This is a genomic window from Paenibacillus silagei, assembly GCF_017874735.1.
In the GTDB taxonomy this organism is placed as follows: domain Bacteria; phylum Bacillota; class Bacilli; order Paenibacillales; family Paenibacillaceae; genus Paenibacillus_AQ; species Paenibacillus_AQ silagei.
In genome coordinates this window covers 1-57,671 of record NZ_JAGGLV010000034.1, presented here as the reverse complement: position 1 = coordinate 57,671, position 57,671 = coordinate 1, and the positions used below count along the sequence as shown (strand labels likewise).

Genomic DNA, 57,671 nt, shown 5'->3' with positions numbered 1-57,671 from the left:
TTTCTCTGTACAGTCTCATAAGTGCAGCCGTCTGCTCTCCACAACGCCCGCTGCCTATGGTTACCCGCCGGTCTCCATTCCATAATGTGCTTACCGGTACGATCTCCTGCACAGAATTGGTGAGGAAGATTTCATCCGCAGCCGCAAGCTGTTCCCAGCGGTAAAAGCCTTGTTCGGGCTGATGGCTGGCCGCTGCCAGCTCAAGCACCATTTCCCGGGTAATTCCCGGAAGAATCCCGGTAGAGATATCGGGGGTATAGAGCCGCTTATTGGAGATAAAAAAAATATTACTCACAATCCCTTCGGCGACCTCGCCCTGTGCGGTCAGCATCAGTCCCTCGGCTCCTCGCTCTGCGGACGGATAACCGGACAATTCACGTTTTGCCAGGATGTTGTTCATATAGTGCAGCGATTTAAGCCTTACCGCACCCTCCGGGGTATTACGCCGGTGGTTCAGAAGCTGAAGTTCTTTGCCTTCCGTGTATAAGCCGGTTGGTGTGACCGGCAGGGCTTTGATATAGAGCAGATGATTAGGCTGCTTATAGGCTGCGGATGGCAGACCCAGAATATCCTCACCGGCTGTAACGGTGTAGCGGATATACGCCTCACTAAGCTCATTCTTGTCCATTACAAGCCGAATCCATTCCCGCAGCTCCTGTACGTCCGGCTCAAAGGGAATGCCCAGCTGGCGGCAGCCCTCTGCCATTCTGCTCAGATGGCGCTCCAGCAGGAAGGGCTGTCCCTCATACGTACGGAAGGTCTCGAACAGACCCATGCCGTACAAAAAGCCGTGATCCAGAGCGGAGACCACGGCGTCTTTGGCGTCGACTGCTTTGTTGTTAAGTCCTATATATTTCATGCCGGTTCTCCGGCTCTCCGTTTCAGGAAATTGCGCAGCATGGTATGGCCATGATTCGTAATAATCGACTCGGGATGGAACTGCACCCCTTCAATCGGGTATTCCTTATGCCGCAGGGCCATAATCTCGCCTTCAGCGGTCTCGGCGGTAATCTCCAGGCAATCCGGCAGACTCTCTCGTTCCACGATCAGTGAATGATAGCGTGTCGCCGTGAAAGGAGACTCCAGCCCCTCAAATACGGAGGTACCGTTATGGTGGATCGGTGAGGTTTTGCCATGCATAAGGCGCTCTGCGCGGATGACATTACCGCCAAAAGCCTGTCCGATCGCCTGGTGTCCGAGACATACGCCGAATATGGGGATGATGCCCTTGAAATGCTGCAGCAGCGCAAGGCTGATGCCTGCCTCATTCGGTGTGCAGGGTCCCGGGGAGATCAGAATATGATCGGGGGCTAATGCTTCTATCTCCTCAATGCTGATCTCATCGTTGCGCGCTACCTTAACTTCTTCCCCCAGCTCACCCAGATACTGCACCAGGTTATACGTAAAGGAATCATAATTATCGATGACCAAGATCATATTGCGCTTCCTCCTTCGGCGCCGAGGGCAGCCCGCTCTTCCTGCTCGCGTTCACTGCAGAGAATGGCTTTTACTACCGCTTTGGCTTTGTTGTGGCATTCCCGGTACTCACGGTAAGGGTCTGAATCGATCACAATTCCCGCACCTGTCTGAATGTAGCCGATTCCGTCCTTCACTGCGAGCGTACGTATGATTATATTTAATTCCATATTGCCGTTATAGTCAATCCAGCCCATAGATCCAGTATATGGCCCCCGGCGGACCGGCTCCAGCTCTTCGATGATCTCCATGGTGCGCACCTTGGGCGCGCCCGTGATGGTGCCGCCGGGGAACAAGGCGGCGATGACATCATACGCATCCCTGCCGGGTGCGACGATTCCCTCTACCTGCGAGACGAGATGCATAACATGCGAGTATCGCTCTACGGTCAGCAGCTCCGGCACGCTGACCGTTCCGTAGGCGGCGACACGGCCGATGTCGCTGCGCTCCAGATCGACAAGCATAATATGCTCGGCGATCTCCTTCTCGCTCCCGCGCAGCTCCGCCTCCATGGCGGCGTCCTCCGCGGGAGTATGGCCCCGCCGCCGGGTGCCGGCAATGGGGCGGGCGCTGACCTTGTCCCCGTGCAGCTTGACGAGCAGCTCCGGCGATGCGCTGGAGAGCGCGAAGCCGGGCGTGCGGAGCAGCCCCATGTACGGGGACGGGTTGAGTCTACGGAGCCATTCGTAGACGTCCTCAGGTGTAGACTTGAGCTGCGCCTGCTGGCGCAGCGAGAGGTTCACTTGGAATACATCTCCGGCACGGATGTATTCCTGGACCTTCAGCACAGCCTGCTGGAAGGGTGCGGCTGAGAAATCCGAGCTCATACCGGGCCACTCGCCGGTAATCTCGGCCTCGCTCTCCACCCTGCGTGTGAGCCCGGCATACCTTGCAGCGGCTGCTTCTTCCGGCTCTGCCGGTGCGTAGAGAAGGCTCCACTGCTCCAGCATGCGCTCCGCACGGTGTACAGCAGCCTCATACAAACTCCTTAGCCCATCCAGGTTACCGGATACAGTATCCGGCACAGAGATATGAACTGCACAGTAGAGCTGCTGCTCCTGCTCATCGTAGATCCACACTTCTTCCAGTCTCATGAACAGATAATCCGGAAACTCAGGGTTGTTCCTGGCAAGCGACGGCAGCTTCTCCAGGGAACGGGCCACATCATAGCCAAGAAATCCGATACAGCCGCCGGTGAACGGCGGCAGACCGTCAAGCGGCAGGCGGGGAGACGTATATTCCCTCATCCATGCCTGCAGCACTTGCAGCGGCTGGCCTTCCGTTACGGCAGACTCTATATGCCCCGAAGCCTTGGCTCCGGGAGTATAGCTCTCCGCAACGGCTCCCCGGCCTTCGATGATCGAGACAGGGCTCAGGCCCAGATAGGTGTAGCGCCCGCCCTTGCCGCTCTCCAGGACAACCGAATAGGGGGAAGCCTGTTCCCAGGCCTGCTTCCAGCTGCGGGGCAAGCCTTGGTTGTCCTGCCGTTTCCTCAGGATCAGGGGAAGGACGCTCCAGGCCTCATCTGCCTCTGCCCACTGCTCCCAGTCCTGCCAAGCCGTTAAGATCTCCACAACCATTCTCCCGTCTCATCGATAGTTTATTGCCTGTCAGTATACTGTACATAGGGTTACTTTGAAAAGCCCGCAATTCTTATAAATGCTTATTATCCGAAAAAAGAGCCTGCGGTATCCCTGTGAAAGCGGATAGGGCAGGCTCTTCGTAAGAGCTGAATTCTCAGCAATTATACTTCAAAGTTATAGAGCGGAGTGCTCAGGTAACGTTCGCCGTTGCTTGGGATGATAACAACAATTTTCTTGCCTGCGCCAAGTTCCTTCGCTACCTTCAGTGCAGCAAATACAGCCGCACCGGAGGAAATACCGGACAGCACACCTTCTTCCTTGGCTACGCGGCGGGCAGTTTCGAACGCTTCATCATTCTCAACATGAATAATCTCATCATAGATATCCTGGTTCAGAATTTCCGGCACGAAGTTAGCGCCGATACCCTGAATCTTGTGCGGGCCCGGTTTGCCTCCAGCCAGAATCGGTGAAGCCGCAGGTTCTACCGCATAGATCTTCACGCCCGGATATTGACTCTTCAACACTTCACCCGCACCGCTGATCGTTCCGCCTGTGCCGACACCGGCAATGAATGCATCCAGCGGGCCGCCTACGGATTCGATCGCTTCAACGATCTCCGGTCCAGTGGTCTCACGATGGATCTTCACGTTAGCCTTGTTCTTGAACTGCTCTGCAAGGAAATAATCCGGATTCTCGCTCAGAATCTGCTCAGCCTTCTTGACCGCACCGTTCATTCCTTCTGATCCCGGAGTCAATACGAGCTCAGCGCCGTAAGCGCGCAGCAGGTTGCGGCGTTCAAGGCTCATCGTTTCCGGCATAACAATAATGGCCTTGTAGCCTTTGGCAGCTGCCACAAGCGCCAGGCCGATCCCTGTATTACCGCTGGTCGCTTCTACAATCGTGCCACCCGGCTTCAGCAAGCCCTCTTTCTCAGCCTCTTCTACAATGCTGATGGCAATACGGTCTTTCACACTGGAGCCTGGATTCTGGTATTCCAGCTTCAGGAAGATCTCTGCCGAGCCTTCCGGAACAATCCGGTTCAGTCGGACGAGCGGTGTGCCACCGATCAAATCTGTTACACTGTTGACGACTTTAGCCATGAGTAAAAACCTCCTTGGAATGATAAATGAATTAGGGTGCGGAACTTATGACAAATGCTATCAGCATATATTACCGTAGCTCCCGGTTCACAATGCCTGGGTAACTAACAGTTGTAATTGTACCGCTTAATATTTCCGACTAAATCAGTAGGTTTTATATTTAATTTCATATTATCAATCTTGCAGGCTGTTGTCAATATATATTGCTGTATCATATTTGGCCCGTAATTCACGCTCTACCTGCTGCAAGGGCGCTGCCTGCTCCAGTCTCAGCTGCTGGCCGATCATCCGCCGCAGTTCCTCCTGATCCGGCTTCACAGGATCAATCAGCTTCTCCAGACGGATCACAGCATACCCCCCGTCAACCTGCAGCGGTCCTGCGATATCGCCATTCTCCAGCCCGGCTGCTGTCTCCAGCAGCTCCTCAGGCCAGAAAGGGTCCTTCTCCTCGACCGTTCCGATACTGCCGCCATGCTGGCGGCTCTCCTCGTCGATCGAGACCTCACGGGCCAGCACTGCAAAATCCTCACCCCGCTCCAGGCGGTCCATCACTGTACTGGCCTCGTTATAGGTGGAGGTCTGGATGATAGAGAGCTGCATTTGCTTGCGGGGCATGAATCCCTCGCTATTTTGCTTCAGATAATCATCAATTTCCGCATCACTGACCGCAATGCCGGCCGTTGCTATGGCCTGGAGCGTCAGCCGGTATGCCGTCTCCTCACGCAGCTCCTGACGGGATAGTCCAAGCTCAGACTGCATCTGCTGATAATATTGCTCCTCCGAGCTGTAGCCGGACATTCCCCGCTTCAGTTCCCGTTCAATCTCATCATCCGTGACCATAATTCCCAGCGCTGCGGCTTCCTTGCCCACCACGATATGATTCAGCATGCCCAGCAGCACTTCTTCCCCGTGCTTCTTCTGAAGCTCCTCTATCCATTCCTGTTCCGTGACCGGCTGTCCTCCGGCAGCAGCGACATCCGAGGCTTCTCCTTCAGCCGTCTCTGCCTTCAGCAGTGCCATGGCACGCAGGCTCCAGAATAATAGCCCTCCCAGCACCAGCGTTGCCACAGCAAGTAATATAACGGCATTGCGCAGCGCGCGCTCCTGTCTTGTCACCATTTCATAGCCCTATGACTTCGCTTGATCGAGGATTACCTGCAGTTCATCCTTGTTAAATACATAGCTCTCATTGCAATAATGGCAGACAACTTCTGCCGTATCATCTTCTTCGATCAGCCGTTCCAGCTCGTGCTCACCCAGACTAACCAGAGTCTGCTCAATCCGTTCCCGTGAGCACTGACATACAAATCGGACCTCCAGCTCATCCATGATCACAGCATCCGGCAGCAGCAGCCGCAGCATTTCCTCAGGCTCAAGCCCCTGATCCAGCACGGACGTAACCGAAGGCATGGCTCCAACCGCTTGCTCAACCTCGGTAATCTCCTCATCGGTCAGCCCGGGCAGCAGCTGAATAATAAAGCCTCCGGCAACTCTGACTGAATTATCGGTCTCCACCAGCACTCCAAGTCCTACAGCAGCAGGCGTTTGCTCCGAGAGGGCAAAATAATAGGTGAAATCCTCACCCAGCTCTCCTGAAACGATAGGCACACTGCCGCGGTACGGCTCCTTCATCCCCAGATCCTTGCTGATATCAATGAAGCCTTCCGTGCCTACCGCCCCTGCAACATCCAGCTTGCCCATGCTGTTGCTTGGCAGATGAACATGCGGATTGCGCACATAGCCGCGAACTTCTCCCAGGGCATTGGATTCAGCCGTAATCTGCCCGAGCGGACCGTTTCCTTTGACCATAATCGCGAGCTTCTCCTGCCCCTTGAGCATGGCTCCCATTATAGCTGCGGCAGTAACCGTACGTCCAAGCGCTGCCGTAGCCGTCGGATACGTATCATGTCTGCGCCGCAATTCATCAACAAGCTCTGTGGTACGGACAGCGAACGCTCTGACTCTTCCGTTCATCGCCGTCCCCCGGACCAGCCGGTCCTTCTTATTATCCATTGGGTGCCTACTCCTCCTATCTCTCTCTTCTGTATAGGTTCATCTTTATGATTATTTGTTACGGTTGTAAATAATGCGCAATCCTTCAAGCGTCAGCATCGGATTCACCTCATCGATACATTCTGTCTCACTGGCAATCAGTGAGGCCAGCCCTCCGGTAGCAATAACCTTGAGAACGGGAGCGTTCATCTCCTGCTTGATGCGTCTGACGATACCCTCAACCTGACCGGCATAGCCAAAAATGATCCCTGCCTGCATCGCATGTACGGTATTGCGCCCGATTACCTTCTTGGGCTTCTCCAGCTCAATCCGGGGCAGCTTGGATGCCCGCAGATAGAGGGCCTCCGTGGAAATACCCAGACCCGGCACGATAGCACCGCCCAGATAGTTGGCCCCGGCATCAATGCAGTCGAAGGTGGTTGCCGTGCCGAAATCAACGACGACAAGCGGACATTTATACTGCTCAATCGCCGCAACCGCGTTCACAATCCGGTCCGCCCCCACTTCCCGCGGGTTCTCATAACGCAGATTAAGCCCGGTTTTGATACCAGGCCCCACAAGGAGCGGGTCCTTGCCGATGAATTTGACACACATCTCTACGATAACCTGCACGAGCGGCGGAACAACCGAGGAGATGATGACCCCCTCGACATCCCTGAACGAGAGATTCGACATGCTGAACAGATTATGGATCATCACACCATATTCATCGACAGTGGACCCGCGGGCAGTGCTCAGCCGGAAATGGTGCAGCAGCTCACTGCCCCGGTAGACGCCCAGCACGATGTTCGTATTGCCGATATCGACGACAAGTATCATCAGAGGGCTCCCTCCTTCTTGCCATTCAGATCCAGGCTGATATCGAGACTCGCGAAGGAATACGTCAGCCGTCCTACCGAAATCACATCCACACCCGATTCAGCAATGCCCCGGACCGTCTCCAGAGATACATTGCCCGATGCCTCGATGGTGACATGCTTCGCCTTGGTCCGGATTCTTCTCACGGCTTCAGCCATCTGCTCAGGAGACATGTTATCGAGCATAATAATATCCGCTCCGGCCGCCAGCGCTTCCTCTACCTGCTCCAGACTCTCCGTCTCTACTTCAATGGTCATGGTGTGCGGGATATTGGCACGGGCACGCCCTACTGCCTGACGGATGCCGCCGGCCCCCTTGATATGATTGTCCTTAATCATTACCGCATCATACAGACCGTAACGGTGGTTGGCTCCGCCGCCTATGCGGACTGCATATTTCTCCAGCATCCGGTGACCCGGTGTGGTCTTGCGGGTATCCACCAGGCGGGTCGGCAGCCCTTGAAGCTTCTCTACAAAAGAAGCCGTGCGCGAGGCCACACCGGATAGACGCTGCATCAAGTTGAGGGCAAGCCGTTCACCGGTCAAGATGGCATGAGTGCTGCCTTCTACCTCAGCAATCACAGTGCCCTTGGAGACAGCTTGTCCTTCCTGGACCAGCGCCGTGAATACGAGCCCAGGATCAACAACTTCGAATACCAGCTCGGCCACGGGGATTCCACAAATAATCCCGTCTTCCTTGGCATGGATGATTCCCTTGGACTCATGCCCGGCAGGAATGGTTGTTCGGGTAGTAATATCCCCCGAGCCGACATCCTCCTGCAGCCAGCCCTTAATAGCCTTAAGCAGATCTTCATTGTATCCGTTAAACATCATCACTTAATTCCTCCACTATTCCAAGTTCGCGAATCTGGAGCAGATGCTTCTGCCACTGTGCGTCACTGCGCAGCGGATAATCCTCACGATAATGCGCACCGCGGCTCTCCTCCCGTGCCAGAGCCGATTCAGTGATCAGCAGACAGCATGTAAGCATATTGGCGAACTCGTATTCTTCCCGTGTTGTCAGCTTGGTATTAAAAATCGGCAGTTGGCGCTTTATCTCATCCAAGCCTTTGTTCAGCATTTCCCGGTTCCGCCGCAGTCCGGCGTACCGCACCATAGCCTTTTGCAGCTTCAACCGCCGTTCTACAATTGCCTGTGCAGGAGCTTCTACCCTTGCCTGATGATAGGCTGAGGGTAGGTTATCCCGGTCAAGCGGCGGAAGCTGGCGGATTCGTTCAATGATCCGGCGGCCGAACACAACAGCTTCCGACAAGGAGTTGCTGGCCAGCCGGTTGGCACCCTGCACACCAGTAGATGATACCTCACCGCAGGCAAACAGGCGGGCAACCGTGCTCTCTCCGCTCAGGTCGGTCTTCACGCCCCCCATCATATAATGCGCAGCAGGAGCCACCGGAATCCAGTCACTTGTAATATCCAGCCCGTAGCTCATGCAGGTTGCATAAATGGTCGGGAAGCGGTGTTTAACCATATCCGCCGGTTCATGCGTAATATCCAGATAGACAAAGGTGGATTTGGTCAATTCCATCTCGCTTACAATGGCACGGGCAACAATATCCCGCGGGGCCAGCTCCTGCAGCTCATGATAACGTTCCATGAACCGCTCACCGTTAATGTTCCGCAGCACAGCGCCTTCTCCCCGCACAGCCTCCGAGATCAGGAAGCGCGGAGCGCCAGGATAGCTGAGTGCTGTCGGATGAAACTGAATGAACTCCATATCCCGGATATGGGCACCGGCACGATAGGCAATGGCTACCCCGTCTCCGGTGGCCACCTCAGGATTGGTCGTGTAACGGTATAGCTGTCCTGCTCCGCCGGAGCATAGGATTGTTGCATCTGCCTGCAGGAATAAACGCCCGCCGTCAGGCCGCTGTACAAGCGCTCCCAGACACTCTCCGTCCTCCGTAATCAGGTCAACGACATAATGGTCATCCCAGGTCTCAATATTCTCATGCCGGGCAGCCTGTTCAGCGAGTGCGCGGACAATCTCATATCCTGTAGCATCCCCATTTGCATGTAAAATACGGCGGTGGCTATGTGCCCCCTCCTGGGTTAAGGCCAGTACACCATTCTCCTTATCGAAAATCGTGCCAAGCCGGATCAGTTCGCGGACGCCTTCGGGCCCTTCATTGACCAGCACATCCACAGCCGCAGAGGAGTTCAGTCCCGCGCCGGCCATCAGGGTATCCTGACGGTGATACGCCGGCGAATCATCCTCCGAAATGACGGCCGCAATTCCGCCCTGGGCATATCGTGTGTTGCTCTCCATTACGGTCTTCTTCGTAATCATAATAACCTTCCGGTCTTCGCTGGCCTTGATCGCTGTGAATAACCCGGCAATACCGGAACCAATGACCAGGCAGTCTGTCTTAACTACAGGAAGTCCCTGAAGATCAAAATCAACCAAATATTGTGGAATCATGACCGCTTTTCACCTGTTTCAACGAAAGAGTAGCGCATGCTACCGGACTTGTAGCATGCGCTCTAAGGATGTTCTGGCTTTGTCGGCGACTGCAGGCGGTACATAGATCTGCGGCTTCATCGTCTCCAGGCATTTGACCAGCTTTTTCAAATTATTTACCTTCATATTAGGACATACCAGGAATTTGGTGGCAAAATGAAACTCCTTATCCGGGCTGTCCAGCCGCAGCTGATACCCGGTTCCATCCTCAGTACCCACAATAAACTGCCGGCGGTCCGATTTCCGGCAATATTCCAGAATTGAGGTAGTGCTGCCCACATAGTCCCCCATTGCCACGACTTCCGGGCGGCATTCGGGGTGTACAACAAATTCAGCTTCCGGGTATTTGGCTCTCATCTCCATGACATCCTTGACGGTAAGCATGTCATGAGTATTGCAATAGCCCTCCCAGATAATCAGCTTCTTGCCGGTCTGATCCTGCACATATTGACCCAGATTCTTATCAGGCACCCAGATGATTTCTTCGGCATCGAGTGATTCGATCACCTTCACCGCATTCGCTGAGGTGCAGCAAATATCTGTCTCCGCCTTGATCTCTGCAGAGGAATTGATATAGGTTACTACCTTCGCACCCGGATGCTGCGCCTTCAGCTTACGCAGCCCATCCACATTGACCATGTCAGCCATCGGGCAACCTGCACGTTCATCAGGAATCAGGACCGTCTTGTTCGGCGCCAGAATCTTGGCGCTTTCCCCCATGAAATGAACGCCGCAGAATACGATTACATCTGCCTCTGTCTCCGCTGCCTTCTGGGCCAGCAAAAACGAGTCTCCCCGGAAATCGGCAACTTCCTGAATTTCATCACGCTGATAATAATGAGCCAGAATAATAGCATTCCGTTCCTTCTTAAGCTGTTCGAGGCGCACACGAAGTTCACGATTCTGTTCCTGCTTGCGCTCAAGCGCCAGAGCTTCCACGGTCAGTCTCCCCCTTATGTCTTCATGGCTTAACGCCAATACATTTCTTATAAATGATAAATTTAATATTTATTCACTAATGTACACAACGTTCCACCCCCTGTCAATCTAAGCGGGCGCTCTGTTTCAGAGAGAAACCGGAGGACAAGTTGCCGTGTGAAACATATACATTCTTATATTTTAAAAGAAAAGCCCGGAGAACCAGTGGTTCTCCGGACTAGATTACACAATTTGCTGCGGTACAGCTTAGGCCAGGCTTCCGCCGCCCTTATTCCCGTCATCCGGTCCGTTGCCCTCTTCAGGGTCCGGCTTGTTTGGAATATCCTTGGACAGGTCTAATGGGGATTCCTCGCCAGTTTTGCCTTGAATCCGGACACGCACATCACCGATGGAATCAATGATCGGCTCGCCCGCTTCATTGGTAATGGCCTCGCCTTCTTCTGGCTTGCCATCCTCGCTCAGGTAGCCTTGCTCAATCAATTCTGTGATCTGATCAAGCTCCAGCGTTTCCTTCTCAAGCAGGGTGTTGGCAATCAGGTGCATTTCTTTGGAATGCTTGGTCAGCAGCTCTCTGCAGCGCTCATAGCTGCTGCGGATAAGGTTCTGCATTTCCTGATCAATCTCATAAGCAATGGAGTCACTGTAATTCTGTTCATGTCCGATATCCCGGCCCAGGAAGACTTGGCCTTGGGTTGCACCGAACTGCAAGGGCCCAAGCTTATCGCTCATTCCGTATTCCATAATCATCGCACGCACAATGCGCGTAGCCTGCTGGAAGTCACTATAAGCGCCTGTGCCGATTTCGCCAATGAACATTTCTTCAGCAACGCGTCCACCAAGCAATCCGGTAACCTTATCCAGAAGTTCTTGCTTGGTTACGATCATCCGGTCTTCCTTAGGAAGCATAATAACATATCCGCCGGCACGGCCGCGCGGGATAATGGTAACCTTGTGAACCACATCAGCATGCTCAAGGAAGTAGCCGGCAATGGTATGGCCTGCTTCGTGATATGCGACAATACGTTTCTCACGGTCACTGATGACGCGGCTGCGCTTCTCGGTACCGACGATGACACGGTCAATCGCTTCATCCACTTCACGCATCGTAATGTCCTTGCGGTTACGGCGTGCAGCAAGCAATGCCGCTTCGTTCAGCAGGTTCTCCAGATCGGCACCAGTGAAGCCGGTAGTACGCTTGGCGATAACGTCAAGTCTTACATCCTTGGTCAGCGGTTTGTTGCGGGAGTGAACCTTCAGTACAGCTTCACGGCCCTTCACATCTGGGCGGTCAACCGTAATCTGACGGTCGAAACGGCCCGGACGGAGCAGCGCCGGGTCAAGAATATCTGCGCGGTTGGTAGCCGCGACAATGATAATGCCTTCGTTGCCGCCAAAGCCGTCCATTTCAACGAGCAATTGGTTAAGGGTCTGTTCCCGTTCGTCATGTCCGCCGCCAAGTCCTGCGCCGCGCTGACGTCCCACAGCATCGATCTCATCGATAAAGATAATACAAGGAGCGTTCTTCTTCGCGTTCTCGAACAAGTCACGTACGCGGGATGCGCCGACACCGACGAACATTTCCACGAAGTCGGAACCGGAGATGCTGAAGAACGGAACGCCTGCTTCCCCTGCAACTGCACGGGCCAGCAAGGTTTTACCTGTTCCCGGAGGACCTACAAGGAGTACCCCCTTCGGAATCCGGGCACCCACCGCTGCGAATTTGCGGGGGTCCTTGAGGAATTCAACAACCTCAACCAGCTCTTGCTTCTCTTCGTCAGCTCCTGCAACATCCTCGAAGCTGATCTTCTTCTTCTCTTCATTATATAACCGGGCCTTGCTCTTGCCGAAGTTCATCACCTTGCCGCCGCCGCCCTGTGCATTATTGAACAGGAAGAAGAACAGGATGAACATGATGACCAGTGGAATCATGGAAGAGAGGAATGTCAGCCAGATGCTGTCACCTTCCATTTTCTTTTGGCTAAGTTCTATGCCGTTCTTATCGCTGGCAGCCACAAGCTCGTTAAGGGCCTCGTCTGTAGGAGGAACATAAGTGGAGAAATTCTTCGATTTAGCCTCGGGTGGCAGCTCTTTATATTCGCCAGTAACCAGAAATGCATTCCCCTCAAACTGAACCGTCATGCTCTTCACATTATTGTTCGAGATCTCCTGCCGCAACTCATCATATCTAGGGAGATCGGCGGATTCATTTCCATTGCTTACAAACTGGACTATGCCCACCACGACTAAAAATAAAATCAAATAAAAACCAGAATTCCGGATGAACCGATTCATCCCCTACCTCCTCTCGCAACGCTCAAGTTATTGTACCATAGCCTGACCGGACTCCTCAAATTGTCAGGAAATCCAGAAAAGTGATCCGTAGATCTAAGGCTGTCGGGTAGTTCATTTGGTATAAATCTCAGGCTTCAGTACACCTACATAAGGGAGGTTCCGGTACAGCTCGGCATAGTCCAGTCCATAGCCTACAAGGAATGCATCAGGAATCACAAAGCCGGTATACTGGGCTTCAAGATTCACAGCACGGCCCGAGGGCTTGTCGAACAGAGTGACCACATTGACAGAAGCGGCATTGCGCCCCTGCAGCATGTCAATCAGATAGCTGAGTGTAAGGCCACTGTCGATAATATCCTCGACAATCAGAACATCACGGCCTTCAACCGATGTGTCCAAATCCTTGATGATTTTGACTACGCCGGATGATTTGGTTGTACCGCCATAGCTGGATACCGCCATGAAGTCCATTTCAACGGGTACTGTAATCACTTTAACCAGATCCGCCATAAAAATAAACGCACCTTTGAGTACACAAATCACTAAAGGTGTGCGGTCTGCATATTCCTTGCTCAGCTGGGCGCCAAGCTCCCTGATTCTTTGTTGAATTTCTTCTTCGCTGATCAAGATTTCCTGAATATCATTCTGCAACTTGCGAACCTCCTAAGATATACTTATGAAAGACTTACTTCGGCCATTACGATTCTTCGCCCTGTTCCATGTCTTCCAGGGTCAGGAGCAGAACTGAGGCCGTGTGCCGCCCAACTGCGGCATGCACCGAGCGCCTTACGCCCGGAATCCAGACGATATTGCCGAGTGCATCACATACGAGGGGAATTGCAGGCCGTTCGGAAGAAGGTATTTTATCATCAATGTAAATATCTTTTACCTTTTTGCTTCCGTTTAATCCCATAACCCTTATGGTATCTCCAGGCAACCGGGAACGAATGGTGAGCGGCAGGACAAGATCGTCCCCGTCAAACCAAGCCGAGTTCTTCCCGTAATCCTCCTCCTGTGCAGAAAAAACTTCCCCCTCAAGCCCCCTCATCGTCATAACCTTTCCTATCTCCATCAGCTTAATCCGGGGATGAGTCAAAGACAGCCGGTATGTATAGCTTACCTGCCGGGTCAAGGGCTTGGACGAGAACACAATGGTATCATATTGCCGCACGCAGACATAACCGCCACCCATATCCAGCGTCCAGACGGTAGGGTATTCCTGCAGCGTTCCCCGGCGTACTGCTTCAATCTTGGAAAAATCCATGAATGATGAATCCGCCGACAGATAATTTAATATTAGTTTAATCAAACGCCGTTGTAAAGCGGAGGGTATGGCCGCAAAGGCAGCTCTTTTCAAGGTGTATTTTCCATGCTCGGTGAAAACCAGCTCATCAAAGCATTTTGCCGCATTCGCCTCCATATATTCATCTTCCGCCGAGGCAATTTCAGCCAGCTGCAGAAGCGATTGTCTCACTCTCGGATTATGCTGCTCCAGCATAGGGAGCAGCTCCAGCCTGACTGCATTCCGCTTGTACTGCGTCAGGAGGTTGGTCGCATCCTCCGCATAAGCCAGGCCCTCCTCCCGGCAAAAGCCGACAAGAGCCGTTTTGTTAATACGCAGGAAGGGGCGGATGAGTTCCACCTTTTTTTCGGTCCGTTTCCAGCGCATGCCGGCAAGGCCCGAAGGCCCGCTCCCCCGCAGCAGCCGCATAAGCACCGTCTCGGCCTGATCGTCTGCATGATGGGCCAGTGCCACCGAGCGCGCCTGATAACGGTGTGCGGTAGCAATCAGGAACTGGTAACGCTTCTCCCGTGCAGCCCCTTCCGGGCCAAGCCCGCTCTCCTTAATGATGGACGGAATATTGAATTCGCCCAGCTCGAAGGGAATACCCAGCTCTGCCGCGAGGTCCCGGACCAGCTCTGCTTCCTCAACCGACTCGGCTCTGAACCCGTGATTGACATGGGCGCAGATCAGCGTCAGCGGCATCCGGGTCAGGGATATCTCATGCAGAATACGCAAAAGAGCCACAGAGTCCGGCCCTCCGGAAACTGCGACTACAATGGTGTCATGAGGCGCCCACAGCTCATATTCAGCCGCAGCCTCCATTACGGATTCCACCAGTTCCTTCCTGTGCTCCATAGGGGCTTCCTTTCCTGCCATCCCTTACACGGCCTGCTCCGGCGGTCAGCATCTTGTGGATTATGTACGATTTCAGATCTCAGAAACGGAAAACCCAGTATAGCGTGAATGCCAGCAGAAATAAAGACAGCGCGAACGCATTTTTGAGCCAGCGCGGGGTCGCCATCGTCTCGTGTCCGGTCTTCCGTCCTCTGTAGATGTGGCTTCTCCAGATCTCTGCTGCCTGCGCGGAACCGGGAAAACCGCCTTTGAGCGCGAGGCATAGCCAGGAGGACAGCTTCTTATCCGGCAGCTCCCGGGCCAGCTTCATCAGCTCCTCTACGCTCCTTGTCTGCGGCAGCTGCTGGGCGGCAGACTTCAGCCCTTGTTCATTAAGCAGGCGCAGGCACAGGACGGCAAAAGCAAACAGGTCATAGCTCTGGTCGCCTGTCCGGCTGCCGGCATTCCAGAATCCGCGGTCATGCCATTCGGTGAACTGCTTCACGCTCCGTCCGATTGGGCTTGCCCCTCCGTAATCAATCAGCTCGGCTTCCCCGTAGCTGGACACCATGACATTCTCCGGCTTCAGGTCCCCGAACACGAAGCCGCACTCATGCAGCGTCTGCAGCTTCTCCAGAATCGTCATTCCGACAAGCCCTAGCCAAGAGGCACCGTTCCTGGACAGGAAATGGTGCAGCGGCCTGCCTTCCACATAACGCATCACATAAAAGGGGGTATGGTCCCGGTCCTTGAAATCATCCGATTCCAGCAGATAGGAGGATAGCGGCGATTCCTTGCGGGCCCGGTGCTCGCTGCGCTTACGGCAGGACTGCAGGGAGGTCAGCACGTTAATCTCAGACTGCAGCTCCAGCGTATCGTATCCGATCTTGAGCGCATACCGCTCCCGTCTGCCTTCCCGCTGCACCAGATATACGGTTCCGTTTGCCCCCTTCCCCAGCACACGCTCCACGACATAACGGTTCCCCCGCCATTTGCCGGTAATCACTGTGCCTGCCGGATAGGATGGATTAGACGACATACCCATCAATCATCCCTTCTCTTGCCCCGTCATCTTCCCCTGGAAGATAATTACGATGTTCTTCCAGTTTATCATAACGGTAATGTTCCAGCACCTTGAAAATAGCCGGTCCGGTCGGCGTAGCCCCCCGCATCTTCAGTCTGGAAAAAAGGGAGCGGACCTCGGACACATTCCGGGTCCAGTCGATATCCAGCATGGCATCCTCACTGCCGGAGCGTCCGGGAAAATGGAACACGGCAATCTCGCTGCGCCCTTCCCGGGCCTCCAGACTGAGCGCCAGATCACGGATAGCATCCTCCACCGCGCCAAGCTTCGGCTTCATGCTCGCGCTTGCGTCAATTAAAAGCGCAATGCGCAGTGGCGAGGTCTCCGTCAGCTCATCGACCACGGTAACCACCTGCGAACGCTGCTGCGGAGGCAGCTCCGCCAGCGAGCCGTCGCCGAGAATTTTTTGCACCTCTTTATTAACTGCCTGCTGAATGGTCTGAACCACCGTCTTGCGTGTCATCATCTGAATGGTCTGGGCCAGCTGCGGGGTTCCCACGATCCGGCTAATCCCGCCCCCTGCCTTGGCAATATCGGCAATCTCCCGGCTGCCCAGCTCACCGATGGTTCCATAATCCACGACCCCTACAACATTGACCGTGATGCCCTCCTGACGGGCGTGTGCTGCCGCCAGCACCGGACTCTCCCCCACATTCGAACAACCGTCCGTGATCAGCAGAATTTGCTTCATGACCGTTCCTCCCTTCCTTGTCTAGTTACTAGCATTGCCAAGGTTGAGAGATTTCAAACGCCGCCTATAGCTGAAAGATTAGATCTGAATGAGCTCGTAAAAAAGAGTCTCTGCGAGAATTTTGGGCCTTCGATCGCTGTTGTCTTCCGATTTCTTGATTTATTGTACCGCAGCTCGCGGTTGAAATCGGAAGACAAAGGCGAACGCTTCGCTTCTACGGCTCCAAAATTCTCTCCGTTCCGTTTATTTTACGATAAACCTTCAACCTCAACTTTCGTCCGCTAACCAGCAGCGGTTGAAAAGGAGAGGAGCAGGGGCTGGCGAGTGACTGGAATGCACTCGCCGAATAATTTAAAGACAAAACCCGGCCTTTCAGCGCTCACTTTGCTTTCGGCCCTTGAATGTTACTTTTACTCATACTTTTACTCATACTTTTGCCCATCCTCATGCTTCATCCCCTAGCTCCAGCTCCGAATCTAAAAATCCTGCCTAATATGCAACATTCCTCTCATTAATTCATTCAAAACCGGAAATTGTTGCACAAAAGGCAGGATTCCGCCCTCACAGATCGATTAGCGGAAAGAATTTATGCAATTCATGCAGCAATCCACTCCAACACCCAAGTATCTTCAACACCAGGTTGCATTTCGTACAACATTTTCAGCTTAATCAAACTTAAACTCAAGTGATACCCACCAATCGTATCGCAACTGCGTTAGCTAACCGTACGCGGGCGCTCCATCCGGCCTACGCCGGGCATATGCAGGCTGGACCATTCCGGGTGGTAATGATCCACACGGCTAACTACGATGGTCATATCATCATGGACCTCATTGCCCTGATAGCGGATTACCTTATCCAGCAGCTCGTCCGCCATATCCTGCGGGTCATCGCCCTCCAGCTCCTGAATCAGACGTTTCATCCATATCTCCTTATTAACGGCATATCCGGGCGCATCGTAAATACCATCGGTCATCATAATGAGAATATCACCGGGGCGAAGCTGCATGGTGACCAGATCCACTTCGATATCTTTGATGATGCCGATCGGCAGATTGCTGGCCGTCACAGGGATCACCTCGCTGCCCCGCCGGATGAAGCTTGGAGCGGAAGCAATCTTCATGAAGATGGTCTGCGCCGAATACTGGTCGATCAGCGCCATATCTACTGTCGCATAGAATTCATCCGGGGAGCGCAGCAGCAGAATGGAGTTAACGGATTTCACCGCCAGCTTCTCATCCATTCCCGATTGCAGCAGCTTCTCCAGCATAGATAACGCAGCGCTACTCTCCATCCGGGCCCGCTCCCCGTTGCCCATTCCGTCACTGATGGAGACGGCAAAGGTACCGTTACCCAGCTCCACCGTACTAAAGCTGTCCCCCGACAACATATCGCCTCCCATGGCGGCGGCAGCTACGCCGGAGCTAATCTCGTAAGCTTTGGCCGAGCCAAAGGTCACCATCGACAGGCCCTCGCGGGGATGGACGGCGGTCTCACTGACCACTGCGATATTCTCCTCCAGAATATCCGAGAGCAGCGGGGCAATCATTTTGCGGCATTCATCGAAGCCCCGGGTGTAGGCATGCACGACTTCAATCTCTACCCGGCCGGGATCGAGACTCAGAATCTCAATGCTGTGAATGGAGAGGCCCAGCTTCTCCAGCGCCTCCCGGATCTGGCTCTCCTGCCGGTACATCGCCTGCCCTTCCCGCTTAATCTCCTTCGCCAGGTCCTCCATGACCTGCGAGACGCCGGATAATTGCTCGGCCACAAATTGGCGGCTGTCGTATATTTGCCGCTTCCAGCGCATATCATGCTGGTATAGCTCATATTGGCCCTTCATCACCTCAAGAACCTCCCCCGTCCTGCCGCAGATCCGGCTCCACTCCGGCGGCAGCTGGGCAGCGGTAATGTCCGGGCACTCCTCGACCGTGGTCATCATGTCCGTCATATACCTGTAGGTCTGATAGAACTTGGCATCCCAGCAGTGGGTCCGCCGGATGCATCCGGCGCAGGCTCCCTCTGTTACCGTATTCATAAAGTCCTCCATCTCACGGTCGCTTTTGCCCGCCTCTGCGGCCCGGGGAATCTGCCCGAAGCTGCTGGAGAGCTGCTGGAATACCTGCGAGAACTGGGTCACCCGGTCTGCTGTAATATCCCGGACCCTCCGGGCATATTCATGCTGGGAACGGCTGTGATCGGCTGTGCCTGGTACATATTTGGCAATGGCAGTAATCATCCCCTTAGGTGTTAGAAGAAACAATGCTACAGCTGCACAGGTCTCCCAGGTAGAATTCATGACATCGCCCGGTCCCATGAAGTATACGGATAGAATCGTTGATCCCAGCAGCATCCCGATGGAGACCGCCCCTTTGCGTCCGGACTGCATCATGCCTGCCAGCATCCCGGAAAAGGCCAGCAGGCTCATTTGATAGATGGCTCCGATATCGGCCAGACTGAGAATTAGTCCGGTCACTACACCAACCGCAGCACCAAGCGGCGCTCCTCCGGCCAGAGCAAAGATCAGAATCAGAAACCGCGATAAAACATGCTCCAGCGATAGACCGTTAATGGTCCAGCCGACAAGGCCGGTCATGACGGAAGCCAGCAAGATGATCAGACAGAGTACCTCCTCATTGCGGAGTGCCCTGCTTTTCTGCTTATAGGTGAATAAAGGAAGCGCCTGCAGGAATACAAGCGTCAGCACGAATCCGAGTATGGCATCAATGGCCGCCATCATCAGCGGATACCACGTGAGCGAAGGACCGATAACGACCTGGAACAGTCCCACCATAAACGAAGCTACGAACACCATCAGAGGGGCATAGGACAGATCCACCCGCTGGAAGTTCTCCAGCCCTTTGTAGATCAGATAAAAAATAATCAGCTCTGCCGCAACCACGATGGCACCCGGAAATGGGGTGAAGAGACTGCCGAGCACGATGGCTGCGGCCACAGGCAGCATGGAATCCCTGCGCATAAATACAATGACGGCGAAATAAGCAGCAGCAAACGGGGTAAGCTCATCCAGGATCATAGCCCGTCCCAGCAAAAAGCCCATTAGGCTAAGCAGCAGTACCCACTTCTTGACCGCGATGAACTGGATAACCGGCAGCTTGGTGCCCCACACCTTCAAGCGCGTACCTAAGGCTTCTTTCTGATTTTTGTCTTTGCTTCCTGCTCTTGTCCACTCCGGCAAATTCACCACATTGCTTTTACTCATTCCCTGCACCACCCGTTTATGAATTTTATGGTTCTCATTATATAGTGGGGGTCTTAAGAAAGTTTGTCAGAAACGGAGAGCAATCTGTAATAAATTTCCGACAAAAAAGCCTGTCCCGACATTCTGTGGAAAAGCCTCCCAATCCCATACGGGGTAAAAGATCGGCTGCGGACTGCCGCAGTCAGACTGCCGGTTGCAGGTAGTGGCCGCGCGGACATTCGTCAGCGATTGCCCTAGAGTTATGTGAGAATGGCATAGATGCTGTCGGCAATTTGCCGGGTACCGACAAAAATAGCCGGAAGCTTGGGCGCGCGGTATAGAGCTGGGGTGGGCTTGGGCTGCTCATACTCTGCGTTGCTAGCAAATTGTAATCGGTTTTCCGATTACATTTGGTCCGTACACCTCCACGTTGCCGATTATAATCGGTTTTCCGATTACATTTGGTTCACGCGCCTCCAAGCTGCCGATTGTAGTCGGTTTTCCGATTACATTTGGTCCGTACGCCTCCACGTTGCCGATTGTAATCGGTTTTCCGATTACATTTGGTTCACGCGCCTCCAAGCTGCCGATGGTGTTCGGTTTTTGGCCTACATTCGGCCTGCGGGCACAAACACAAAAAAACCGCAAAGGGCGCAACGCCCCTGCGGTTATTTATGATGTGCAAGACTCAGATTATACGCGCTTGGCTCCACGGCCGCCGCGCTTTCCTTCTGTGTTCTTCTTGATCGAAGATATCCGTTCTTCGCTGTCTTTCAGGAAGCGTGACATTTTATCCTCGAATGAAGGTTTACCGGCTGCAGGCTTGAATGGACGCCCACCCCGTTCACGATTGAATCCACCGCCGCCTCCGCCACTGCCGCCACCACCGCCGAAACGGTCTCCACCGCTTGGACGTTCAGGTCTTGGAGCTCTGGGGGGACGTACTTCCGTTGCCGGCTTATCAACGGCTTGCTTAATGGAAAGTCCGATCTTGCCGTCCTTGTCAACATTGATCACCTTAACGGTTACTACATCCGCAATCTTCAAATGATCGTTAACATCCTTGACGTAGTTATCGGCGATCTCCGAGATGTGAACGAGACCTGTGACACCTCCTGACAGATCCACAAATGCTCCGAAATGCGTGATGCCTGTCACCTTGCCCTCTAACTTGGTGCCCACTTCAATTGCCATAGAATAAAATGATCCTCCCTTAAAAATATACAGACGAATATAATGTCCATCCTGTCTGCGGTGATTTGATTATACAGTAAAGAGCAAAGCAAGGCAACACAGCGTAAGCCTCTTTTCGCCTGCTTTTATTGCCCGGATTGCTCGGTACGGATAGGGGATTCCCCTGCAGGATACATATTGTACCATTTACGCGCTAATTGTCCGATATACTCATCGTCATTCAGCCGCGAGACCTCATATTTCAATTGATTCATCGTGGCTGTTACACTCTCACTGTTCTCTTTCTTACGGGCGAGCTGTTCGCTCTTATCGGCGATTACTGCGCTCTGGGCAAAGAAAGTGAATCCGGCCCAGCCGAAGAAAACAGCCATCACAAGAATCCATATAAACTTTCTTCTCTTCGCGCCTGCGGCCGAAGCACTCTGGTTCGTATTCTTCTCTTCCGCAGAGAATCTGTTCATTCAGCTTACCTCCAGTTCCAGGGTTCAAGCAAGGTCAGCGCTTCCGCCACCCTGATATCCACTCGGTGATCCTCACGATCCGGGCGCTATGAACGAACCGGGATGCATACGGAGAGGCCCACCTTACAGGAAGTACCCAGATTGGCTTGGTTAGACGCAGCAGCAGCTTAAAAATATAAAGAAGGACCCGGCCGAGCAGCAGTACTGTTCCCTTAACCAGGCGCCACAGCCAGAGAATCGGGCCTCCGATGACTATGGCAATGAACCGCCATAGCATCCTGCATACATACTGAACTGACTGAATTAACCTTACCACAAAACGCTGCACCGTAATACTGAAGATCAAAAAATAGATCCATACACCTAGAAAGAGGCCAAGAACGACATAAAACCTCAATTGTCCCTGGTTTCCGGCATAAAGCATGCGAAAGACCAGCAGGGCAGCCCCTATCCAATACAGCAAATCCAGCAGCGCATTCAGCCAATTGGGAAATCTCAGCTTCTGCGACAGCACCCGGTAGCTGTCATAGGCCAGTCCCATGGCAATGCCGGACAGAATCATATAGAGCAGGGTGATCCATTGAACGGAGGGATTCATTTAAACAGCTTGCGGAGAATCCCTTTATTTTTGCCTTGCGCCCCGGGGTCCAGATAAATCAGGGAATGAACATTGCCTTCAAGGGACAGCATTCCATTCTCCAGACTTAAATTCTTGATATGTAAATGAGTCCCCCGAATGGTCAGCTCACCAAGTTCTGTACTCAGCAGAAACTCTTCACTGTCAAAGCTCTCCACATTCTTCACACCGGTAAGCTCAATCTGCTTGCGGCTGCGCATGTGCAGATCATGCTGTTTGTTGACTTTGGCTGGCTCCATCATAGCATGTACCCCTCCTTCTTGGTTCTAATCTATGAAGGAAGGACAGGGTATAGAACAGGTGAAAACAACAAAATAACCCCACAAAGTGGGGCTTTAGCTTAGATGATGACTCAGGTACTTTGCGGGGACCCCAAAACATATAAATTCTTATCTTTTAAAAAAGAGGCATTCCGCTCCGCCGTCTCCCGGCTTCAGGAATACCTCTTAACCTTATACTGCAATAATTTGCTACCAGTCGAGTCCCGTGCTTTTGGCAACCGGCTCTTCACGGAGCAGGGTATACATTCCGGCGGCCTCGTCCTTGCGGGTGGTTTCCACCAGCTTTTCCACTTTGACCGTCACAAGCTTTTGGCCGAACTGCACGGTAATCTCGTCACCGATCTTCACCGTGCTGCTCGGTTTGGACTCCCGTCCATTGATCAACACCCGGCCCTGTTCGGACACATCCTTGGCCACGGTGCGGCGCTTGATCAGACGGGAGACCTTCAGGAACTTGTCCAGACGCATTAGTTAACGGCTTCTTTGAGCTTGTTGCCTGCCTTGAAGGCCGGCACTGTGGATTCAGGAATTTCGATAGGTGTGCCCGATTGCGGGTTACGGCCGGTGCGGCCGGAACGTTTGCGCGTTTCAAAAGTACCAAAGCCGATCAGCTGTACTTTATCTCCGCTTGCGAGAGCTTCTGTAATTTCGCCCAGCATTCCGTTAAGTACGGTTTCTACGTCTTTTTTGGATAGTCCGCTTTTCTCGGAAATGTTGTTTACCAGATCTGTCTTGTTCATAATTTGAAGTTCCTCCTAGGATACAAAAAATAAATGAAAATCAGGTTTACCGGAAAATCACGGCAAATCGTCATTTCGTCTTTATGATATTCTGGATTCCGCCCTCAATTCCTGCCACGATCCGCCGTTTTTTTTGAAAAAGTAACATCTTGCGTAGGATATGGGGGTTATAGCACTATAACATTATAAACCTCTCAATACATTTTAAATCAGAGATTCGCGCCAATAGTCACAGCATTGCCGTGAAACGCGCGGGATATACCGCCGAAGACTATAATTCTAAAATCTATTGCTTCCGCTCTTCTGCCTTGGCTTCCTGCCAGAGGGCTTCCATCTCCTCCAGCGGGCTGTCCTCCAGCCGGACCCCCCGATCCCGCAGACGCTGCTCAATATACTCGAAGCGGGCTACGAACTTGCGGTTGGTGCGGGTCAGCGCTTCTTCCGGATCGGCTCCGATGAAGCGGGCCACATTGGTGGCTGCGAACAGCAGGTCGCCCAGCTCCAGCATCTGCTCCCCGGCGGACTGTCCCGTCTCAATCGCTTCCTGAAGCTCGTCAACCTCCTCGCGGATCTTGGCCAGCACATCACTGGTGTTATCCCAGTCGAAGCCGACGCGGGACGCCTTCTTCTGCAGCTTGTACGCCTTCATCAGAGCCGGCAGATCCCTCGGAACTCCGCTGAGTGCGGACAGGGCTTCGGGCTTCACGCCTTTGCGCCGCTTCTCCTCGGCCTTCATCCCTTCCCAGTTCTGCAGCGCCTCCTCGGCATTGCCCGCCGCCTGATCGCCGAAGACATGCGGGTGGCGGAACAGCAGCTTCTCATTCAGCCCCTCAATGACATCGTAGACACTGAAGGTCCCCAGCTCCTCTTCCATCTGGGAGTGCAGCATAATCTGGAGCAGCAGGTCGCCCAGTTCTTCCTTCATATGGTCCGGGTCATCCTCGTCAATCGTCTCCAGCACCTCATAGGTCTCTTCGATCAGATTTTTGCGCAAGGATTCATGCGTCTGCTCACGGTCCCAGGGACAGCCCTCTGGGCTCCGCAGAATATCGACAATTTCATGCAGCCGGGCAAAGGTACGGTTACGCGCTTCATCCGCACGGCTCGCCGGAACATATACCAGCGACAGGTTACCATAGCCGTCCAGCCGGTCCAGCTCGTACAGCGGCACCCGGAGAATCTGCTCCTCGCCCTCCACGCCAAGCGCATGTGCGGCAATGACCTCATACTCGGGCGGGTACAGCTCCATCAGGCAAAGCTTGGTCTCAGACGCGGTGAAGCTGTCATAGACCTGCCCGATCAGGGTGTGCAGCTCTGGATGAAGCTGGGAGCTGCGGATACCGGAGGCGTCCAGCAGCTGGAAGCCTTCAATCGGATCAAAGCCCAGTCGGACAAACGCTTCATCCAGGAAGCTCTCGCCGCCGAGGATATTCAGTTCAATGCCCGCCTCCGGGCAGCGCCCGCGCAGCAGGGAGACGGCGGATTCGGCCACCATGGGATGCCCCGGCACGGCATAGACGATCTCCGTGCCCTGCGGAGCGGCCGCAGCCTTCTCGATCAGCGTTGCCGTAATGGCTTCATAGACCTCAGGGAAGGACGACAGCGACTCATACAGCCCGTCGAAGGACTCCCAGGCTATCTCCATCTCCGCCAGTGCAGCCATGACAGGATGCTCTGCGGTCCGCACGTATACGGCCGAGGCCGCCTTCAGCTTCTTGATAATGCCCAGTGTCAGCCGGTCCGGGTTCCCGGAGCCCAGGCCGACGATCGTTAATGTTGCGCTCATGCCAGTCTACTCCTTCCAGGCAGCCGCCTGCTGCTATTCGCGAAAGGCGGCTGCGCTATGTATCTATTGAGCTGCGCCTTATGGGAACAGGCGCAGCTTCTTCAGCTTGTCCGCTAAGCGCGGGCCGAAGCCCGGAAGCTGGCGCAGCTCGCTCTCGCTGAGCAGCCGCAGCGCCACTGCTCCGAGTGCGAAGACGGCGCAGCCTGCGAGCACGCCGAGCAGGCTCTGCGCCAGGGCCGCGGTCCGCCCGCCGCCGAAGCCGGCGGCGTCTGCCGCCCTGGCTGCGCCGTGGCTCACGGCCGCGGCGGCCAGCCCCAGGCCCGCGAGCAGCGCCGCGGGCTTCAGCAGAACATCTGCGGCGCGCAGCCGCAGATGTCCCTGCCGGTAGAGCAGCAGCACGTTCAGCGCTGCTGCGAAGAGATGTGCGGCCACGCCAGCGATGGCCGCACCGGTAATGCCCTGCTGCGGGACCAGCAGCAGGTTGAGGGCCGCCTTAAGCGCAGCGGCGGCCAGCAGGGTCAGCGCCGGCGCGCGCACGGCGCCCAGGCCTTGCAGCAGCGCGGCGGAGATGATGCTGACCGTGCCGCCTGCGGCGGTAAAGGCCAGCCAGGTCATCGCGCCGCTGCCGGCGGCGTCCCCGTACAGAGCCGTGTTCACCGGCTCTGCAAGCACGGCCAGGCCTACGGAGGCGGCCAGCCCGAGGAGCCAGAACCAGCGCAGCGACAGCGTGATGCGCGTGCGGATCAAGGCCTCATCCCGCTGGTACTTCGCTTCGGCCAGTGCCGGGATGAAGACGACCGAGAGCGAGGTCGCCAGCATCGTTACGATCTGCACGAGCGGCAGCCCGCGGTTATAGATGCCGAACTGGGCCATCGCTGCTGTCTCGCTGCTGCTCCCCGTAAGCAAGCGGGGAACTGTGAAGACATCGACCAGTCCGATTAACGGAACCGCAAGTGCGCCAAGCATCACCGGGAGGCCATAGGCCAGCAGCTCGCGGGCAGGAACGCCCTGCTTAGCACTTCGCACGGCCGATGCCGTTCTGTTCTTAAGCGGAGCTTGAGGCAGCCTGTCGGGCAAGCCCCGGCGGTGGCTGCGCCAATACAGCAGCATTACGCCCAGACCGGCGATCCCGCCCCCGGCTGGACCCAGCATCGCACCGGCAGCGATTCCTGCCGCATCTGCGCCAGCGCCCGTCAGATACAGCAGAAGCGCGATCATGACCGCCACGCGTACCGACTGCTCGACCACCTGCGACACGGCAGTCGGCATCATATTATGCAGTCCCTGGAAGTAGCCGCGCAGCGCAGCCATCAGCGGCACCACCGCCAGCCCCCAGGCGCTGCTGCGCAGCGCCGGGACAATATGGGAGCTGCCGACCCATCCCGCAATGAGCGGAGCCCCGGCGTAGACCAGAATGCCGAGCAGAAGGCCGCTGGCCGCTGTAATTCCGGCGGATAGCAGCAGGACCCGCCGCCCCTTCTGCGCGTCCTGTGCCGCCGAAGCCTCCGCCACGAACCGCGAGATGGCGGCAGGCAGCCCGAGCATCGCCACCGTAACCAGAATGGTATACAGCGGATAGACCGTATTGTAGATACCGAACGCGGCGTCACCGCCCAGATTCTGCAGCGGTATCTTCTGGAGCGTACCGATCAGTTTCGAGAAAATAGCTGCCGCGCTAAGAATAAAAGCGCCCTGCAGCAGCTTCGAGCCTTGCGAATTGGATGTCATCGTTTACCTGCTTCTACAGCCATAACTGCCATAATATAGAGCTTACTTTAACCTAAGCAAATGAATTTCTATATTATAACTTATCTAAGGGTAGAAGTGTAAATGACCATGCGTCTATTCCTTAGCTTGCCGATTCACAGCAAAAACCCGCCATTCCCTACGGTCATAATAACCAAAGGAAAAGCGGGACTCTTCAGCACCAGTTAATTACTGCTCCATTTGCTTACCCAGGAAGGCAGCTGCTGTCTCTGCCATTTTCACTTCCATCTGGGCCATTTTGACCGAATCATCCTTATTCAGCAGCACTACGCAGCCGATGGGATCTCCTCCGGAGATAATAGGCGCTGCCACATACGTGGATAACAGCTCCGAGTGGTCCTTGCTGATGTCATAGCTGCCTGCATTGGTCTCAAGCATTGTTTTACGGCTTTCCATTACCTTTTCCAGCAGCACACCCACTTGCTTCTCCAGATAATCCTTCTTGGAGCCGCCGGCGAGCGCGATGAACGTGTCCCGGTCCGTAATCATGGTAATATGCCCTGTTCCTTCATACAGCGACTCTGCATATTCCTTGGCGAAATCGCCCAATTCACCAATCGGTGAATATTTTTTCAATATAACCTCACCATCGCGGTCAACAAAAATTTCCAGAGGATCGCCCTCACGAATCCGTAAGGTGCGTCTGATCTCTTTGGGGATAACAACTCGTCCGAGGTCATCAATACGTCTTACAATACCAGTAGCTTTCATTTCAAATGTTGCCCCGCTTTCCTTAAGAAGTATGGTCCAACTACTGTCCATTATGGGAATGGTTAATCCCGGTGATTTATCGTAATATCTGACCATAGTATTCATCTCTTCCCAGTTCCTTATACATCCGTCAGCCCGCATATAATTGTTCATGGAGAATGAGAACGCCCCGGCCCGGCATCATTCCAGTTATGATCACAAATAGTCATTTCTATACCGCCGCAGTTATTTTCCCCATTTTGCTCTATTGTGGCAAAAAAAACCGCCCGGATGCATAGCGCATCAGGCGGCTTGTCCAGCCTAAATTTATTTAGCGGCTTCTGTAGCAGCCGGTGTATCTGTAGCGGCTGGCGTGTCACTACCCGCAGCCGGAGCCGGTGTAGCTGTGGCTCCCGCGCTGCCTGCAGCAGCTGAGCTCTTCGGCAGATTGATTTTAATCTCCAGACTATCCAGTTCCTTCTCCAGGAAGGTCTCCAGGCTGGCAGAAGCGGCAGAGTTCTTCACAGCCTTCAGCTGGTCGGCAGTCAGCGTATCGAAGGTGGTGTCCTTGCGGGCTTCCACCTTGATAATGTGATATCCGTAGGTAGACTTGACCGGCTCACTAATCGTATTCAGCGGAAGAGAGTGGGCCGCAGCCTTGAACTCTGCTACATATTCTACCAGTGCCTTGTCCTTATATTCACCGCCGGTTTCCTTCGTGCCGGTATCATCGGAGTATTCCTTGGCCACAGCTGCAAAGTCCGCCCCGCCATCCAGCTTCGCCTTCACTTCCTGGGCGCGCTTCAGCGCATCGGCATCCGTCCGCTCTTTGCCGGCGCTATCGGTCAGGCCAACCAGGACATGGCGCAGAGTAGCCACACTATAATCAGCCTTGGTGGCTTCATAATGGGTCTTGACCTGCTCGTCCGTTAATTTCAGCAGCATGTCCTGATATACGGTAAGTACGCGCTGCATATAGGAACGCAGGTCCGACTCGCTCAGATCCTGTTCCTTCAGCGTGCTCTTGTACTTATCGCCCAGCGCAGTCTTGATAGAGCCGATCTGAGTATCGACTTCTTTCTCCGCAGCCTTCTTCGCTTCATCCGAGGCCTTGTCCGCCAAGTATTCGAACGCGACCTCCTGCTTCAGGATGGACTCCTTGAACATATCAATCTCCAGATACTGCGCCTGCTCGGGGGACAGGAATTTCATTACGCGGGTATCCAGATTGAATTCCTTCTGGGTAATGGTGCCGCCCTTATACGTCGCCACCGCAGTATCATCACTTTTATTGCTGCAGGCAGCAAGCATGGAGAAGGACAGGGCTGCGGTCAGCGAGACCACCAGTACCTTCCATGATTTTTTATTTAACGACATTGTGTAATTCTCCCTTCGATTTTAAAGACTGTTTGGCTGCCGCGAGGAATTGCTCCAGCACATCCAGCAGCTCCTTGTCACCTAAATCCTTCGCTTTGATCCGGATCGTTGCCTTGGCATCCTTATCAAATTGTACACGCCTTTCGAAGCTATTACCAACTTTGGCGAGCTTCGCCGTATCAAACGCCCCCAGGCTGCCCTCGTGGAAATTAAGCAGGGCATCATCCCCGCGCCGGACCATGGATTCCATGCCGTACAGCTTGCCATACACCTTCAACCGGGCCACAGAGAGCAGATTAATAACGGCTTCCGGCAATTCGCCGAACCGGTCCAGCAGCTCATCCTCAAGCTCGGAGGCATCTTCGAAGGAAGCCACAGCAGCAACCTTTTTATAGATTTCTATTTTTTGGATACTGTCGTAAATATACTCGGAAGGAAGATACGCGTCAATCGACAAATCAATGACCGTATTCCCCTGCTTCAGCGAAGTATCCTCCTCGCCAAGCACACTCACCTTGCGTTTGCGGATTTCCTCCGCCAGCATTTGCGAATACAGGTCGAAGCCGACCGAGGCAATGAAGCCGTGCTGCTCCGCCCCCAGCAGATTGCCTGCTCCCCGGATGGAGAGATCGCGCATAGCAATTTTGAAGCCTGACCCGAGCTCGGTGAATTCCTTGATGGACTGCAGGCGCTTCTCAGCCACCTCTGTCAGCACCTTATCGCGCTGGTAGGTGAAGTAGGCATAAGCAATCCGGTTGGAACGGCCGACGCGTCCGCGCAGCTGATAGAGCTGGGACAGGCCCATTTTGTCAGCATCATGAACAATCAGTGTATTTACATTGGGAATATCGACACCGGTCTCTATAATACTGGTGCTGACCAGCACATCATACTCTCCGTCCAGGAAGTCGAGAATCGTCTTCTCAAGCTCCGATTCCGACATCTGGCCATGCCCGATACCCACTCTTGCCTCCGGCACCAGCATGGAGATCTGCGCCGCCATTTCCTGAATCCCCTGTACACGGTTGTACAGATAATAGACCTGCCCGCCACGGGCCAGCTCGCGCTCCACTGCTTCCCGGGTCAGCGTCTGGCTATGCTCCACCACATACGTCTGTACGGGAAAGCGGTTCTCCGGTGGTGTCTCAATAACTGACAAGTCACGCACCCCGAGCATCGACATATGCAGCGTGCGGGGAATCGGTGTGGCTGTCAGAGTCAATACATCGACATTGGTCTTCAGCCGCTTCAGCTTCTCCTTGTGGGTCACGCCGAAACGCTGCTCTTCATCGACAATCAGAAGGCCGAGGTCCTTGAAGACCAGATCCTGTGACAGCAGCCGGTGTGTGCCGATAATAACATCCACTGTCCCCTGGCGTACTCCCTTGATCGTCTCATTCTGCTCCTTGCGGCTGCGGAACCGGCTCAATACCTGAATATTCAGCGGATAATTGGCGAAGCGCTCACGGAAGGTCTCGTAGTGCTGCTGCGCCAGAATCGTCGTCGGCACGAGCACAGCCACCTGCTTGCCCTCTATAGCAGATTTAAAAGCAGCCCGGATCGCCACCTCTGTCTTGCCATAGCCTACATCACCGCAGAGCAGCCGGTCCATCGGACGGTTCTGCTCCATATCCTTCTTGATCTCTTCGATCGCCCGCAGCTGGTCACGGGTCTCCTCATAAGGGAACATCTCTTCGAATTCGCGCTGCTCCTGCGTATCCTTCTCGAAGCCATAGCCAAGCGCGCTCTGGCGCTCTGCGTACAGCTTGATCAGATCATCGGCGATATCCTGAACCGAGCTCCGCACCTTGCTGGTAACCCGGGTCCATTCATTGCCGCCCAGCTTATAGACCTTCGGCTCCTTATCTTCCGAGCCGACATATTTCTGAATCAGGTCAATCTGTTCAATCGGAACTGAGAGCTTGTCGCCTCCTGCATAGAGAATGTGCATATAGTCGCGGTGAATACCGCTGACCTCAAGCGTCCCGATGCCCATATATTTACCGATCCCGTGATTCTGGTGAACCACATAATCCCCGATCTTCAGCTCGGTATAGCTCTTAATCCGTTCGGCATTATCAATGCCCTTCGAGACCTTCCGCGCCTTGCGCTGCTTCTGCGAGAACATCTCACCCTCAGTGATCACTGCGAGATGAATCGAAGGAAGCTCGAAGCCGGAGCCCAGGTTGCCCTGCAGGATCGTCGGCTCCTCAATGCCATAGTCATCCAGTACCCGGCGGATACGCTCCATCCGCTCCTCGCCATTCGCCAGCATGATCACCTTCACGCCGGACTTGTGCCAACGCTCCATCTCGGACTTCAGCACATTCATCTGGCCATGGAAGTCCTGCATTCCGCGGCTGATGAAGCCTAAGATATTCTGTGGCTGAATATGTGGAACCTGACGCAGAAATATCGACATAAACAGGCTCTGGAACGGACGCTGGTACATAATAACCTCGCTGTCGACAGAGAGCTGAAGCTCAGGCAGCGTCTTGCCGTTCTGCAGCAAGTGCAGATTCCATTCCGACTCATCCCGCTCCAGCTGCTTGGCGGTCTCCAGAAGTCTGGCCGGCTCATCAAGGACAAGCAAGGTATCCTGAGCCATATAATCATACAGATGAATACGTTCAGGGTAGAGCAGACTGATATATTTATAGACTTCCGGGAAATAGGTACCCTGCCGCAGCATCTCCAGCTCCCGGCCCATCTCCTCACGCAGACGCAGCTTAGCCTGACGGTCACTCATCTTCTCAAGCTGCCGATCCAGCATTGCAGACGCAGCGGTAGAAGCCGCATCCTGGCGGAGCTGATCGAATATAATCTCCTTGGCCGGTGTAATCTTCACACTGCGGACCTTATCGATGGAGCGCTGATCCATAGGGTCGAAGGTACGGATGGAGTCTACTTCATCATCAAACAGCTCCACCCGGTAAGCCAGTGGAGAGGTCATGGGATAGAAGTCGATAATACCGCCGCGTACACTAAGCTCACCGCGGTTCTCTACCCGCTCCACCCGCTCATAGCCCATCTCAATCATGGTCATGAGGAAGTCATCCAGTGACAAGGTTCCGTCCTGCGAAACCGTAAGCTGGGCTTCAGCCATGACATGCGGAGCAGGGAGCAGCCTCCGAACGCCGGAGTAGGGAACAACTACAATTCCCCGAAAGCCCTGGGCGCAGCGCGTCAGTACATCGATCCGCTGGGCCAGCGTCTCCGGGCTTGAGACAGCGGCCTCAGCCGCCACCAGCTCATTGGCCGGATAGAGCAGCACCCGCTCCGGGGAAAGCGCTTCCTGTAAATCATCAGCCATCTTCTGGGCTGAGAACATATTATGGGTCACAACCAAGAGCGGACGCTGCGTCTCCTCATGCAGGGCAGCCAGCATGATTTGTCTGGCCGAGCCGGACAGACCGGAGATAAGCTGTTCCTTCATCCCTGCTGCGATGCCACGGGTGACAGACTGGAAATCAGTATCCTTGGAAAAAGCTTCTATAAGACCTTGTAACAACAGGTGCACCTCTCTTACTAAACAGGCTGACAGCGGCAATGCCGCTGTCACCTATTATAATTGGAATCGAAAACAAGCCTCAGCGGATAAGGCCAAGGCTTGCGGATGACGATAGAGACAGGCGCTTCCACCTTACTGAAGCGGACTGGCCAGCAGGCTGAGCTCGGGGTTGTTATCCAGCGCCTGCTTGCAGTAATCGCAGGTCACCTTCACCGTAATCTCGCCTTCTGAATCATACGCTATTATATCTCTGCGCTCCGCAGGGGTCAAGGATTGCAGCCCCAGCTGCATCTCTGTAATATCGCTTCTGCCAATGCTTCCCAAGAACGTCCGGCAGTGCCTGCATACATAGTGTATTGCCATCTATATGCCTCCTGAAGGTAGTATATACCTTCAGTATGCCCCGCCCGGGAGGGCTTTAGCCGCAGGGTCCTGAACCCTATGCCTTGTATTTCATCCGTTAAATTTGGCCATGGTCTGTTCAAAGGTATGCTGCAGGCTGAATTCCACAGCATCGCAAGCATCACTTATCATGCTCTCAAGCCTTGCTCCATCCTTCTTGGCGAAGGTAGATAGTACATAGTCAACTATAGCAAAGCCCGGCTCCGGACGGGATATGCCCATCCGCACCCGGTTGAAGCTCTGGGTGCCCGTATGCTGAATGATGGACTTGATGCCATTGTGCCCGCCGGCACTGCCTTGATATCGCAGCCTGATCTTACCCAGCTCCGTATCCAGGTCATCATAGACCACAATCATATCTTCCAGCTGGACCTTATAATAATCCATATAAGCCCGTACCGCTTCCCCGGACAGATTCATGAAGGTCATCGGCTTGATCAGCACCGTCTTCACACCGCCGATCATCCCTTCACCGATTACCGATTTGCATTTATTCTGGTTAAAGGCAATTCCGTGTCTGGACGCAAGCTCATCGAGGGCCATGAAGCCGACATTATGCTTGGTCTTCGCGTATTGCGTTCCGGGATTCCCGAGTCCAACAATCCATTTCATATTTAAGGTTTTTCCTTTCCGCCCGGTACTCTCAGCAGAAGAGTTCCGTTTTTGGTACAATAAGTTTATACTCCGGAGACAGGTGATGAACATGCCACATCAGGGCGATATCTTAACACTGCAGCGCCATTTCCAGTACCATATTCAATATGCTGTGCCTGTTGAAGTCTATAGGGGGAACGCGCACGTAGACATCGGTGTGATTACAGCGGTGGACGAAGGCTTCGTAGAGCTGCAAGGTACGCTGTACAACCGCAGCCTCTTCACCTTCATCTCCCGTCCGGGATATTGAAGCTTATACGAGCCTTTAGTCCCTGCCGCTGCATCACGCCGATAAGGGTTACATCTTCCGCTTGACGAAAGGTGTAACCCTTTTTCTGCTGATCTGCCTGCGGCCTATTCGATTTCGAACAGCTTACTGATCGACAGCTCTTCATGCACGCGAATGATAGCTTCGCCCATAAGCGGGGCTACGGACAGTACCTTGAGCTTGGAGGTCGGGTTGCTGCTGCGAATTGGAATGGTATCCGTCACGATAATTTCTTTGATCGGAGAGTTTTCCAGACGTTCATGCGCCGGACCGGATAATACAGGATGCGTACAGCAGGCGTAGACTTCTTTCACGCCGCCTTCCATCAGGGCATTGGCTCCAAGAACGATCGTTCCTGCCGTATCGATGATATCATCGATCAAGATCGCCGTTTTGCCTTCAATATTACCGATAATGTTCATAACCTCACTGACGTTCGGTTCAGGACGGCGCTTGTCGATAATCGCCAGCGGAGCGTTAAGGAAGTCAGCCAGCTTTCTGGCACGCACCACGCCCCCATGGTCAGGAGAGACGACCACCGGGTTCTGAATTTGCTTCGAACGGAAATATTGAGCCAGAATCGGAACACCCAGCAGATGATCCACAGGAATGTCGAAGAAGCCTTGAATCTGCATCGCATGAAGGTCCATAGTAATGACGCGATGTGCACCCGCCTTCTCAATCAGGTTCGCTACCAGCTTGGCCGTAATCGGATCACGGGAACGGGCCTTACGGTCTTGACGGGCATACCCGTAGTAAGGAATCACGACATTGATGCTCTTCGCGGAGGCACGCTTAAGCGCATCTACCATCACCAGAAGCTCCATCAGATTGTCGTTCACCGGTCCGCAGGTGGACTGTACGATATAGACATGACAGCCCCGGACACTCTCCGACAGCTTAACCTGAATCTCTCCGTCACTGAAGCTGGTCGTATGGGACTCGCCCATCGGAATGCCGATATAATCAGCAATCTGGCTGGCCAGCTTAGGATTGGAGTTGCAGGTGAAAATCTTGAGTTTGGAATCACAATAAGTCATAAAATATAAACCCTCCGTGACGGAATTTAACTGGCCAAAGCACCGGCGCGGATGTGCAAGAAGTCCGTCCGGCGCTCTAAGCCTACAGCTGCTTTCTGCTTACACGCTTTACGATGGACTATGCTGGTCTTTCTTCGCCTTGGCCCGGGAGCGGATCTTCTCTGCATAACCCGGCTTATTCTCCTGCCTTGCTCTGGCAATCGCCAGATCGTTCTCCGAAACCGGACGCGTAATAGTGGAGCCGGCGACAATGAATGCGCCCTTGCCCACTGTAACCGGAGCAACAAGGTTCACGTTGCTGCCGATAAAGGCATCATCGCCAATCTCGGTTCTGAACTTATTATAGCCGTCATAATTAACGGTGATGGCGCCGCAGCCGATATTGACATTCTTACCGACCTCAGCATCACCGACATAGCTTAAATGAGATACCTTGGAGCCGTCGCCGATTGTAGCATTCTTGATCTCTACGAAGTCGCCGACCTTAACACCCTCACCCAGAACGGTGCCGGGACGTAAATACGCAAAAGGCCCAACGGAAGCCCGTGTGCCGACCTGAGCCTGATTCAGCACGGAATGCTTCACAGCCGCTCCGTCCATAATCACGCAGTCTTCAATTTCACTTGCCGGACCAATCACACAATCTTCGCCGATCACTGTCTTGCCCTTGAGTACCGTGCCCGGATACAGCACCGTATCTGCTCCAATGACAACATCTGCTCCGATGTAGGTTGAAGCCGGATCGATGATAGTGACTCCGCCGAGCATATGCCCCCGGTTGATGCGCTGACGCATATAGCCTTCGGCTTCAGACAACGCCAGTCGGTCATTCACACCAATGGACTCTGCTGCATCATGGGCCTGATAGCCCAGAACGATATCGCCCTGCGCCCGGAGTATGCCGATAACATCCGTCAAATAATATTCCTGCTGGTTGTTGGTATTCGTAACCTTCTCGAGAGCAGCAAAGAGCTTCGCGTTATCAAAACAATACGTCCCTGTATTAATCTCGTTAACCGCAGCTTCACTCTCTGTGCAATCCTTCTGTTCCACAATCTTCAGCACTCCGCCGTCTTCGCCGCGGATAATCCGTCCATATCCGGCAGGCTGCTCCATAACAGCAGTAAGGACAGTTGCAGCAGCATTCTGCTCTTCATGCAGCGCCATCATGCCTTCGAGTGTCTCACTCATGACAAGCGGCGTATCTCCGCAGATGACAATGGTGGTTCCTTCTTCGCTGCCCAGAAGATCCTTGGCCTGCTTGACGGCATGGCCGGTTCCAAGCTGGACATCCTGCAGCACATATTCGGCATTCTCGCCTAAGTATGCCTTCACCTTCTCGGCGCCGTGGCCTACAACAACTACATTATGCTGGCATCCGGTCGCCTTCACTGTATCAAGCACGTGCCCTACCATCGGTTTACCGCAGACAGGGTGCAGTACCTTGTATAATTTAGATTTCATGCGCTTGCCTTGGCCTGCAGCAAGTACAACAGCCATTCTTTTCAAGAATGCCAACCTCCCACTTCTTGAACTCACTACTGAATATATCTCATTCCGGGCAAAAAGAAAAGAGAACCATGCAGGCATGGTTCCCTTTTCTTCGAACCCCAATAAAATCCCCCCACAATGTGGGGCTTTGGCTCCGAGGCTGACCCAGGTACTCTGCGGGGACCCCGAAACATATAAAACGGTATGGCCTATTGCCGCCCTGGGGAGGCAGCAACTCTCAGAGAGTCAGCGGTTCACCGCTTAAGCTCCCTCTTCAATAACTTCCTCTTCTTCCGTAGCGGCACGTTCGTACTCGGCCAGAACCGCAGATTGAATCTTCTCGCGCGTTCCCGAAGAAATCGGGTGTGCGATATCGCGGAATTCTCCGTCAGGTGTACGCTTGCTGGGCATTGCAACAAACATCCCGTTATTCCCGTCGATGACGCGAATGTCATGAACAACAAACTCGTTATCGATTGTAATGGATGCGATTGCTTTCATTCTCCCCTCAGAGTTGACGCGGCGGAGTCTGACATCCGTAATTTGCATGTGTGTGTTCACCACCTTTTTCCATCAGAGACTTGGTGTATAATTCCACACAGCAAAGCGAATTCCTTCTTTTTCATTCCAAATAATGCCTGATTAAGAAGATTATTTTTGCAGAATCGTCGATTTCGACAGATTTCGTGCAGTTATCTTAAGAATCCTCATAATTTCGACATTATGCCCGTCTTTTCAGAACCGGCAGTATCCCTCGTTCAGGAGGAGAAATAGTTGCCCGGAAACGCCGAAATACGCCGCACCTTGGAGTCCACCTCTGTCAGCTTCACCAGCGACACGTAGTCATGCAGCAGGCGTTCTTCATTCTCCACGTCGCCGGACTCTACGAGTACGCCCACACCTGCGACCTCTGCATTGAACTCACCCAACAGATCGACCATTCCGCGTACGGTGCCGCCCGCCTTCATGAAGTCATCGACAATCAGCACCCGGGATTTCTCGCGCAGTGCCCGTCTGGACAGGGACATCGTATGGATGCTCTTATGGGAGCCCGATACATAGTTGATGCTTACAGCCGAGCCCTCCGTTACCTGATGGTCACGGCGGACCAGCACAACCGGCAGCCCCAGCTGCGCAGCCGTTGCGTACGCCAGCGGAATCCCCTTGGTCTCCACCGTCATGACGACATCAATCTCCACGCCGTAGAAGGCGGTGGCAATGATCTTGCCGGCCTGCTCCATCAGGGACGGGAGGCCGAGCAGATCCGACATATACAGATAACCGCCGGGCAGTATCCGGTCGCTCTGCTCAAGCTGCCCGCACAGACGGTTCACGAAGGCAAGCGCCATATCCATAGGCATGCGCGGAATATAACGCACTCCGCCCGCTGCCCCGGCCAGTGTCTGCAGCTCGCCCATTCCTTCGCCTTCAAATACCTCTTTTATAATAGCCAGGTCCTCGCTGACCGATGACTTCGCCGCACCGTACCGCTCTGCAAAAGTGGACAGAGGCAGCAGATCATGCGGCTTCTCCAGTAAAAATTGGGTCATGTCAACTAACCGTTGGCTTCGTTTAAGTTTTTTCACGGAATGCTCCTCGCCTTATAAGCTGAATTTAAGAATAATGCATGCTTGATTCTTAAATTCACTTTATACAAAACCGAATATTACTATGAATAATATCATTATTGTACGGATTTGCACAAGCGGAAACCGCTTTGCCTCCGTTATCAGAGGATGGTCCCGCTCCGCTTAGCTCAGCGAACGCACTGCATAGACTTCCTTGCAGAATCCGCGCAGCCCGTTATAGATTCTCGCCACCTTGGAGTGCTTGGAGACAAGGCCAAATACGGTCGGACCGCTCCCCGACATCAGCACGCCGTCCGCCCCCAGCTTCAGCATCGCTTCCTTGAGCTGCTGCACCTCAGGGTGCAGCTTCAGAGTCACATCCTCCAGCACGTTGCCAAGGCCCTCACAGACGGCTGAGAAGTCACCGGCCTCCAGAGCCTGCTGCATGCGGAGCGCGGACGGATGCACCGCTATGTTGCCGGCGCGCACGCGTCCGTATACCTCAGCCGTCGATACATTGATCGGCGGCTTCGCCAGGATGACCCACATTTGCGGAGGATTCGCGATTGGGGTCAGCCGTTCGCCCCTGCCCGTAGCCAGGGCAGTGCCTCCTGTGACGCAGAACGGGACGTCTGAGCCCAGCTCAGCGCCCAGCTCCTGCAGCTCCTGCACCGGGATGCCCAGGCGCCAGAGCCGGTTCAGGCCGCGCAGCGTAGCCGCGGCATCGCTGCTGCCGCCGGCGAGGCCGGCAGCGACCGGAATTCTTTTGTCCAGATGGATGTGTACTCCGCTTCTGACGTTATACCGATCCTTGATCAGCCTTGCCGCCTGGAAGGCCAGATTCTTCTCATCCAGCGGAATATATCCGGCCTGGCTTGAGATAATAATCGAATCCCGCTTCAGCTCCGACAGCTCCAGACGGTCCGCCAGATCGACCATTGTCATTATCATTTCCACTTCATGAAATCCGTCAGCCCGCTTATGCAGCACATCCAGCATCAGATTAATTTTTGCCGGTGCCTTCTCATACATTTTCAAGGCGTTCACCCACCCTCAGCTTTTCCCGTACAAAACAACTTAACATATTATATGAGAAACTGACAGTGAAGTCCATTAAATATACATTCGGTTCTAGGAAGCAGAAAAGGTACCGCCCGCAGGCGATACCCAGTGCGGCATGACACCGCTATAGCCGCTTACAATTTCCGCGCAGCAGCCTGCTCTGCCAGCTGAATCGCCCGTTTCACCATATTCCCGGCATCGACTGCCCGGATTCCGCCCCAGCCCTCCTGCTCAACCGTTTCGTAGAACCCAAGCTCCTTGGCCAGCTCCGTCTTCAATTCCTCCGACATCATGCTTCGTCTTCTGCGGCTCATTACGAATTCCTCCCTTGTATGCTGCTCTATGATGAACGTACTGCCTATGTAGTATGCAGCCGGGAGGCCAGTGTCATGCAGCATAATTCAGGAAGACCCCTACATGCAAAATAACCCCACAAAGTGGGGCTTTAGCGTAGGTGATGACTCAGGTACTTTGCGGGGACCCCAAAACATAAAAATTCTATCAAAAAACAGCCCCCCCGCAGGGAGACTGTCATGACGCTAAGCTTTGATATACATAATCCGCATCTGCCCATCGTCTTCGGTAACTGTGATTTCCACAGATTCAGTAAGTATATCGGCATAGCTATAGGAGACACGCTTGAATGTCTGCTGCTCCTGATCGAGTTTGACAATAAATACAGAAGGGTACGTTTCTTCCAGGACACCGGTGCGTTCAACGGTCTTCCGACGGCCACCGTTAGCCCGCAACGTGATCTTATGACCGACGTGAGCTTCAAGACTGCGTTTAATTTCTAACAGCGCGTTATTAGCCATTACCTGACGACCACCTCTTTCCTTGTCCATTATACAACTTCCATAACCACTTGTCAAATTAAATAAATAATTATAGATGATGAGAAAAAAGTTGTCAACGGAATTTTTTTAGACGGGGAAATTCCTGACTTAAGCACCTTGTTATCAGTAATGAGACCCGGCTGCTCCCTGACCCATCTTGTGTCATAAGCGGCTTCCGTGGCAGCAAAATAGGATAAGCACGAATGCTTACCCTATTCCTTCCGCCTGTTCAGTTATCACTTACCCGGTTATAGCACCGAAGGCGCTACCTTCAGCGTAGCCAGGTTCTGCAGCTGAGGCATTCCGATCCGGAAGCTGCCCCGCGTCTCTATTCCACCCATGCCCTGATTGCCGCTGATCGTATGGCTCAGTACATCGCTTAAGTTCACGGTATCCCGGATAGAGGTAAAAGAGGCCTTGGCCGCGATATACACCGGGTCCAGGGCATGAATGAGTATTCTGCCCGGGGAGCTGGCGAAATTGGCGCCATTGCCCAGGAGAGCCTCGAAGTGCGACTGGCAGGCTCCGGCTACGATCGTCAAAGCATCGAAATTCCGCTCATATTCACGGGCCACCCGGATGGCTGCCACAAAATTCTGTGAATTCTTATAGCTGCTCAGACTGTACAGATCATAATTCTGCTGTTGCTTAAGTACTCCATCATGGCCGGTAATCACTACGATATCGGGACGCACACGGGGCAGCAGACGGTACAGCGTCTCCGCCATTTTGGATTCGTTGACATGATGTCCCTCGGCCGGTATGCGCAGCTGCTCGTAGAGGCTCAGGCTCTTCTTCAGATAGAGTGCATCCCCATCCAAATGCAGGACCTTACCCGGCACTTCAAAATAAGCCGCTTCCTTCGGAGATGGGCCCCAGGTTCCCGTGGACCCCGACACGCTCTCTCCGCTTCGCTGGCTCTGCACCTGCCGGTCTTTACGCAGCCAGGTTAGAGATTCTGTTGCCTTGATCTGTGCACGCGCTCCCCGCTCGGTAACCCGTGTAGGAGGCACCTGTACCAGATCCTCCAGCGGGGAATCCGCCAGCAGACGGAACTCCGTGCCTTTAATGACTGCTCTATTCTGCAATATATTGTCTACCCGGAAGGTCACATCGCCGCCATAGGATTTACGAATGACCAAGTCTCCTAGATTCATTACAACACCACCTCTACCCCATGTTATGGGCAAAGGCCCCGGTTGGTTCATCCGCCGGGAGGGTTTTCTGTATTCTATGCGATGCCTGCAGCCAGAAGAACCGCACTGAGCCGCGCATACTCTTCAATGCTAAGCGTCTCGCCGCGCCGCGAGGGTTCAATGCCGGCTTCGGAGAGCAGCGCCTCCAGGCGCTCCCGCCCTTCTTCCGGGAAGTAGCGGGCCTTAAGATTATTGGCAATCGTCTTGCGCCGCTGGGTAAAGGACGCCTGTACCACACCAAAGAAATGCTTCTCGTCCGCTACCTCCACCGGAGGGCGTTCTCTGACCTTCAGCCGGATCACAGCCGATTCCACGTTAGGCTGCGGGATAAACACCGTACGAGGCACCATACAGACCAGCTCAGGCTCGCTGTAATACTGGACGGCAATACTCAGGCTGCCATACTCCTTGCCGCCCGGAGACGCCGCCATACGCTCGGCAACCTCCTTCTGGATCATGACCACGATATTATCCAGCGGCAGCTTCTCCTCCAGCAGCTTCATGAGGATGGGTGTAGTCACATAATACGGCAGGTTAGCTACGACACTAACCCGGTCCCTCCCTGTGAAATCCTCAGCGAACAGCTCCTGCAGATTCACCTTCAGCACATCGTCATTACGGATCTTTACATGGGGATAAGGCGACAGGACATCTCTAAGAATCGGAATCAGCCTGCGGTCAATCTCTACCGCTGTGACAGCCCCGGCCGTCATCGCCAGCCGTTCCGTCAGTGCTCCGATCCCCGGCCCAATCTCAAGCGCACCGGCTGTGCTGTCCAGACCGGCGGCATCCACGATTTTATCCAGAATATTCTGATCGATCAGAAAGTTCTGGCCCAGGCTTTTTTTGAAGGAGAATCCGTAACGCTGAATTATCGCTTTGGTTCTTGTTGGGGACGAGATATTCTCGATACCGCTCATGAAGTAATGCCTCCCTGATCAATTTGGGCGAGGGCCTGCGCGAATTCTTCGCGGGTAATGCCGAACATCGCCAGACGTTTGTACAGCTGCTTGCCATTGCAATAACCGATACCGAGCAGATTGCCAAGCTGCATTCTGCGCTCAGCCGCCCGGGGATGCACCATCAGCCCTGCGGCCATAAGCTCATCCAGCCCAATGATGGGCGGCGCCCCCTCGAAAGAGGTATGTACATGCTCCAGCGCATGGCGGATAGCCTCAGGCGAAGCATTCTCTATTCCGATATCTCCTTTGCGGGTTGCATCCTTCTCCGGGATGAAGGCATGCTTGCAGCCCGGCACCTTGGCCGCGACGATTTTGCGGATTCGCTCTCCGGCATGATCCGGGTCGGTAAGAATGATTACACCCCGGCGCTCCATGGCCAGCTTGATCTTGGCAATGACCCTGTTATCCACTGCCGAACCCCCGGTTTCAATCGTATCGGCCTCAACCGCCCGCTTAACGGCAACGGTATCACTTTTCCCTTCAACCACAATTAGCTCTTTAATCATAAATATTTTTACTCCTTACTCCAGAACGCAAAAAGAAGAGGATTCGCTCCCCTTCTTTTTGGCTAAAGAATGTATAAGTGATGAGCGGCAGCTCTCTAAAATTTCGTAAGTGCTTCCCTCACTATATCGTATTAACCGCTAATTTGCAAAAGACTTTACGTTTAGTTCAGCTCCGGCTTCACAGGTCCGATCACATAGAGTGTGCGCGACTTGCGGCCGAAATTACGGGCATGGCTCAGTGAATCGTAATAGACATCCACCTTGTTGCCTTTGATGGCACCGCCAGTATCCTCTGCTCGGCGAAACCCTAATCCTTCAATGTACACCCACCAGCCAATTGGTATAACACTAGGATCAACAGCTATAGTGCGGCCTTCCGTTACGCGTGTGCCGGAGGCAGTACGTGTTCCAATACCCGGTTCCTGCGACGAATACGCAGTCATGGATACGTTTTTGATCATTCTTTTGTACTCGAAATCCACACCAGCCTTACTGGTAACATTGCTGGCCTTTGCGCTGGCTTTAGATGACTTGGAGGTTGTTACAGGTTTGGAGACCTTGGCAGTAACTACGACGGGCTTAGGAAGCGGCTTGGTTCCAATGGCAATGACTTTGTCCTTGGTAACCGTCTGTACTTCCTTGCCGATCATGCGCATGGATGCCAGCTCGCCATCTTGATAGATCTTCTCGATGTGCTGGATCATTACGCCAGGCTTACCTGCCTGTGCCACTCTTACGGTTCCCTTGGTCAATGAGGGGTCTGCTGTCTTAATGACCCGGAAAGGCAAATTAGTTGTCCGTTGAACCACATGCTTGTTAATCCGGACAATTTTGATTTCCATGTCTGCAGATACTGCGGTTTCTAGCGAAGGGTAAATCTTGTCTAAGCCTTCCAGGCTGTAGCCCAGCTTGTCGATGGCCTGACCAATGGTATCCTCGGTCGTAAATAACGTCTCGGTCTTTCCGTCAACGGTAAGAGCGAACTTCTGCGCAGTGTTAATCACGATACGGTCGCCGTCTTTTATTTCATCACTAAGGCCAATAGATAATTCATCATGCGCCTGCAGCGAAATCTGTTCCTTAGCCAGCACATCACTGAACAGCGTTTCCCGCGTCTCCAGTGTCTGTACCTGTCCGTCTATTACTAGGGTAATTTCTTTTTTGCTCTGACCGTGTACGTACAGCAGTATTAACAGTGCGATAACAATCGATGCCACACCGGCAAGTAAAACTACGCGGGGATTCACTTGCTTCAACCGTAATGCGAAAGACCTGCTGGATGATTGCGAATCATGGGATACTTCTGGTTGGAATACGCCCACTCTTTCCATCCTCCTTACATAGCCCCGTCGTCCAAGTTATATCAAGGTGACTGTATCACTTCTGACGAAACTAGGTTTGAGTTTGCAACAGGATACGCCCGCACTTGCTTCAGCGTTTCCTGCTCATGGATCGCCTGCTCGGCATAGTTACTCCGGAGATCTGTTATATAACAGTATGCCGGGAGCATTCTCATTATTCAAAACAAAAGAAGCCTAAAAAGAGCTCATAGAGGACTCTTTCGTGGCTTCCCGGTGTCGAATACGTCGGAATGCTTATACACGAGGTTTCCTCTCTTACTTGCGCTTACGGGGTTAGCTGTCGGGTTCGGACATAAGAGAGACGCCCTATCTCAGGTCACCCGCTCACGGCGGTTGCCCTCAAATTCACCCCAAGACCACGTAAAGAAATCAAATAATGCCTGCGGCAATTCTGTGCCAGTACTTTTGTACGTTCATGCGGCAGCGCATTATTGGTTCCCCCATTCTCCGTTGCGGAGACTCAGCGAGACGATCCATGAAATTAGTGACTGTCACAGTTACAACAGCTCACTGCACTGAAAAGATGATATCCTGTTTTGATACATGTTGTAAAGGACGATTCAACCACGTTTACGTAAAAAAATGATTAAAATATTGTAATAATCGGCCGTTTTTCCGTCATAAAAGTTTAATATATCCGCTATACTTCATTTTTCACCGCTTTTACTCCTGTTTTCAGAGTATCCCAAATCGTTCCAGTGCGTTCGCATACGTAATTTCCGCCAATTCCTGTAATTCAATCCCTTTTATTGCCGCGGCCGCCTCCGCTACCAGCCTCACATGAGCGGTCTCATTTCGCTTGCCCCGGAAGGGGTGCGGAGTCAGATATGGGGAGTCGGTTTCGATCAGCAGCCGGTCCAGCGGAGTCTGGGCAAGCACCTCTTTGGGCACCCGGGCATTCTTGAACGTAATCGGTCCTCCAAAAGAAAGATGGAAGCCCAAATCAAGACACATCTTGGCACTTTCCCAGCTCCCGGAGAAGGAGTGCATTACGCCGCCAACCTCGCCCGCCTTCTCCTCACGGAGTATGCGGATTACATCTTCATGAGCATCGCGGTTATGAATAGAGATTGGCATCTTCAGCTCACGGGCCAGCCCGATCTGCTTGCGGAATACTTCATGCTGCACATCCTTAGGAGAGGTATCCCAGTAGTAATCCAGCCCAATCTCGCCGATGGCAACTACCTTGGGATGAGCGCATAAGGAGGCGATCCATTCGAGGTCCCCGTCCTTCATCGTGATGGCATCCTGGGGATGCCAGCCAACGGCTGCATAAATATAATCATATTTCTCGGCAAGCTGCATGGTGGTCGGTATCGTATCCCGGTTAAAGCCAATGTTGATCATCTTGCTGACGCCGGCTTCCAGCGCCCTGGCAATGACCTCTTCGCGGTCTTCGTCGAATTGTGGAGCATCCAGATGGGTATGGGTGTCGAATAACTGCATTACATTACATCCTTTCGGCCTGTTGTTGTATCTATAATTCCAAGCTTAATCTGATTATTTGGCAAAAATCTCTGCGATGGACGGCGGCAGCTGTGGAAGGGCTTTCTGCAGTCTGTCCTGCGGAAAATACAGATGGTATCTGCCGCGGTGAATACCACTGATAGAGCGAACAATATCCGAGACCTCGGAGATTTCCCTCAGCCGGTCATGCTTGTCCAGAAGCAGGATCTGCTTGCTGTCAAAGCCGTCTCCCGGACGGAACACATCATAGGGAAGATCGGTGGGATAATCAATTTCCAGATCATAATCGGGCCGGAGTCCCGCACCGGCGAAGCTGCGGCGAATTTCGTCAATCGTGTCAGAATCCAAATGCTCCATCTCCACATATTTATACAGTTTACGATGGATAAACCGGCTGCACAAGTCGCTCAGGATGTCATCCTCCTCCAGCGTCCACTGCATGAAGGCAGTCTGCATCAAGGCTTCATCCAGCAGCAGGTACTGCCCTACCGTTACCTCTCCGCTGAACAGATCACTTAAGGGCTCGATCATGAAGCGGAAGGCATGCTGCTGCTGCACCAGCTCCTTGGCCCGGCGGAGAATCTGCCTGAGAATAATCTCAGAGCTGCGGGTTACCGGGTGGAAATAGACCTGCCAGTACATCTGGTACCGTGACATCAGGTAATCCTCAATCGCATGCATCCCCGATTCCTTCACAACCACCCGGCCGTCATAAGGGCGCAGCATCCGCAGAATCCGGTCGATGTCGATGGTTCCATAATTCACCCCAGTATAATATGCATCCCGGAGCAGATAATCCATCCGGTCAGCATCCAGCGGTCCCGACACCAAATTGACAACAATTTCATGCTCATAGGTTTTGGAGATGACCGAGGCTACTTTACGGGGGAAATCTTCAGCCACATCACGCAGAATAGCCGTAATCTCTGTATCCTCCAGAATGATACGGCAGGTCCAGTCTTCATGATCCATTTCGAAAGCTTCTTCTATAGAATGGGAGAATGGGCCATGCCCCAAATCATGCAGCAGTGCCGCACACAGGGTAAGCAGTCTCTCCTCCGGCATCCAGTCCTTATAGCCGCTCCGTTCAAACTGGGAAATAATCCTCCGCGTAATCTCATATACCCCCAGAGAATGGGAGAACCGGCTGTGTTCCGCCCCGTGAAAGGTCAAATAGGAGGTACCCAGCTGCCGGATGCGCCGCAGACGCTGAAATTCCCTAGTGTTGATCAATCTCCAGATAATAGTGTCCTGTACGTGGATATAGTTGTGAACCGGGTCCTTAAATACCTTCTCTTCTGACAGCGGTTGCTTCATGAAATCATCTCCTTTTCTTGTTTTATATAATATATTGTCGCTATTTGTCGAATATTAGCGATTCATATACTGCCAAATCGACAAACATCTTCATAAGCTTTTTAAGAGTGATTTGCCCGATCAAACGCGGAATAAATGTGGTCTCAAAAGATTTCTTAAAATTAGCCTGAAAAAAGGTTGACTGTTTTGGGAATGGTTGGTATTATAAATATCATAAAACAGTGAAGAATGTCGAATAATGACGCTTTTGAACATTGAGAGGAGCAACGATTGTAATGATGAAATCAACAGGAATTGTACGTAAGGTAGATGAGCTTGGACGGGTCGTTATTCCAATTGAATTGCGTCGCACCCTGGGCATTGGAGAAAAAGATGCGCTCGAAATTTACGTGGACGGTGAGCGGATCATGCTTAAGAAATACGAGCCTGCTTGCATTTTCTGCGGCAATGCTGAGAATGTAACTTACTTCAAAGGTAAAATTGTTTGTCATGAATGCATTTCGGCTATCCCTACCCCTGTGACAAACTAAAATAAATAGGGTATAATAGGAACTAATCCAATTGTTAATTCTAACCTTTTTATATCTCCTTGGCCTCCCGTTCGCGCGGGAGGTATTTTTTTGCGCTATTTTCGGGGACTTTCCCCGGATGCCCCTTTTTCTACCCTCTCTGCTTCCTAAACCTCACATCTAATTCTTAAACCTCTGATTCTTACCCTCCCAAACCCTCCCTGCAGGGAGGGCCCCAAGGGCCCCGGCCCTCTGGACACCCGGAAGCTTGGTGAATCTCTGCTGCTGGCGCGGAAAGAAGCAGGTTTCGGCGGTGGACCGGCCCTCCTCGGCCTCCCTGCGGTGATTCCTCAGGCCTTGCCAGTCGAAGGGTTTCGCCATAGGCAGGTGCCTGTGGCGGCTGCGCCGGGTGCTCTCGTGTCACAGATGAGCGTAGAACGCTCTCCCTGCGGGATACGCTTTACTATAGAGTGACTAGCGACTTGGATGCTGGATGGTTACTGGCTGCTGACTTTCTTTTTGCCAGAACTTGCTATGTGGAGCGACTAGTACAGTGTCGGATTTAAAAGGGTGCATAAGCTTTGTGAACTCAGGGGTTCGTGTAATGAAACCCTATCACCCCAAAAAATCTAACGGACCGAAGAGACCTTATCCCTACGAGAACGCCACCTTTTGCAGCGTAACGGACTCAGGCGACCTTGTCATCTTTCTGCGAGACGTTTTGGAGCTGAATTGCAGGCGATAAGGTCCTTGCGGTCCGTTAATCGCCCAAGTGACGACTTTCTTCCCGGATAAGAGCACCTCAGTCCGTTACGCTAAGCCAAACGCCCCTAAGGTGAGAATCATTATATAAGAAAAATGGTCTTGAGAAATTTGGATAACTGTATTCTGGACAGCTATTTATTGCTAAAACATCCATTTGATCATTATAAGTGTTCTTTGAAGACTTATATCCACATAATTCCTCTAAAAGATTCTTTCTCCTATACATATAAATGTATAAACTACAACTATAATCAATAAATGGAACAAGATAATCCATATAAGTGTACGAAATACATTTATTTCATTGGGTGCTCAGATGATTAAACCCATTTTTAGGTTTTTACTGGAATTGTGTATTACAGCTTAGAACCGTCCGAAATTGGAGTAACTTCAGCACAGCGGTGTTCTAACTCCGCTCCAGAAGTTCATTATAAATATCGCGCTTGGACAAGCCGCGGTCAGACGCTGCCTTTTTCATGGCATCCTTACGCGTTAAACCTGAAGCCTCATAGTGGGCTACATGCTCCCCGGTACTAAGCTGACGCCACCAGGAAGACTCGGCCAGCTCGGCCTCCTCTTTACTCTCTCCCTCAAGGACAATTACGTACTCTCCAAGCGGAGGATGCTCCTCCAGCCAGGCCAAGCACTCCTCGATGCTTCCGCGCAGGAACTCCTCATATCGCTTAGTCAGCTCACGGGCCAGTGTGATCCGGCGGTTGCCGAAGGCCTCCTGCAAATGAACAAGGGTCTTAGCAACTCGGTGCGGCGATTCATAGAAGAGCAGTGTCCCTTGGGCAGAGCGCAGAGGTGCCAGAACGGCCCTTATATCCTTGCGCTCTCTAGGCAGGAAGCCGACGAACGTGAAGCTGGCGGTAGGCAGACCTGAGGCAATCAAAGCCGACAAGGCGGCATTCGCTCCTGGCACCGGAATCACCGGAATCTGATGGCTGACAGCCAGAGCTACCAGATCGGCACCAGGGTCGGAAATCGCCGGCAGACCGGCATCGCTGACGAGTGCCAGATTTTTACCTTCTATTATATAGCGTATCAGCTCCGGCCCACTGGCGGCCTTGTTATGCTCATGGTAACTGAACAGCATGGACGGTGTAATTTCAAAATGGCTCAGCAGCTTACGCGTCTGCCTCGTATCCTCAGCAGCGATAATATCGCATTCCTTCAGCGTGCGTACTGCCCGGTAAGTCATATCCTCCAGATTGCCGATCGGCGTAGCCACCAGATACAGGCATCCGCATCCTTCGGGCTTCGCTCCGTCATGGTTATTTTGAAAGCTGCTTTGGCATTGTATGGTCATTGGCTCGTATCCTCTTTGTTTCCGTAATAAATATCCATAATCTCGGGGCAATATTGATTGTCCTCATTATATACGATTAAAGGCGGTTGTAAACGCACCTCCGGCTTCCCGTCACGCGCGGCCTCGATCAGAACCATATTCGCTTCCAGATGGGCGCGGGGATGTACAAAGCGGATCAGCTTCGGTTCCAGCCGGTGCTTCCGCATCAGACTGATAATATCCACGAGGCGCTGCGGCTTATGCACCATGCTGACTTTGCCTCCGGTACGGACCAGCCGGACACAGGCCTGAATGACCTCCTCCAGGGTACAACCGATTTCATGGCGGGCCATCGCCTGATGGGAATTCAGCTTCAGATCGCTCCCGTTCAGCGGCATATAAGGGGGATTCACCGTGATCGCATCGTATACGCCATAGCCCGCTGTAAGATGAAGCTCCCGCAAATCGCCCTCATGAATCTGTACCCGCTCCTCCAGACCGTTAAGCGATACACTGCGCCGGGCCATGTCTGCCAGACGGGGCTGAATCTCGATTCCTTCAATAGAAGCCTTCGTCCGTGTAGTCAGGAGCATAGGAATTACTCCGTTACCCGTACACAGGTCAAGCACCCGTCCGCGCGGCGGTACACTGGCGAACCGTGCCAGCAGTACGGCATCCATCGAGAAGCTGAACACTTCGTCACTCTGGATAATTCTCAGATCATGGGTGAGCAGGTCATCGACCCGTTCTGCTTCATGTAAGGGTACAGGTGTATTGTTCATTGAATGGGTCATTGTAATGTAATCTCCTAAAAGTTTTTGTTGAGCATATGCTTCAATCTGTATATTCTTCGAAACAAAACTTGCTTCGGAAGCACAGCCTTACATTCAAAAAAACCGTAGGCGACAATCTCCTACGGCTGGATATCCTCATTTATTAAGAAAAGAAAGGCAGAACAGACAATCCCCTTCCGTCCGCAAATGCCCAAAGTAGACATTGCAGATGTGGAAGCCTTCGTGATACAGCCGGGCCAGATTATCGTAGCCTTCCCCGACAACCTCCTCTTTCCCTTCGGCAGCAAGTATAGCCTCCGCCTCCGCAGACAGTGCGGCCTTATCTACAGGCGCTTCCCTTTTCAATATGATACGAAGTTGCTCGTTCTCCAGACTCAGCTTCTGATTCGCTTCCATCAGCTCTTTGACCGTCTGCTTCCAATCGCCCAGAGTGGTGCGCATTTCATCCATCTGCGCTTCCATCTCCTGCATGTGTGCAAATATATTTTTCTTCTCCAAGTTTCCACCCCGAAAGTAACCTTATAATGGTTTACTTGACGACAACATCATCCATTGGAAGTTCTTTAACTTTGCCCACTTCAAACAGCTGCACATGAACCGTGCGGCTGCCGGCATTGATACCGACTACCTTGCCGTCACCCAGTGAAGTAACGACCATTTTGCCTACAGCCGGCATTTCTTCCTTCGTGCTCTCATAATTATCATGCTCAAACTTCAGACAACACATCAGCCGTCCGCATAATCCCGAGATCTTGGTCGGGTTAAGCGACAGATTCTGATCCTTCGCCATCTTGATGGACACCGGCTCGAAATCACCAAGCCAGGAGGAGCAGCAGAGCACCCGTCCGCATGGGCCTAATCCGCCCAGCATCTTGGCTTCATCCCGCACACCAATCTGCCGGAGCTCAATGCGGGTACGGAAAATACTGGCCAGGTCCTTCACCAGCTCGCGGAAATCCACGCGGCCCTCGGCCGTAAAGTAGAAAATAATCTTGTTGCGGTCAAACGTAAACTCCACATCCACCAGCTTCATTTTGAGGCCATGATCGCGGATTTTATTTAAACAGGTGGTAAAAGCATCCTTCGCTGCACCCTTGTTCTCTTCCACCACGCGCGCGTCGGTTTCACCGGCAATGCGCATGACTTTCTTGAGCGGCAGTACAACGTCAGCTTCCTGCACCTCTTTTTTGCCAACGACAACCTTACCGTATTCGACCCCTCTTGCAGTCTCGACAATCACGCATTGATCGCGTTCAATCGGGAAATCAAGCGGATCGAAATAATATATTTTACCCGCTTTTTTGAAGCGGACACCTACTACGCTGTACAAAAATTAACCCCCTTGTTTGACGGTAAAGGAACCCTTAAGCAAGACTGCTTCCCTGATGATCCATGCTTGTCCTTCCTCGTCCGCTATACCCGGTCTTTCCAGGTGCTGAGGATTATATCCCGGAGGATCTATTATAAATAACCCGAGCCTCTAGCTTTCCAGCCGGATTAAAAACTGCTCCAGACACAGCTGGGCATTGGCATTGGAACGCAGCTTCCGCTTGCTCTCCGCCGCGTATTCCATATAAGCCACCCACTGCTGCGTACTCCTCTGACGGGCAGCCCTCGAAATAAAGTCTAACTGATCTATGAAAACGATACTTTCGTGCTTTCGGTACAGGAAGTAGAGCATATCTTTGAACCATAAGTGGAACATGCTGAATAGAGTGTCCAAATGTTCACCAAGTCCGGTCTTGAACAGCTTCGAACCCGCGGTTGCTACCGCAGTGCTGCCCTTGCCCAGAGACTCCTTCGCTAATTGTAACACTAGATTTCTCATTTCTGCAAACCAATTCTGTGCCAAAAGTTCCCTGCAGCCGTCAAGACCGGCAGTCAGCGACACCGCGCACCGTGCCAGCGGCACCGGAACCCCTTCACCGGACAGCGCCTGAAGCATAATATCCGGATGGAGCGGGCTAAACGGAATGCGCTGGGTTCTGGACTGGATCGTCGGGAGCAGGGAACTGCTGTTATCGGAGATGAGAATGCCTACCGCAGGGGCCGGCGGCTCCTCCAGGAATTTCAGCAGACTATTCGCGGCTTGCACCGTCATTTTGTCCGCTCCTTCTATAATATAAACCTTCGGGTTAATTCCTTCCGAGCGGTAGGAAAAAACACGCTGAAGTTCACGAATCTGATCGATCTTAATGCTCGCCCCATCGGGGCGCAGCAGCGTTAAATCAGGATGATTGCCATGCTCCACCTTGCGGCATTCCAGGCACTCTCCGCAGGCATCATCTTTGCTGGCGGTACAGAATATCGCCTGGGCGAACGTCAAAGCCATCTTCACCTGCCCGCTGCCTGCCGGACCCGTGAACAGATAGGCATGGCTGACAGCATCCTTGCGTAAGGCATTCTGAAGCAGCCGCTTGGCGTCCTCCTGGCCTAATAGTTCATGAAAAGACATATATTCCTCCAAGTTGTCAGAAAGAAAGGTTAATCAGCAGCCCGCGGATCTCTCCAACCCGTCCCAGGAGATCAATCCGGCCCTGCTCGCTGTCCAGCAGATCATCTGCCATATTCAGCAGAGCGGCATCAACCTCTTCGAGCAGCTTGTAGCGTTTGCCGCGGCCCCGCCGGTCCCAGCCCTTGGTATCCTTCAGGATCACTCCGCGGCGGGCCGTCTCCTCCAGAAACCGTTTGATCAGGTTCCGGTAGATGGATAACTCACGCACAGTCATGGATTTGGAGAGCCGGTCGCCTTGCAGCTGGATATCTTTGATCTGACGGTTCAACTCATCTATAGTTTTCTGCTGGCTTTGCTGTTGAAATACATCGTTGAAGTTTTTTTGCTGGACCGGACGCCTCTCAGCCTCCGTGGTCAGCATTTCGCTTTTTAAGGGCCTGTAGCCCGGGTTGATCTTCATTATGCTCAATAATGCTCGAAACGATCGACGGGAAGTACGAATACGGTAGCTCCGCCCACCTGCACTTCAACAGGAAGCGGCAAATAGGAATCTGTCGTGCCGCTCATCGGCGTGACCGGAGTGACCAGTTGCTCGCGTACTTTGCAGCTGTTACGGATTACACTGAGTACGGCGTCTACCTGAATATCATCTACCCCAATCAAAAAGGTAGTGTTACCCGCACGGAGAAATCCGCCTGTACTGGCCAGCTTGGTGGCACGGAAGTTCGCCTTCACCAGTTCACTGGATAGCCGGTTGCTGTCTTTATCCTGGATAATTGCAATGATCAAATTCATCTTCGTATCCCCTCCTATTAGTTATGTTCACAGGCTATCCGCACAACATTGATTCAATCTGCGGAGAAGCCCTGTTCAATCATTATACCTCTATTGTTTATTTGACAAAACACCTTAGAAATCCTTTAATATCCTGTCCTTCAGTACACGTACAATATCCTGCTCCACCATATGGATGGGACGACCCGCATCAAGCACCACAATCCGCTGCGGATCAGACCTGGTTACCAGTTCATAGCCCGCCCGCACCTTCTGATGAAACTCCAGGCTCTCCAGATCCAGCCGGTTCACTTCCCGGTTCTGATTGGCCGCTATCCGGGACAGGCCCACCTCAGGATCTACATCCAGGTAAAAGGTAAGATCAGGCATTCTCCCGCCAGTCGCAAACCGGTTAATCCCCCGCACCTCTTCGATGCCCAGCCCTCTGGCGTACCCTTGATAGACAAGACTGCTGTCTACAAAACGGTCGCAGAGCACGGTAATTCCCTCCTGCAAGGCAGGCTCGACCACCTCCGCCAGATGCTGGCTTCTTGCCGCCGCATACAGGAGTGCCTCTGTCCGGGCATCCATAGCCGTATGCGCCGGGTCGAGGATAATAGAGCGGATCTTCTCGGCAATCTCAATCCCTCCCGGTTCGCGGGTAATTATATAGGGCATGGAATGGTTCTGCAGATAAGCTGCCACCCTGCCGAGTACGGTTGTTTTGCCGGAGCCGTCGCCTCCCTCCAGTGTAATGAAGAATCCTTCTCGCTTCACTTATGCTTCTCCGCCCTTCTGAATGTTGTATACCATAATATGCTGTAAGGCCGGATCAGCACAGGCCTGAAATTTCGCCCCGCCTATTCTCAGACGGATCAGCCTGTCACAGACAGACGCTGTAATGCTCTCTCCGGGATATAAGAGCGGGATGCCTGGCGGATAGGGAATAACCATCTCCGCCGCAATCCTGCCCGCGCTTGCCTCAAGCTCTACACTCTCTGTCTCCCTGGCAGCCACCGGCCGGATAGAGAACGCGACCGGAGCCGATACTGCCGGAATGTCGAAATTGTTCCACGTGGAAATATGACCGGAGAAGGTTAATTCCCCTTCTCTGCTATTATATGACGCTGCCTGGGCTGCGGTCCGTGCGCTGGAGAAGGATTCTCCGCCTGGGGGAGCGGGAGCTGCGGCAGTGTCTGAGTAAGTAGACTGACCAGGACCGGAATCAGCGGTAAGATCTAGGCCGGAGATAGGTTCAAGATCAGAGATATGATCAGATCCAGCAGTAGGTTCAGAGCCAGTGACAGGATCAGATCCAGCAGTAGGTTCAGGGCCAGTGACATGATCAGCGCCAGTGGTAGGTTCAGGGCCAGTGACATGATCAGCGCCAGTGATAGGTTCAAGGTCTGAGGGAGCTGCGCTCCCGCCTGTCTGCGGCGCTGCCAAGGAGGTCTGCGCTGCAATGTCCTGCAGCGCTGTCAGCAGCGCAGCTGCCTCTTCAGCCTTCGAGCCGAGGCTGAAGGCCAGAACCACGTGCCGGTCGTCGCTCATCTCCGGCACGATTCCCCTCTCTTCGAGCCTGCGCTGCAGCTCGAAGCCCCCCAGGACCCCCGCGGCGTCATATATGACCGCCTTAAAGGGGTCCTGGGTCACGTACGCCGCCCCGCGCAGCGGCGGCGTACTCACTCCTGCGGCGCCCGCCTCGCCGCAGACAGGCTGCTGCGGCTGCGCCGGCTGCAGCAGCCCGAAGCGCGGCAGCGCCGCCAGGCCGCGCCGCAGGACATCCACGGCGGCGAGCCCCGCCGTGAAGGCACCGGCGCCCTGGCTGTGCAGCAGGCGCCGGGCCAGATCGAGCGAAGCCATCACGGGGTAGGATGGGCTGGAGCTCTGCACCATGGCCAGGCGCTGCCGCAGCAGCGCACGGTCAAGCCATGGCCCTTGCACATGCAGCATGGCGCCCATCGTCAGCGCCGTCAGCATCTTATGCGTGGACTGCACCACGCCGTCCGCGCCTTGGGCAAGCGCCCCCGCCGGAAGTGCGGGGTGCTGCCCGTAATGCGCCCCGTGCGCCTCATCCACCAGCAGCGGCACGCAGCAAGCGTGACAGGCCTGCGCGAGGGGCGCTAGGTCACTGCCCATGCCGTAGTAATTCGGCATGGTGACTAGGACCCCGGCAGCCTCCGGGTAAGCGGCCAGCGCCGCCTGCACCGTCTCAGCAGACGGTGCCACCGCAAGGCCGCTGCCCGGGTCGATCTGCGGCTCCAGGAAGACTGCACGCGCTCCCGCCAGCATCAGTCCATGGATCACGGACTTGTGGACGTTGCGCTGCAGAATAAGCAAACTTCCGGGCTCAGAACAGACCGTCAGGATCAGAGCCAGATTACCCGCGGTGCTTCCGCCCACCAGCATATAACTCTCCTCCGCGCCGTAACAATCGGCTGCCAGCTCCTGGGCTTCCCTTATTACCCCTTCCGGATGATGAAGGTCATCCGTTCCGGTAATCTCCGTCACATCGTAACGCATCACTTCTGTGAGATACCCCGCACTCTCTGCACTGACAGTACTCCGGTAAGCCTCCCCGTTCTTGTGACCCGGCACATGATAAGATATATTACCCTTATGTCTATATTGTTCCAGCATTTCGTATACAGGTGCCCTGCCAGGCTGTAGCTTGTCCATAGATTCTTCCTCCCCTGGGGGTTACCTTCTATTTTAACGCAAATGCACCCAAACGCCTATCACTTCCGCAAAGGATTGCACGCAATAAAACGGCTCCCCTCACCCGGTCAGGGCGGAGAAGCCGTTAAGAAGAACCTTGTATTTGCAGCCAACGCGACACAGATTCACCGCCCGCTCTTTATATGTTGCTTGTTACAGGTACTGCAATTCGAACATTAAGCATGCATACGCAGATTGATCTTCTTCATCCGGTTAATGAAAAAGTTGTACTTCACATCCTCAGCCTCCGTACGCACCATCTCACTCTCACACTCCTCACAGATGAAGTGCGAGACAATCACAATGCCTTCTTCCTTTTCTTGCCCGCAGATAATGCAGGCCTGCCCGGTTTGCTGTTCCATTTTCATCCCACCTTGACTCTTTTAAGAACAGTATGGTACACCTTCTATCATTTTAAACCTTTTAATAGTTTTTTCCTAATCCTTCATAGCCTGAAATATATATATTCGCCCGCTGCCCATTCGGTGAATCTGAGCCCGTTGTTTAATAAAACGCAGGAGCAGGCCGATAATAATAACAAGAGAACTTGCGAGGAGGTCCGAATTCCAGGTATGGAACCAAACACCAAAGGTGCCGCTACATTCTATCAATACAAGCTTATCAAAAAAATTACTATTACAGCATTCCTGCTGCGGGTCTATATCACCCTGCCCTTTATATGCCTTGTGCTCGAAAGTGTCTTTCTCTCCTGGCTTAGTGTTCTGTTCATGATTATAGCCGGACCTGTCATGCTGTGGATTCAGTATGTCATCTCACGCTCTGTGCTGCTGATTAGCGGACACCCTATCGCCAAACGCTGGAGATTATCCCTGCGCCTGCCCTGGCCCGGTTACATGCCCGATCAATATATCAATTACGGCATCTTCCGTACCGTACAGCTGCATAACCTCTGGATCGGTCTTTGTATAGCCGCACTCTTCATCGTCTGGGCTCCGCCAGCCTTCACGGTTTCGCTTGCGGTATGCCACCTGTGGCTGCTGCTACCCCGTCTGTATGCGCTGCTGCGGTTAACAAGTGTAGGCAAAGACGGGATGCTCAAGTTCAATGCGGCAGACGCCTCTTATTACGCCCAGTAATCCCAACCAGATATACATAGCGCTGTATTTAAGCGGCCAAGCATGCACGCACAAAAAATCGCCATCCATAACCGGACGGCGATTTTTTATCTGTTCTTCAAGCCTTTGGTTGTAACCTTCTTTTCCTTCGGAATCATCACGATGAAATAGTCATCATGCACGGTCAGGTGTACAATAAGTCCTTCTTTCTGAAAAACACGGGAGCTCCCGGAATCGTCTGCTTTCTGTTCCTGCTCTTCCCAGCCCCACGCTTTAATGGCTGCAAGATAAGGCTCGGGCACGCCTTTCTTCTCCTTCAACCCCGGCAAGGAATACCGTACATAGTCCATGGCTACGTTTGTAGTTGTTCTGTCGGGTGAGCTTGCCTCTTTGGGAACGGGGAAGTCTTCCTCATTAAGTGCACCGTTAAAAGTATCCCAAGCCGGCTCCTTCGTTCCGCAGCCCGCCAGCATTACTCCGACTATACAAAGAATAACTAATATCCACAAAGGTTGAGTTCGCTTCATACCTTAAATCCTCCTTACCTCTACCATGCATCTAAAGACGCAAGAAAATTCCAAGATAGAATTTATACGTAGTTCATTCGTATTAAGGCTTTTGCTTATTTATTGCACTTTTCCATTATACTTGGAACCATCGCCTCGTCGGTAACAAAAATGTCACTCGTTTGTAAGCGTTTTTATAATAAAATACCGCACTCCTTCCCGCTTTTTATATATGCGGGTATACAAAAAAGCCATTGTCGACAATTCGACAATGGCTCATGTGTGCTTGGCAACGTCCTACTCTCCCAGGACCCTTCGGTCCAAGTACCATCGGCGCTGGAGGGCTTAACGGTCGTGTTCGGGATGGGTACGTG

At 53.3% G+C, this 57,671-nt stretch carries 56 protein-coding genes, 1 rRNA gene and 1 riboswitch (1 of these 58 running past the window's edge); of the genes, 3 read left to right on the top strand and 54 right to left on the bottom strand.

The annotated features are described in order from the left end of the window. The 29 genes from J2Z70_RS30755 to pth all read right to left on the bottom strand — a co-directional run. Positions 1-859: the 5' portion of an aminotransferase class IV gene (locus J2Z70_RS30755; protein ID WP_209879232.1), read on the bottom strand. Its footprint begins 20 nt before the window's first position; the window shows 859 of its 879 coding nt (coding positions 1-859); its start codon is at positions 857-859; its stop codon lies off the left edge, out of view. Next, complete coding sequence (gene pabA, locus J2Z70_RS30750) at positions 856-1,437, bottom strand: aminodeoxychorismate/anthranilate synthase component II (RefSeq protein ID WP_076082822.1); 582 nt, start codon at positions 1,435-1,437, stop codon at positions 856-858. Before pabA ends, J2Z70_RS30755 begins: the two co-directional genes overlap by 4 nt. Next, the gene (locus tag J2Z70_RS30745) at positions 1,434-3,056 is read right to left on the bottom strand and encodes an anthranilate synthase component I family protein (RefSeq protein ID WP_209879230.1); all 1,623 of its coding nucleotides are present in this window, start codon (positions 3,054-3,056) and stop codon (positions 1,434-1,436) included. Before J2Z70_RS30745 ends, pabA begins: the two co-directional genes overlap by 4 nt. Positions 3,057-3,220: 164 nt before the next feature. Continuing rightward, positions 3,221-4,159 carry a cysteine synthase A gene (gene cysK, locus J2Z70_RS30740; RefSeq protein ID WP_209879227.1) on the bottom strand — a complete coding sequence of 313 codons (939 nt, stop codon included), beginning with the start codon at positions 4,157-4,159 and terminating at the stop codon, positions 3,221-3,223. Positions 4,160-4,333: 174 nt separating this feature from the next. Further along, positions 4,334-5,278 (bottom strand): peptidylprolyl isomerase, encoded by a 945-nt coding sequence (locus J2Z70_RS30735; RefSeq protein WP_209879224.1) that lies wholly within the window; start codon positions 5,276-5,278, stop codon positions 4,334-4,336. A 9-nt stretch (positions 5,279-5,287) separates the two neighbouring features. Beyond that, positions 5,288-6,172, bottom strand: coding sequence for an Hsp33 family molecular chaperone HslO (gene hslO / locus J2Z70_RS30730; protein ID WP_036723923.1), 885 nt, complete (start codon positions 6,170-6,172; stop codon positions 5,288-5,290). 51 nt (positions 6,173-6,223) lie between these two features. Next, complete coding sequence (locus tag J2Z70_RS30725) at positions 6,224-6,991, bottom strand: type III pantothenate kinase (RefSeq protein WP_036723925.1); 768 nt, start codon at positions 6,989-6,991, stop codon at positions 6,224-6,226. Then, entirely contained in the window at positions 6,991-7,863 is an 873-nt protein-coding gene (gene nadC / locus J2Z70_RS30720) for a carboxylating nicotinate-nucleotide diphosphorylase (RefSeq protein WP_036723928.1), read from the bottom strand. The genes J2Z70_RS30725 and nadC overlap by 1 nt, the downstream gene beginning before the upstream one ends. Beyond that, positions 7,853-9,469, bottom strand: coding sequence for an L-aspartate oxidase (gene nadB, locus J2Z70_RS30715; RefSeq protein WP_209879221.1), 1,617 nt, complete (start codon positions 9,467-9,469; stop codon positions 7,853-7,855). The genes nadC and nadB overlap by 11 nt, the downstream gene beginning before the upstream one ends. 39 nt (positions 9,470-9,508) lie before the next feature. Further along, a complete protein-coding gene (gene nadA, locus J2Z70_RS30710; RefSeq protein ID WP_036696456.1) occupies positions 9,509-10,447 on the bottom strand; it encodes a quinolinate synthase NadA in 939 nt (312 codons plus the stop codon). 246 nt (positions 10,448-10,693) lie between these two features. Then, the gene (gene ftsH / locus J2Z70_RS30705; protein ID WP_209879218.1) at positions 10,694-12,739 is read right to left on the bottom strand and encodes an ATP-dependent zinc metalloprotease FtsH; all 2,046 of its coding nucleotides are present in this window, start codon (positions 12,737-12,739) and stop codon (positions 10,694-10,696) included. 111 nt (positions 12,740-12,850) lie between these two features. Continuing rightward, on the bottom strand, positions 12,851-13,390 hold the full coding sequence (hpt, locus tag J2Z70_RS30700) for a hypoxanthine phosphoribosyltransferase (RefSeq protein WP_036696450.1): 540 nt from the start codon (positions 13,388-13,390) through the stop codon (positions 12,851-12,853). Positions 13,391-13,436: 46 nt separating this feature from the next. After that, positions 13,437-14,879: a tRNA lysidine(34) synthetase TilS gene (gene tilS, locus J2Z70_RS30695; protein ID WP_209879215.1), complete on the bottom strand. Its 1,443-nt coding sequence runs from the start codon at positions 14,877-14,879 to the stop codon at positions 13,437-13,439. A 79-nt stretch (positions 14,880-14,958) separates the two neighbouring features. After that, complete coding sequence (locus J2Z70_RS30690; RefSeq protein WP_425355138.1) at positions 14,959-15,897, bottom strand: serine/threonine protein kinase; 939 nt, start codon at positions 15,895-15,897, stop codon at positions 14,959-14,961. Then, entirely contained in the window at positions 15,887-16,633 is a 747-nt protein-coding gene (locus tag J2Z70_RS30685; RefSeq protein ID WP_036723943.1) for a vWA domain-containing protein, read from the bottom strand. Before J2Z70_RS30685 ends, J2Z70_RS30690 begins: the two co-directional genes overlap by 11 nt. A gap of 715 nt (positions 16,634-17,348) precedes the next feature. Further along, complete coding sequence (spoIIE, locus tag J2Z70_RS30680; protein ID WP_209879212.1) at positions 17,349-19,856, bottom strand: stage II sporulation protein E; 2,508 nt, start codon at positions 19,854-19,856, stop codon at positions 17,349-17,351. 672 nt (positions 19,857-20,528) lie between these two features. After that, positions 20,529-21,029 (bottom strand): S1 domain-containing RNA-binding protein, encoded by a 501-nt coding sequence (locus J2Z70_RS30675; protein ID WP_209879209.1) that lies wholly within the window; start codon positions 21,027-21,029, stop codon positions 20,529-20,531. A 125-nt stretch (positions 21,030-21,154) separates the two neighbouring features. Then, entirely contained in the window at positions 21,155-21,490 is a 336-nt protein-coding gene (locus J2Z70_RS30670) for an FtsB family cell division protein (protein ID WP_036723947.1), read from the bottom strand. Between the two features lie 34 nt (positions 21,491-21,524). Continuing rightward, positions 21,525-22,088, bottom strand: a complete 564-nt coding sequence (gene yabQ / locus J2Z70_RS30665; RefSeq protein ID WP_209879206.1) for a spore cortex biosynthesis protein YabQ — start codon at positions 22,086-22,088, stop codon at positions 21,525-21,527. Next, positions 22,085-22,369, bottom strand: coding sequence for a sporulation protein YabP (gene yabP, locus J2Z70_RS30660; RefSeq protein WP_209879203.1), 285 nt, complete (start codon positions 22,367-22,369; stop codon positions 22,085-22,087). The genes yabQ and yabP overlap by 4 nt, the downstream gene beginning before the upstream one ends. A 228-nt stretch (positions 22,370-22,597) precedes the next feature. Then, positions 22,598-22,876 carry an RNA-binding S4 domain-containing protein gene (locus tag J2Z70_RS30655; protein WP_036723951.1) on the bottom strand — a complete coding sequence of 93 codons (279 nt, stop codon included), beginning with the start codon at positions 22,874-22,876 and terminating at the stop codon, positions 22,598-22,600. Beyond that, the gene (locus J2Z70_RS30650) at positions 22,876-23,148 is read right to left on the bottom strand and encodes an HU family DNA-binding protein (RefSeq protein ID WP_076082787.1); all 273 of its coding nucleotides are present in this window, start codon (positions 23,146-23,148) and stop codon (positions 22,876-22,878) included. Before J2Z70_RS30650 ends, J2Z70_RS30655 begins: the two co-directional genes overlap by 1 nt. A gap of 286 nt (positions 23,149-23,434) precedes the next feature. Continuing rightward, entirely contained in the window at positions 23,435-24,934 is a 1,500-nt protein-coding gene (yabN, locus tag J2Z70_RS30645; protein ID WP_209879201.1) for a bifunctional methyltransferase/pyrophosphohydrolase YabN, read from the bottom strand. A gap of 78 nt (positions 24,935-25,012) precedes the next feature. Continuing rightward, positions 25,013-26,662, bottom strand: a complete 1,650-nt coding sequence (locus J2Z70_RS30640; protein WP_209879196.1) for a putative polysaccharide biosynthesis protein — start codon at positions 26,660-26,662, stop codon at positions 25,013-25,015. 207 nt (positions 26,663-26,869) lie between these two features. Continuing rightward, positions 26,870-27,412 (bottom strand): stage V sporulation protein T, encoded by a 543-nt coding sequence (gene spoVT, locus J2Z70_RS30635; RefSeq protein WP_209879194.1) that lies wholly within the window; start codon positions 27,410-27,412, stop codon positions 26,870-26,872. A gap of 306 nt (positions 27,413-27,718) precedes the next feature. Continuing rightward, the gene (locus J2Z70_RS30630) at positions 27,719-28,768 is read right to left on the bottom strand and encodes a peptidylprolyl isomerase (RefSeq protein ID WP_209879192.1); all 1,050 of its coding nucleotides are present in this window, start codon (positions 28,766-28,768) and stop codon (positions 27,719-27,721) included. Further along, positions 28,755-32,279, bottom strand: a complete 3,525-nt coding sequence (gene mfd, locus J2Z70_RS30625; protein WP_209879190.1) for a transcription-repair coupling factor — start codon at positions 32,277-32,279, stop codon at positions 28,755-28,757. The genes J2Z70_RS30630 and mfd overlap by 14 nt, the downstream gene beginning before the upstream one ends. 132 nt (positions 32,280-32,411) lie before the next feature. Then, positions 32,412-32,642 carry an anti-sigma-F factor Fin gene (fin, locus tag J2Z70_RS30620; protein WP_036696405.1) on the bottom strand — a complete coding sequence of 77 codons (231 nt, stop codon included), beginning with the start codon at positions 32,640-32,642 and terminating at the stop codon, positions 32,412-32,414. Between the two features lie 90 nt (positions 32,643-32,732). Further along, positions 32,733-33,293: an aminoacyl-tRNA hydrolase gene (pth, locus tag J2Z70_RS30615; RefSeq protein WP_209879188.1), complete on the bottom strand. Its 561-nt coding sequence runs from the start codon at positions 33,291-33,293 to the stop codon at positions 32,733-32,735. An 85-nt stretch (positions 33,294-33,378) separates the two neighbouring features. Here pth and J2Z70_RS30610 point away from each other — a divergent pair, with 85 nt between their 5' ends. After that, the gene (locus J2Z70_RS30610; RefSeq protein WP_379254216.1) at positions 33,379-33,585 is read left to right on the top strand and encodes a hypothetical protein; all 207 of its coding nucleotides are present in this window, start codon (positions 33,379-33,381) and stop codon (positions 33,583-33,585) included. Positions 33,586-33,689: 104 nt separating this feature from the next. Here the strand turns inward: J2Z70_RS30610 and J2Z70_RS30605 are convergent, their stop codons facing one another. From J2Z70_RS30605 to J2Z70_RS30545, 13 genes are all read right to left on the bottom strand, one after another. Beyond that, on the bottom strand, positions 33,690-34,643 hold the full coding sequence (locus J2Z70_RS30605) for a ribose-phosphate diphosphokinase (RefSeq protein WP_019914487.1): 954 nt from the start codon (positions 34,641-34,643) through the stop codon (positions 33,690-33,692). Positions 34,644-34,751: 108 nt separating this feature from the next. Further along, a complete protein-coding gene (gene glmU, locus J2Z70_RS30600; protein WP_281068288.1) occupies positions 34,752-36,152 on the bottom strand; it encodes a bifunctional UDP-N-acetylglucosamine diphosphorylase/glucosamine-1-phosphate N-acetyltransferase GlmU in 1,401 nt (466 codons plus the stop codon). Between the two features lie 243 nt (positions 36,153-36,395). Continuing rightward, the gene (spoVG, locus tag J2Z70_RS30595) at positions 36,396-36,683 is read right to left on the bottom strand and encodes a septation regulator SpoVG (protein WP_036696395.1); all 288 of its coding nucleotides are present in this window, start codon (positions 36,681-36,683) and stop codon (positions 36,396-36,398) included. A gap of 209 nt (positions 36,684-36,892) precedes the next feature. After that, a complete protein-coding gene (purR, locus tag J2Z70_RS30590) occupies positions 36,893-37,720 on the bottom strand; it encodes a pur operon repressor (RefSeq protein WP_036723965.1) in 828 nt (275 codons plus the stop codon). Between the two features lie 165 nt (positions 37,721-37,885). Further along, entirely contained in the window at positions 37,886-38,740 is an 855-nt protein-coding gene (gene ispE / locus J2Z70_RS30585; protein WP_036696392.1) for a 4-(cytidine 5'-diphospho)-2-C-methyl-D-erythritol kinase, read from the bottom strand. Positions 38,741-38,898: 158 nt separating this feature from the next. After that, positions 38,899-39,078: a small, acid-soluble spore protein, alpha/beta type gene (locus tag J2Z70_RS30580; protein WP_036723967.1), complete on the bottom strand. Its 180-nt coding sequence runs from the start codon at positions 39,076-39,078 to the stop codon at positions 38,899-38,901. A gap of 225 nt (positions 39,079-39,303) precedes the next feature. Further along, positions 39,304-39,579: a biofilm formation stimulator Veg gene (veg, locus tag J2Z70_RS30575; protein WP_036696386.1), complete on the bottom strand. Its 276-nt coding sequence runs from the start codon at positions 39,577-39,579 to the stop codon at positions 39,304-39,306. A 269-nt stretch (positions 39,580-39,848) separates the two neighbouring features. Next, the gene (gene yabG, locus J2Z70_RS30570; RefSeq protein WP_036723969.1) at positions 39,849-40,757 is read right to left on the bottom strand and encodes a sporulation peptidase YabG; all 909 of its coding nucleotides are present in this window, start codon (positions 40,755-40,757) and stop codon (positions 39,849-39,851) included. A gap of 74 nt (positions 40,758-40,831) precedes the next feature. Continuing rightward, positions 40,832-41,716, bottom strand: a complete 885-nt coding sequence (gene rsmA / locus J2Z70_RS30565) for a 16S rRNA (adenine(1518)-N(6)/adenine(1519)-N(6))-dimethyltransferase RsmA (RefSeq protein ID WP_209879185.1) — start codon at positions 41,714-41,716, stop codon at positions 40,832-40,834. Continuing rightward, a complete protein-coding gene (gene rnmV, locus J2Z70_RS30560; RefSeq protein ID WP_036723973.1) occupies positions 41,713-42,264 on the bottom strand; it encodes a ribonuclease M5 in 552 nt (183 codons plus the stop codon). The genes rsmA and rnmV overlap by 4 nt, the downstream gene beginning before the upstream one ends. A gap of 161 nt (positions 42,265-42,425) precedes the next feature. Next, positions 42,426-43,586 carry a resuscitation-promoting factor gene (locus tag J2Z70_RS30555; RefSeq protein WP_036723975.1) on the bottom strand — a complete coding sequence of 387 codons (1,161 nt, stop codon included), beginning with the start codon at positions 43,584-43,586 and terminating at the stop codon, positions 42,426-42,428. 286 nt (positions 43,587-43,872) lie between these two features. Next, positions 43,873-44,101, bottom strand: a riboswitch (cyclic di-AMP (ydaO/yuaA leader). A gap of 199 nt (positions 44,102-44,300) precedes the next feature. Next, entirely contained in the window at positions 44,301-45,071 is a 771-nt protein-coding gene (locus J2Z70_RS30550) for a TatD family hydrolase (protein ID WP_036723976.1), read from the bottom strand. A 54-nt stretch (positions 45,072-45,125) separates the two neighbouring features. After that, positions 45,126-46,409, bottom strand: coding sequence for an HD domain-containing protein (locus tag J2Z70_RS30545; protein WP_209879182.1), 1,284 nt, complete (start codon positions 46,407-46,409; stop codon positions 45,126-45,128). 275 nt (positions 46,410-46,684) lie between these two features. Here J2Z70_RS30545 and J2Z70_RS30540 point away from each other — a divergent pair, with 275 nt between their 5' ends. Then, a complete protein-coding gene (locus J2Z70_RS30540) occupies positions 46,685-46,939 on the top strand; it encodes an AbrB/MazE/SpoVT family DNA-binding domain-containing protein (protein WP_019914502.1) in 255 nt (84 codons plus the stop codon). Between the two features lie 1,150 nt (positions 46,940-48,089). On the opposite strand, the gene rsmI is transcribed toward J2Z70_RS30540, so the two are convergent. The 10 genes from rsmI to J2Z70_RS30485 form a co-directional block, all read right to left on the bottom strand. Beyond that, positions 48,090-48,995, bottom strand: a complete 906-nt coding sequence (gene rsmI / locus J2Z70_RS30535; RefSeq protein WP_076082757.1) for a 16S rRNA (cytidine(1402)-2'-O)-methyltransferase — start codon at positions 48,993-48,995, stop codon at positions 48,090-48,092. Then, entirely contained in the window at positions 48,992-49,768 is a 777-nt protein-coding gene (locus tag J2Z70_RS30530; protein WP_200869522.1) for a tRNA1(Val) (adenine(37)-N6)-methyltransferase, read from the bottom strand. Before J2Z70_RS30530 ends, rsmI begins: the two co-directional genes overlap by 4 nt. A gap of 135 nt (positions 49,769-49,903) precedes the next feature. Further along, positions 49,904-50,266 carry a DNA replication initiation control protein YabA gene (gene yabA / locus J2Z70_RS30525; RefSeq protein WP_036723981.1) on the bottom strand — a complete coding sequence of 121 codons (363 nt, stop codon included), beginning with the start codon at positions 50,264-50,266 and terminating at the stop codon, positions 49,904-49,906. Between the two features lie 31 nt (positions 50,267-50,297). Further along, the gene (locus tag J2Z70_RS30520) at positions 50,298-51,098 is read right to left on the bottom strand and encodes a PSP1 domain-containing protein (protein WP_036696365.1); all 801 of its coding nucleotides are present in this window, start codon (positions 51,096-51,098) and stop codon (positions 50,298-50,300) included. A gap of 150 nt (positions 51,099-51,248) precedes the next feature. Beyond that, complete coding sequence (gene holB / locus J2Z70_RS30515) at positions 51,249-52,223, bottom strand: DNA polymerase III subunit delta' (RefSeq protein ID WP_036696363.1); 975 nt, start codon at positions 52,221-52,223, stop codon at positions 51,249-51,251. A 16-nt stretch (positions 52,224-52,239) separates the two neighbouring features. Further along, positions 52,240-52,683, bottom strand: coding sequence for a YaaR family protein (locus J2Z70_RS30510; protein ID WP_036723982.1), 444 nt, complete (start codon positions 52,681-52,683; stop codon positions 52,240-52,242). 5 nt (positions 52,684-52,688) lie between these two features. Continuing rightward, positions 52,689-53,018, bottom strand: a complete 330-nt coding sequence (locus J2Z70_RS30505; RefSeq protein WP_036723983.1) for a cyclic-di-AMP receptor — start codon at positions 53,016-53,018, stop codon at positions 52,689-52,691. Positions 53,019-53,132: 114 nt separating this feature from the next. After that, positions 53,133-53,774 carry a dTMP kinase gene (gene tmk / locus J2Z70_RS30500; protein WP_209879179.1) on the bottom strand — a complete coding sequence of 214 codons (642 nt, stop codon included), beginning with the start codon at positions 53,772-53,774 and terminating at the stop codon, positions 53,133-53,135. Continuing rightward, on the bottom strand, positions 53,775-55,676 hold the full coding sequence (locus J2Z70_RS33530) for an aminotransferase class I/II-fold pyridoxal phosphate-dependent enzyme (protein WP_245368640.1): 1,902 nt from the start codon (positions 55,674-55,676) through the stop codon (positions 53,775-53,777). A 215-nt stretch (positions 55,677-55,891) separates the two neighbouring features. Then, positions 55,892-56,077 (bottom strand): sigma factor G inhibitor Gin, encoded by a 186-nt coding sequence (locus J2Z70_RS30485; RefSeq protein WP_209879176.1) that lies wholly within the window; start codon positions 56,075-56,077, stop codon positions 55,892-55,894. Between the two features lie 210 nt (positions 56,078-56,287). Here J2Z70_RS30485 and J2Z70_RS30480 point away from each other — a divergent pair, with 210 nt between their 5' ends. Then, positions 56,288-56,812 carry a hypothetical protein gene (locus tag J2Z70_RS30480; protein ID WP_036723988.1) on the top strand — a complete coding sequence of 175 codons (525 nt, stop codon included), beginning with the start codon at positions 56,288-56,290 and terminating at the stop codon, positions 56,810-56,812. Between the two features lie 86 nt (positions 56,813-56,898). Here the strand turns inward: J2Z70_RS30480 and J2Z70_RS30475 are convergent, their stop codons facing one another. Both J2Z70_RS30475 and rrf read right to left on the bottom strand, forming a co-directional pair. Continuing rightward, positions 56,899-57,318 carry a hypothetical protein gene (locus tag J2Z70_RS30475; protein ID WP_036723990.1) on the bottom strand — a complete coding sequence of 140 codons (420 nt, stop codon included), beginning with the start codon at positions 57,316-57,318 and terminating at the stop codon, positions 56,899-56,901. A gap of 263 nt (positions 57,319-57,581) precedes the next feature. Then, a 5S ribosomal RNA gene (gene rrf, locus J2Z70_RS30470) occupies positions 57,582-57,671 on the bottom strand; the annotation flags it as partial.

Coding starts and splice junctions, on each gene's coding strand:
- rnmV (WP_036723973.1), bottom strand. CDS start 42,264: ATGATTAAAGAGCTAATTGTGGTTGAAGGGAAAAGTGATACCGTTGCC.
- nadC (WP_036723928.1), bottom strand. CDS start 7,863: ATGATGTTTAACGGATACAATGAAGATCTGCTTAAGGCTATTAAGGGC.
- pabA (WP_076082822.1), bottom strand. CDS start 1,437: ATGATCTTGGTCATCGATAATTATGATTCCTTTACGTATAACCTGGTG.
- J2Z70_RS30610 (WP_379254216.1), top strand. CDS start 33,379: ATGAACATGCCACATCAGGGCGATATCTTAACACTGCAGCGCCATTTC.
- pth (WP_209879188.1), bottom strand. CDS start 33,293: ATGAAATGGATTGTTGGACTCGGGAATCCCGGAACGCAATACGCGAAG.
- J2Z70_RS30735 (WP_209879224.1), bottom strand. CDS start 5,278: ATGGTGACAAGACAGGAGCGCGCGCTGCGCAATGCCGTTATATTACTT.
- rsmI (WP_076082757.1), bottom strand. CDS start 48,995: ATGACCATACAATGCCAAAGCAGCTTTCAAAATAACCATGACGGAGCG.
- J2Z70_RS30685 (WP_036723943.1), bottom strand. CDS start 16,633: ATGAAGCAAATTCTGCTGATCACGGACGGTTGTTCGAATGTGGGGGAG.
- J2Z70_RS30650 (WP_076082787.1), bottom strand. CDS start 23,148: ATGAACAAGACAGATCTGGTAAACAACATTTCCGAGAAAAGCGGACTA.
- spoVG (WP_036696395.1), bottom strand. CDS start 36,683: ATGCAAATTACGGATGTCAGACTCCGCCGCGTCAACTCTGAGGGGAGA.
- veg (WP_036696386.1), bottom strand. CDS start 39,579: ATGGCTAATAACGCGCTGTTAGAAATTAAACGCAGTCTTGAAGCTCAC.
- J2Z70_RS30540 (WP_019914502.1), top strand. CDS start 46,685: ATGATGAAATCAACAGGAATTGTACGTAAGGTAGATGAGCTTGGACGG.
- spoVT (WP_209879194.1), bottom strand. CDS start 27,412: ATGAAAGCTACTGGTATTGTAAGACGTATTGATGACCTCGGACGAGTT.
- spoIIE (WP_209879212.1), bottom strand. CDS start 19,856: ATGAGTAAAAGCAATGTGGTGAATTTGCCGGAGTGGACAAGAGCAGGA.
- J2Z70_RS30545 (WP_209879182.1), bottom strand. CDS start 46,409: ATGAAGCAACCGCTGTCAGAAGAGAAGGTATTTAAGGACCCGGTTCAC.
- fin (WP_036696405.1), bottom strand. CDS start 32,642: ATGGCAATACACTATGTATGCAGGCACTGCCGGACGTTCTTGGGAAGC.
- rsmA (WP_209879185.1), bottom strand. CDS start 41,716: ATGAGCGGTATCGAGAATATCTCGTCCCCAACAAGAACCAAAGCGATA.
- hslO (WP_036723923.1), bottom strand. CDS start 6,172: ATGGATAATAAGAAGGACCGGCTGGTCCGGGGGACGGCGATGAACGGA.
- J2Z70_RS30655 (WP_036723951.1), bottom strand. CDS start 22,876: ATGCGTCTGGACAAGTTCCTGAAGGTCTCCCGTCTGATCAAGCGCCGC.
- J2Z70_RS30510 (WP_036723982.1), bottom strand. CDS start 52,683: ATGAAGATCAACCCGGGCTACAGGCCCTTAAAAAGCGAAATGCTGACC.
- nadB (WP_209879221.1), bottom strand. CDS start 9,469: ATGATTCCACAATATTTGGTTGATTTTGATCTTCAGGGACTTCCTGTA.
- yabG (WP_036723969.1), bottom strand. CDS start 40,757: ATGAATCTAGGAGACTTGGTCATTCGTAAATCCTATGGCGGCGATGTG.
- J2Z70_RS30580 (WP_036723967.1), bottom strand. CDS start 39,078: ATGAGCCGCAGAAGACGAAGCATGATGTCGGAGGAATTGAAGACGGAG.
- J2Z70_RS30630 (WP_209879192.1), bottom strand. CDS start 28,768: ATGTCGTTAAATAAAAAATCATGGAAGGTACTGGTGGTCTCGCTGACC.
- holB (WP_036696363.1), bottom strand. CDS start 52,223: ATGTCTTTTCATGAACTATTAGGCCAGGAGGACGCCAAGCGGCTGCTT.
- J2Z70_RS30690 (WP_425355138.1), bottom strand. CDS start 15,897: ATGTCGTCTAATCCATCCTATCCGGCAGGCACAGTGATTACCGGCAAA.
- J2Z70_RS30640 (WP_209879196.1), bottom strand. CDS start 26,662: ATGACATCCAATTCGCAAGGCTCGAAGCTGCTGCAGGGCGCTTTTATT.
- J2Z70_RS30670 (WP_036723947.1), bottom strand. CDS start 21,490: ATGAACAGATTCTCTGCGGAAGAGAAGAATACGAACCAGAGTGCTTCG.
- tilS (WP_209879215.1), bottom strand. CDS start 14,879: ATGGAGCACAGGAAGGAACTGGTGGAATCCGTAATGGAGGCTGCGGCT.
- J2Z70_RS30485 (WP_209879176.1), bottom strand. CDS start 56,077: ATGGAACAGCAAACCGGGCAGGCCTGCATTATCTGCGGGCAAGAAAAG.
- J2Z70_RS33530 (WP_245368640.1), bottom strand. CDS start 55,676: ATGGACAAGCTACAGCCTGGCAGGGCACCTGTATACGAAATGCTGGAA.
- J2Z70_RS30605 (WP_019914487.1), bottom strand. CDS start 34,643: ATGACTTATTGTGATTCCAAACTCAAGATTTTCACCTGCAACTCCAAT.
- J2Z70_RS30530 (WP_200869522.1), bottom strand. CDS start 49,768: ATGACCCATTCAATGAACAATACACCTGTACCCTTACATGAAGCAGAA.
- J2Z70_RS30505 (WP_036723983.1), bottom strand. CDS start 53,018: ATGAATTTGATCATTGCAATTATCCAGGATAAAGACAGCAACCGGCTA.
- yabP (WP_209879203.1), bottom strand. CDS start 22,369: ATGATGGAGCCAGCCAAAGTCAACAAACAGCATGATCTGCACATGCGC.
- ftsH (WP_209879218.1), bottom strand. CDS start 12,739: ATGAATCGGTTCATCCGGAATTCTGGTTTTTATTTGATTTTATTTTTA.
- J2Z70_RS30675 (WP_209879209.1), bottom strand. CDS start 21,029: ATGGCAATTGAAGTGGGCACCAAGTTAGAGGGCAAGGTGACAGGCATC.
- yabQ (WP_209879206.1), bottom strand. CDS start 22,088: ATGAATCCCTCCGTTCAATGGATCACCCTGCTCTATATGATTCTGTCC.
- J2Z70_RS30475 (WP_036723990.1), bottom strand. CDS start 57,318: ATGAAGCGAACTCAACCTTTGTGGATATTAGTTATTCTTTGTATAGTC.
- yabN (WP_209879201.1), bottom strand. CDS start 24,934: ATGAGCGCAACATTAACGATCGTCGGCCTGGGCTCCGGGAACCCGGAC.
- J2Z70_RS30550 (WP_036723976.1), bottom strand. CDS start 45,071: ATGCAGTTATTCGACACCCATACCCATCTGGATGCTCCACAATTCGAC.
- J2Z70_RS30480 (WP_036723988.1), top strand. CDS start 56,288: ATGGAACCAAACACCAAAGGTGCCGCTACATTCTATCAATACAAGCTT.
- cysK (WP_209879227.1), bottom strand. CDS start 4,159: ATGGCTAAAGTCGTCAACAGTGTAACAGATTTGATCGGTGGCACACCG.
- J2Z70_RS30745 (WP_209879230.1), bottom strand. CDS start 3,056: ATGGTTGTGGAGATCTTAACGGCTTGGCAGGACTGGGAGCAGTGGGCA.
- J2Z70_RS30725 (WP_036723925.1), bottom strand. CDS start 6,991: ATGATACTTGTCGTCGATATCGGCAATACGAACATCGTGCTGGGCGTC.